26 protein-coding genes and 1 pseudogene are annotated in these 41261 nt (G+C 66.0%); 5 read left to right on the forward strand and 22 right to left on the reverse strand.

Going from position 1 to position 41261, the window contains the following annotated elements:
* Positions 1-102: 102 nt before the first annotated feature.
* The 5 genes from ACK42S_RS01340 to ACK42S_RS01360 are packed head-to-tail and all read right to left on the reverse strand — an operon-like array spanning position 103 to position 6550.
* A complete protein-coding gene (locus tag ACK42S_RS01340) occupies positions 103-1269 on the reverse strand; it encodes a glycosyltransferase (protein WP_409702468.1) in 1167 nt (388 codons plus the stop codon).
* A 2-nt stretch (positions 1270-1271) separates the two neighbouring features.
* Entirely contained in the window at positions 1272-2600 is a 1329-nt protein-coding gene (locus ACK42S_RS01345) for a glycosyltransferase (RefSeq protein ID WP_409702470.1), read from the reverse strand.
* A complete protein-coding gene (locus tag ACK42S_RS01350) occupies positions 2597-3649 on the reverse strand; it encodes an acyltransferase family protein (protein ID WP_409702471.1) in 1053 nt (350 codons plus the stop codon). Before ACK42S_RS01350 ends, ACK42S_RS01345 begins: the two co-directional genes overlap by 4 nt.
* Before the next feature lie 19 nt (positions 3650-3668).
* A complete protein-coding gene (gene asnB / locus ACK42S_RS01355) occupies positions 3669-5609 on the reverse strand; it encodes an asparagine synthase (glutamine-hydrolyzing) (protein WP_409702473.1) in 1941 nt (646 codons plus the stop codon).
* Positions 5610-5641: 32 nt separating this feature from the next.
* Complete coding sequence (locus tag ACK42S_RS01360; RefSeq protein WP_409702475.1) at positions 5642-6550, reverse strand: glycosyltransferase; 909 nt, start codon at positions 6548-6550, stop codon at positions 5642-5644.
* Between the two features lie 226 nt (positions 6551-6776).
* On the opposite strand from ACK42S_RS01360, the gene ACK42S_RS01365 reads away from it, so the two are divergent.
* Genes ACK42S_RS01365 through ACK42S_RS01375 form a run of 3 tightly spaced genes read left to right on the forward strand, consistent with a single transcriptional unit; the run spans position 6777 to position 9920 of the window.
* Positions 6777-8099, forward strand: coding sequence for a glycosyltransferase family 39 protein (locus ACK42S_RS01365; RefSeq protein ID WP_409702477.1), 1323 nt, complete (start codon positions 6777-6779; stop codon positions 8097-8099).
* On the forward strand, positions 8096-8467 hold the full coding sequence (locus tag ACK42S_RS01370; RefSeq protein WP_409702479.1) for a hypothetical protein: 372 nt from the start codon (positions 8096-8098) through the stop codon (positions 8465-8467). The genes ACK42S_RS01365 and ACK42S_RS01370 overlap by 4 nt, the downstream gene beginning before the upstream one ends.
* Positions 8468-8492: 25 nt before the next feature.
* Positions 8493-9920, forward strand: a complete 1428-nt coding sequence (locus ACK42S_RS01375; protein WP_409702516.1) for a UbiA family prenyltransferase — start codon at positions 8493-8495, stop codon at positions 9918-9920.
* Positions 9921-9991: 71 nt separating this feature from the next.
* Here ACK42S_RS01375 and ACK42S_RS01380 read toward each other — a convergent pair whose 3' ends face one another.
* From ACK42S_RS01380 to ACK42S_RS01425, 10 genes are all read right to left on the reverse strand, one after another.
* Positions 9992-11542 (reverse strand): PKD domain-containing protein, encoded by a 1551-nt coding sequence (locus ACK42S_RS01380; protein WP_409702481.1) that lies wholly within the window; start codon positions 11540-11542, stop codon positions 9992-9994.
* Between the two features lie 67 nt (positions 11543-11609).
* Positions 11610-12935, reverse strand: coding sequence for a glycosyltransferase family 4 protein (locus ACK42S_RS01385; RefSeq protein WP_409702483.1), 1326 nt, complete (start codon positions 12933-12935; stop codon positions 11610-11612).
* A gap of 31 nt (positions 12936-12966) precedes the next feature.
* A complete protein-coding gene (locus tag ACK42S_RS01390) occupies positions 12967-13944 on the reverse strand; it encodes a glycosyltransferase (protein WP_409702485.1) in 978 nt (325 codons plus the stop codon).
* On the reverse strand, positions 13941-15212 hold the full coding sequence (locus tag ACK42S_RS01395; protein WP_409702487.1) for a glycosyltransferase: 1272 nt from the start codon (positions 15210-15212) through the stop codon (positions 13941-13943). The genes ACK42S_RS01390 and ACK42S_RS01395 overlap by 4 nt, the downstream gene beginning before the upstream one ends.
* A 24-nt stretch (positions 15213-15236) precedes the next feature.
* Positions 15237-16292, reverse strand: a complete 1056-nt coding sequence (locus tag ACK42S_RS01400; RefSeq protein ID WP_409702489.1) for a glycosyltransferase 61 family protein — start codon at positions 16290-16292, stop codon at positions 15237-15239.
* Entirely contained in the window at positions 16286-17086 is an 801-nt protein-coding gene (locus ACK42S_RS01405) for a 4'-phosphopantetheinyl transferase family protein (protein WP_409702491.1), read from the reverse strand. The genes ACK42S_RS01400 and ACK42S_RS01405 overlap by 7 nt, the downstream gene beginning before the upstream one ends.
* Entirely contained in the window at positions 17087-18196 is a 1110-nt protein-coding gene (locus ACK42S_RS01410) for a DegT/DnrJ/EryC1/StrS family aminotransferase (RefSeq protein ID WP_409702493.1), read from the reverse strand.
* A 14-nt stretch (positions 18197-18210) separates the two neighbouring features.
* Positions 18211-19221 carry a glycosyltransferase family 2 protein gene (locus ACK42S_RS01415; protein ID WP_409702495.1) on the reverse strand — a complete coding sequence of 337 codons (1011 nt, stop codon included), beginning with the start codon at positions 19219-19221 and terminating at the stop codon, positions 18211-18213.
* Between the two features lie 59 nt (positions 19222-19280).
* Positions 19281-25853, reverse strand: a complete 6573-nt coding sequence (locus ACK42S_RS01420) for an SDR family NAD(P)-dependent oxidoreductase (RefSeq protein WP_409702496.1) — start codon at positions 25851-25853, stop codon at positions 19281-19283.
* Positions 25854-25887: 34 nt separating this feature from the next.
* On the reverse strand, positions 25888-30525 hold the full coding sequence (locus tag ACK42S_RS01425) for a MupA/Atu3671 family FMN-dependent luciferase-like monooxygenase (RefSeq protein ID WP_409702498.1): 4638 nt from the start codon (positions 30523-30525) through the stop codon (positions 25888-25890).
* A 591-nt stretch (positions 30526-31116) separates the two neighbouring features.
* On the opposite strand from ACK42S_RS01425, the gene ACK42S_RS01430 reads away from it, so the two are divergent.
* Positions 31117-32025 (forward strand): glycosyltransferase family 4 protein, encoded by a 909-nt coding sequence (locus ACK42S_RS01430; RefSeq protein WP_409702500.1) that lies wholly within the window; start codon positions 31117-31119, stop codon positions 32023-32025.
* Entirely contained in the window at positions 32022-33362 is a 1341-nt protein-coding gene (locus ACK42S_RS01435) for a PIG-L deacetylase family protein (RefSeq protein ID WP_409702502.1), read from the forward strand. The genes ACK42S_RS01430 and ACK42S_RS01435 overlap by 4 nt, the downstream gene beginning before the upstream one ends.
* Positions 33363-33383: 21 nt before the next feature.
* Here ACK42S_RS01435 and ACK42S_RS01440 read toward each other — a convergent pair whose 3' ends face one another.
* From ACK42S_RS01440 to ACK42S_RS01470, 7 genes and pseudogenes are all read right to left on the reverse strand, one after another.
* Entirely contained in the window at positions 33384-34100 is a 717-nt protein-coding gene (locus ACK42S_RS01440) for a hypothetical protein (RefSeq protein ID WP_409702504.1), read from the reverse strand.
* Between the two features lie 236 nt (positions 34101-34336).
* Positions 34337-35836 carry an oligosaccharide flippase family protein gene (locus tag ACK42S_RS01445; protein ID WP_409702506.1) on the reverse strand — a complete coding sequence of 500 codons (1500 nt, stop codon included), beginning with the start codon at positions 35834-35836 and terminating at the stop codon, positions 34337-34339.
* Positions 35837-35871: 35 nt separating this feature from the next.
* Positions 35872-37458, reverse strand: coding sequence for an O-antigen ligase family protein (locus ACK42S_RS01450; protein ID WP_409702508.1), 1587 nt, complete (start codon positions 37456-37458; stop codon positions 35872-35874).
* A 37-nt stretch (positions 37459-37495) separates the two neighbouring features.
* Entirely contained in the window at positions 37496-38392 is an 897-nt protein-coding gene (epsG, locus tag ACK42S_RS01455) for a chain length determinant protein tyrosine kinase EpsG (RefSeq protein WP_409702510.1), read from the reverse strand.
* A 2-nt stretch (positions 38393-38394) separates the two neighbouring features.
* The gene (epsF, locus tag ACK42S_RS01460) at positions 38395-39807 is read right to left on the reverse strand and encodes a chain length determinant protein EpsF (protein WP_409702512.1); all 1413 of its coding nucleotides are present in this window, start codon (positions 39805-39807) and stop codon (positions 38395-38397) included.
* A 9-nt stretch (positions 39808-39816) separates the two neighbouring features.
* The gene (gene epsE / locus ACK42S_RS01465; protein WP_409702514.1) at positions 39817-40662 is read right to left on the reverse strand and encodes a polysaccharide export protein EpsE; all 846 of its coding nucleotides are present in this window, start codon (positions 40660-40662) and stop codon (positions 39817-39819) included.
* Positions 40663-40790: 128 nt separating this feature from the next.
* Positions 40791-41171: pseudogene (locus tag ACK42S_RS01470) on the reverse strand (Tim44 domain-containing protein); the annotation flags it as partial.
* Positions 41172-41261 lie beyond the last annotated feature (90 nt).

A 41261-nucleotide genomic window follows, 5' to 3' on the forward strand; every position in this document is an offset into this window, starting at 1 on the left:
CGACCGACTGGCGCGGCCCCTACTACAGCCAGTGAACTATCGCTTGCGCCACCCCAGCACCACTCAACACACCGCCGGGCCTTGGGGTTCCGCCTGCATCCCTCACGCACTGCCCCGTGGGGCCGGCCGTTCCTCTCCATCTCCCGGAACAAGCGTCGGAACCATTCGCTTCAGCGATGCCGCCTCGCGTAAGACGGGGTCAAGCAGTTCGGCAAATCGCCTGGTCGTCAACCGGCGGCGCGCATCATCGTAGCCCGCGTTGGCCACGCGTTCGCGCAATGAGGGTTCCTGGAGCAGGGTGACGATGGATTCCACCCAGTCGGCAGGCTCATCACCCACGAGATAACCATTGCATCCGTGGCGGAAGAACAAGCCGTGGTCGACGGCATCGGATGCCACAACCGCCACCCGCCCGTTCAGGTAGGCCAGGAGTTTGCCGAAGGACTTACCTCGGCTGAACGCATTGCTGGTGCACACCGGCTGCAGCCCTACAGCCGCCTGGGCGACCTTGTCCAAATAATCGGCGTACGGCAGTGGCGCAATGGCTTCACAGCGGGCTCCTGCTGCACGCAGCGGGGCCAACCAGGCGCCTGCCCGGTCCTCGTGAGTACCAAACAACCAGAACGTGCAGGCCGTCCGATGCGCCACCTCGATCATCACGCGTTGCACCAGCGCGGCTTCCTCAGGATAGTCCAACGGTGAGGAATGCGCCCAGGCGACCACCGCGGGACGCTGGGCCGGCGCCATCCGGGCCGGCTGTTCGAGCCAGGGGGTGCCGGTCCAGATCACGTGGCTCCTTGGATTGTGCCGGCCGAGGCAGTCCGCAACGAACCGGCTTCCACCCACCACGGCGGCTGCATCGCGCGCGCATTGGGCAATCATCGATTGGTATCGAGGGTCCAGGTAGTCGGCATCATCGGCATCCAGCACACAGGGATAGCCTGGATACAGGGCCGGACGGTTGAGTGGATGGCGCGTCTGCTGCAGAAGCACCACATCAGGCTGCTCCAGCCGAAGAATCCTTCTGCGCTGAGACAGCGTCAGGGGCTCAGGCGCGACGATCGCCCGCCAGCCCAATTGCTCCAGCTCGGGAGCGACCAGCCAGGCCCGCAGGTTGCTGGCAGGATCCCACGGCTGATTGGAAGGAAAGATCACAACGACAGGGCGCACCCTCGGGCTGAGGCGACGCTTCCAATGCAGTCGCAGTTCATGCACTCCCGCGCGAAACGGACGCTGCAGAGATTGGAGCAGGGGGCGGCTGAAGTTCACGATCACACCACCTTCCGACCCTCATCCGTGGCATGAGCCAACAAGCCGTACAGCTTGCGGGCCTCCTGGTCGACATCGTGCCGTTGCAGGACACGCTGTCGAGCGGCCTGGCCCATCTGCGCCAGCCGATCCACCGGGGTCTCGAGACATTGCTGCATGGCATCGGCGAGGCTCTCCACATCACCGGCAGGCACCAGCCATCCACATTCCTCGGGAACGACCAGCTCGGGAATGCCCGCCACGAGGGTCGACACTACCGGGCGTTGCAAGGCCATGGCCTCCATCAGCACCACAGGCAGACCCTCTGCGAAGCTCGGCAGCACCAGGGCACGGGCCGCCAGAAGCTCGTCGCGAACCTGGTCTCCCGAAATCCATCCGGTGATCCGGATGCGTCCGTGGAGACTGTGCCGCACGATCCGGTCTTCGATCTGAGCGCGCATCTCGCCATCGCCTGCCAACACCAGTTCGCAGTCCACTCCCCGTTGGGCCAGGCGTGCCACGGCATCGATCAGAAGAAGCTGCCCTTTCTGCTCGCACAGCCTTCCGACGCATACGAGGCGGGGGACCGCAGGGGGCGACTGCGCAGTGGTCCGACGGAACATGTCATCCAGGCCACAATGCACCACCTTCACCTTATGCCAGTGTTCTGGTCCGATCCAGCGCATCAACTGACTGCGACCGAAGCTGCTGATCGCGACGACGAACTGGGCCCGTTCGATCTTCTCCGTGAGCGCCAGGGCGCGGGGGCCATCGAATTCTTCGGGGCCGTGCGCCGTGAAGCTGTAGGACCGTGCCATGCCCAGCACGGTGGCGAACATTGCCACGTCGGTCGAGTTGGTTCCGAAGTGGGCATGAACGTGAGCGATCCCTTCCTGATGCATCCAGTGGCCCAGGACACAGGCTTCGGCCAGGTAAGCCCAGTGATAGGCGATCGAGCGTCCCGAACGCCAGCCCAGTCGTGTGGCCAGCCACCAGGCATGGATGAGCCGTCCCGGGCGGGACAGTGCGGCCCTGAGCACGGCGATGAGCAAACCGCTCCATCCATTCTTGAGCACATAGCGTGTGCGTTGGCGCTCCTCCTCGTCTCGTGCATCGGGCAGGGGTTCGTTCCAACCGCGGATCGATGTACGCATCACCGCCATCCCCTGTGCCTCCAGGGCCCGGATTTCGCGGCGTATGAAGCTGTGGCTGACCTTTGGGTAGTGATTGACCAGGTAGGCGACCTTGTACGGCCCGTCCGCACGAATCGTGAGTGTGGCACCTGGGTCGACGCAAGAGTCCGACCCGGTGGGCGTTTCCTGTCGATTGGACAGGCGCAGTTCGTGGTTCACCGGAAGCGATCCTTGAGCTGGAGAAGGGGCCTCTCGAAGTAGCGGTAGCTCAGGCCGGCTGCGGCCACCGTGCCGGCAAGGCTGAGCAGGAACAGCAGAAGGTTGTCCGCAGCCCCGATATCCACCAGCACCCGCCGTGCCACATGGACCACAAACATGTGAAGCAGGTAGATGCCGTAGCTGACGGTGCCGACATAGGCCAGCGGTCGCCATTCGAGGATGCGTGCCAGGGGGGCCTCCGGGTGCAGCACGATGCAGGCCAGAAGGAGGGCCGTGGCAGCTTGGAATCCAAGTCGCGGCCATCCCCGAATATCACCCGGCCAGCTGGCGCTGACCAGCAGCACGCCCGCAGTAAAGAGCAGCACCGGCCACGAGGGCCAGGCGGCCAGCCGATCCCGCCAATGTGCGTTGGACAGGACGAAGGCCAGCATGGCTCCGAGGATGATGGGCGTGAAAGTGCACTGCAGGATTTCGAGGGAGCCGGCGGACAGTCCCACCGACTGCAACCATCCGTCGATCCATCCGAAGTTGATGGCCTGATTGAGGGCCAGAAAGGCCAGCATGACCAGCCATGCCCAGGACTCCAGGAAGGCGAGCATCGCAGGCCACAGCAGGTAGAACTGTTCCTCCGTGGACAGGGACCAGGTCAGTCCCATCATGGTTTCCATCGGCACCCAGTTGCTGGTGTACGTGAAGTGATAGGGCAGTTCCGTGAGGAAGGCGTTTCGTTGAGACGAGGCTGCCGGCGCGATGAAGACGAAATAGATCGCCAACAGGCCCATCACCGCAAAGTACAACGGAAAGATGCGCAAGGAGCGACGGATGAAGAATTTGCCCAGCGAGATGCGGCCCCGGGAGGCGCGCTCGTGCAGCAGCAAGGCGGTGATCAAGAACCCGCTGAGCACGAAGAACACGTCCACGCCCAGAAAGCCATGTCGCAGCAAGGGCGGCATGCCGTCATAGGGTTGGGTGTGGTCCCATACTACGGCTGCGACGGCCAAGGCCCGGATGCCGTCGAGACCGGGATAGCGAGGAGATGTGAGGCGCATGGTGATGAGGTGGACACAATCAGAGCAGGACGCGGTGACGATGAGACCAGCGGATGAGGACGTACAAGGCCCACACGCGCGACCAATAGAGGCCGGGTGAGCCGGCCTGGAAGGCTTCCCAGAGCCTGACCACGGCCCGTGGATTCAGGCCCACGGCTTCCACCTGGCGGGCGTTGCGCAAGGTTTCGTCGATCCGACCGCCCAGGGCTTGTCGCAACCAACGATCGAAAGGCAGTTCGAACCCGCTCTTGGGCCGATCGAAAAGCGAGGGATCCAGTCCTCGCAGGCCGATACGCCGCAGCACGGCCTTGGTCCGTACAGGTTCATAGCGCACCGAGGAGGGAAGGCGTGCCACTTGGTGGAAGAGGACCTGGTCCACGAGCGGCAGGCGGATCTCGATCGAGGCTGACATGCTGGTGGCGTCGGTGTCCCTGAGCAACCGCTCCCCCAGGAAGAGGCGCTGCTCGAGCATGCTCACTGTCTGCATCGGCGGCAACCCCAACGTCTCGCCCCTCAGGCGATCGATCATCGCAGGGGGCAGGCCGATGCCGTGGTGCGCGAAAATTCCTTCGTGCAATAGTTCCTTCTGTGTCTTGGGCAGGAACAGCGCATAGGCCAACTGGTACAAGGCCAGCAGGTCTTCCCCGTGCGAGACCATGTCGGGCAATTTGGCCCAGCGGGTCTGCGCTGGATAACCCCGCTGCGAGCGGCTCAGGGCTGCCGACACCATGGACGCGACACCGCGTTGCAATGCGCGCGGAATGGGGCGGACTCTACGGGACCATCGCCACATCCTGGGGAGGTCCCGAAAGCTCGTATAGCCTCCGAACAGTTCGTCTCCGCCACTGCCCACCAACGCCACCTTGAAGCCGGCGCCCCGTACGGCATGCGACATGAAGTACGAGTTCAGACCGTCGAAGCTGGGCTGGTCGAGGCTGTCGAGCGCGTCATCCAGGCGATCGATGAAGTGACGCTCGCTGAGAACGACCTCGGTGTGTCGTGTGCCGATGGCCTGGGCGATACGCCTGGCGAAAGGCCCTTCGTTGCGCTCCTGTTCCTCGAAAGCCAAAGTGAAGGTATGGACGGGCACGCTCGAGGAGCGTTGGGCAAGATTCGCCACCGCCGAAGAGTCGACCCCACCGGACAGAAAGATTCCCAAGGGGACATCGCTGGCCAGGTGCAGTCGCACGCACTCTTCCAGGCAGGCCCCCAGTTCCTCCTCGTCGACCGGATCCTGCGTGACCGATGACGGTGCCTGCCAGAAACGATGGCGGGCGGTTTCGCGTCCCCGCCCGTCCAGAACACAGGCCTCGCCTGGCCAGAGTGATTCGATCCCCAAAACCGCGGTCCCGGGCCCTACCGTGAATCCGCTCCACACCATGCCGGCGACGGCCTGCGGATCCAGCCTGGCGTCGCGCAGAAGACCGCTGGCCAGCAGGGCCCTCAGCTCGGAGGCAAAAGCCACGGACCATGCGCCGCCCGGATCCGGGTTGCGCATCATGTACAGCGGCTTGATCCCGAGAGGGTCGCGTGCCAGTGTCAGTTCGCGCGAGTGCGTGTTCCAGAAGGCCAGTGCGAACATGCCGCGTAGGCGGCCGAGCGCCGTGCGACCATCGACGCTGAGGCTACGCAGCATCACGGCCGTGTCTCCGCTGGAAGCCACGGTCTCACCACGTTGCATCAGATCGCGCCGCAGGTCCACGTAGTTGTAGATCTCACCATTGAGCACGACCACGTGCCCATGGACCGGGTCGACCATGGGTTGCGCACCAGCCGCAGACAAGTCCAGGATCGCCAGGCGTCGATGGGCCAACATCACCCCCCATCCCTCACTGTCAGCGGTCGATTCCCAGGTGCCTTGTGCATCGGGCCCCCGGTGCGACTGCGCGTCGTTCATGCGCCTGAGCGCTTCCCGAACGTCCGGGTCGAGTCGGCCGACGATGCCTGCAATGCCACACATGGTGCTGTGCTCGATGGGTTGTGGGGGCGGGATCAGGCCCGCGAGGATTCAACGGCTGCCAGGGCCCGCTTCTTTCCCAGCAGCAGGGCCCGCCATTGGTAGCGCCTCAGGAATCGCCGAAACTGCGGATCGTCGTACCGGGGACGTCGTTCCAGCGCGCTGCGCAGCCATCCCCACAACATCGCTGCGCTACCCAGTACATAGGGCTTTTGGTTCAGCCGGAAGATCGCACTGGCCAGCATGAACACGAATCCCGTGCCCATGAAGTACTGACCTTGCCCATGGCGCATGCGCCCGGTGTAGATGCCCTGCTGGCTCGATCCCATCGGGCGCAGGTGCACGAAACGCAGCTGGGGTTCGTCCCAGCTGCAGGCTACCCACCCCAGCATGCGACAGCGATGGCAGTCAATGCCATCCCACATCACTTCACGCACGAAGCCACCGATGGCCAGGAAGGCTTCGACCCGGTAGAACTTGGTCATGCCCAGCGAGGTATCGTCGCCGTGCCGCTCGCAGACCAGTCCCCCATCGTCCTCGACATAAGCCTTGCCGCTGCAGGTTGCGATGCGTGGGTTTGCCGTCATGCGCTGCATCAGGATCTCGAAGTACCGTGGCGGGAGATGAAGATCCAGATCCAGCTTGCACAGGTAGTCGTAGTCTCTAGGATCGATGGTGTCATAGCCGGCATAGAAGGCATCGATGACGCCGGGGCCGACGGACCGATGCCCTCTGTCGGGCCGGGTGACCACCCTGATCCACGGATGCCGGGCGGCGTAGTCGGCCAGGATCGACGGGGTCTCGTCGCTGGAGCCATCATCGACGATGACCCACAGGGCCGGCCGCACGCTTTGAGCGATGACGCTGTCCAGCGTGTGCCGCATGTAGGCAGCCTCGTTGCGGCAGGGGGAAATCAGCACATAGCGGCCGAAGGCGTCATTCATGGGGATCCGCAAGGGCACACGGTGTGGCAACAAGAGTGTTCGGCGACGAGCATACCCGGGGCCGGCCCGCGAGACAGCCCCTCGTTCACGGTGCCCGAGAGTCACCATCAACCGATCCCCCTTGGATGGGTGCATGACGTCGGCGGACCTCCCCTTCATACTGTGGCCGGTTCCAACGCCCATCGGACGAGACCACTCGGCCTGAGTCTCATGCACCGGACCTGCGGTGCTCCCGTTCCTGGCCATCGCCTTCATGACCCGCATGACACCGTCCTCGTCAGCTCCTGCGGCCAACCCTGCGGGCATTGCGACCCGGGAGCCGATACCGGCCGCAGCCCTCAGCCTGGTGTGGCCGCTGACCGCAGCGCTCGTGCTGCGCTTGCTCTGGGCCTGGAGCGTGCCGGTGGAGCCGGTGTCCGACAGCGGCATCTACGACGAGTTCGCCCGCAGCCTGGCTGCCGGTCGGGGCTATGCCTATGCGGATGGTCAGCTCACGGCGTACTGGCCGGTCGGAACGGCGGCCCTGTATGGCGCCCTGTATCACGTCTTCGGGGCAGGCCCGGTCCCGATCGTGGTGCTCAACCTCCTGTTGGGGCTGCTTGCCGTGGCCTTGACCCACGCATTGGCTCAACGTTATTTCGATGCGCGAACCGCTGCCGTGGCAGCCTGGTTCGTCGCCTGTTGGCCGCTGATGATCCAGTTCACCACCATCCTGGCCAGTGAACTGCTGTTCCTCGTGCTGCTGATGGCCACGCTCTACGCCTGGGGGCATCGTGCTATCGCCCCGTTGCCCCGGGCGGTCCTGTGGGGAGGGTTTCTTTGCGCCGCGGTCTACGTGCGTCCGACGGCGTTGCCATTGTTCTTCATCCTGCCCCTGGCCCAGGCCTGGCAGGAACGGGCCTGGCGCGATGCGTCGATGTCGGCCGTGGTGGCTGCCATCGTGGCCGCGGCGATGCTCGCCCCCTGGGCCTTGCGCAACCAGGCCTTGTTCGGCACCCCGGTGCTGGTCTCGACCAACTTCGGTCCGAACCTGTGGATGGGCAACAACCCGGACTCCACGGGGGTTTACATGGACCTGCCCAGCGACGCGCCGAGCCACGAAGTCGAACGCGACCGCCATCTCAAGCGCGCGGCCGTCGAGTTCATCCTCGACAACCCGCAGCGCTATCTGGCGCTGTCGCTGAAGCGGCTCGTGGCCACGTTTGGCCGGGAGTCGATCGGCGTCACCTGGAACGAGCCTGCATTGCGGCGCTCGTGGGGGGGCGGCGCCATCATGCCGCTCAAGCTCCTCTCCAGCCTGTACTGGGCAGGCCTTTTCACGCTGGCTTTGCTGGGCTTGGGCCTGGCCCTGGCCCGTGGGCGCATCGGCGTGCTGCATCCGCTCGTGCTCGTCGGTGCCCTGTTCGTCGCCGTGCCGGTGCTCACCGTCGGCCAGGACCGCTATCACGTTCCCCTCAACGGAATCCTCGCAATCTTCGCGTCCTGGGCTGTGGTGTGGCTGAAGGACCGACACGCCGTGACGTCTGCCTCATCGAGGCCAACGCCATGAACAAGAATGTTCTCGCCCTGATCGTTTCGAGCGTCCTGTTGTCCTCGCTGGCGCAGATTGTCCTGAAGGCCGGAATGAGCCACCCTCGCGTGGCCGAAAGCTTGGCCCAGGGCGGGTGGTCGTCGGCTTTGGGCATCGCCACAAATCCCTGGGTACTGAGCGGCTTGGCAATTTACTTCAGCAGCGCCTTGGTATGGCTGCTGGTGCTGGCCCGAGTCGAAGTGAGCCTGGCCTATCCGTTCGTCGGTCTCGGCTTTGTGGTCACCATGCTTCTGGGCTGGTGGGTCCATGGCGACACGCTCAATCTGGCCCGGGTGGGAGGCACACTCCTGATCGTCGGAGGTGTCGTCCTGCTTGCCCGCAGTTGATCGGGCGGATGATCCTGTCGATCCCATGAACTCCACCACTGCGACCGTCCCGCTGTGCGTCGATTGTGACGGCACGCTGATCCGCACCGATCTGCTGCACGAGTCCGTATTCCTCTTGCTCAAACATGCTCCGTGGAAGCTGCTGCTGCTGCCTTGGTGGCTGCTGCGCGGCAAGGCCTTCCTGAAGGAGCGGCTGGCGCAGGCGGTCCGGTTCGATTGGTCGACCCTGCCCCTCAACGAGGAGGTGGTGGCGCTGGCTCGCCAAGCCCGCGAAGCGGGCCGCCCGGTCGTGCTCGCGACGGCGGCACACCGTCTGCTGGCAGAACCCCTGGCGCGGCACCTGGGTCTGTTCGATGATGTCCTCGCCACGGACGGGCCGACCAACCTCAGCGGATCGCGCAAGAGCGATCAGTTGAGCGAACGTTTCGGGCTCAAGGGCTTCGATTACGTCGGCAACGACCGCAAGGATCTCCCGGTGTGGTCGGCTGCCCGGCAGGCCGTGGTGGTTTCGTCCGATGACCGTTTGATCAAGGCGGCAAGGTCCACCACCCAGGTCAGTCGCGTGATTCCTTCGCGCAGCCCGGGCCTAAGCGCCTACCTCAAGGCCTTGCGGTTGCACCAATGGCTCAAGAACGTGCTGGTGTTCGTGCCCCTGGTGGCGGCGCACCGGCTCACCTCCTTGGACGGGTGGGTGCCGGCGTTGCTCGGATTCCTGTCCTTTGGACTGTGCGCCTCGGCGGTCTATGTCCTCAACGACCTGGTCGACCTTGAGGCCGATCGACGGCATGTGCGCAAGCGCCATCGCCCGTTCGCCAGCGGCCTCATTCCCGTCTGGCATGGCGCGTTCCTGATTCCGGCCCTGCTCGGCGCTTCGTTTGCCACGGCATGGTGGCTGCCAATCGAGTTCGTTGTGGTGCTTGCCGGCTATTTCCTGTGCACACTGGCGTATTCGCTTGCTCTCAAGCGCCAGGTGGTGGTCGACGTGCTGATGCTGGCAGGTCTGTACACGTTGCGCGTCGTGGCTGGCGGGGCGGCCACCGACATCGTCCCGTCCTTCTGGCTGCTCGCGTTCTCGATGTTCATTTTTCTGAGCCTGGCTCTGGTCAAGCGCTACTCGGAGCTGCTGGTGACGCTGCAACAAGACCGTGACCGTCTCCCCGGTCGCGGCTACACCGTCACCGACCTGCCCGTATTGATGTCGGTGGGAACCAGCGCCGGCATGGTGGCCGTGCTGGTGTTCGCGCTGTACATCAACAACCCGAACATCCCTGCTATTTACGACAACCCTCTGTGGTTGTGGCTGGTGCCCCCGTTGCTGCTCTATTGGGTCAGTCGGCTGTGGATGAAAACGCATCGAGGCGAAGTCGACGACGATCCCCTGGTCTTTGCCTTGCGCGACTGGCAAAGCATGACGGTGGTGGGATTGAGCGCCATCCTCTTCTCGGTCGCCTGATCCGGCCAGAAAAAAGCCGGGCCAAGGCCCGGCGGTGTGTTGAGTGGTGCTGGGGTGGCGCAAGCGATAGTTCACTGGCTGTAGTAGGGGCCGCGCCAGTCGGTCGGCAGGGCCTCGCCGTGGCCGTTGAGGCTCACGCCCAGCGCCCCCCCGTCGACGCGCACGTTGCCGCGGTAGGTCATGCGCCGCCCGGTGATCACCAAGTCGGAGGCGGTGCGCAAGCCTCGTACGAAGCGGTTGTTCTCCACGATCACGTCCTCCAGCCCCTCGGCGGACACGCCGTTTTGCGGGCTGACGGCCACCGTCCACTGGTTGTTGTCCTGCGCATCGCCGAACAGGTTGTTGGCAATGACCACCTGGCGCGTGGCCCAGGTGCTGCCGTTGTAGCTGTCGGTGTAGCTGCCCAGACCGCCCGAGTGCAGCTTGAGCGCATGGCGGATGCCGTCGGAGGAGCGGCCGCGCATGGCGTTGTGGGCCATCACCCCCTTGTGCAGCCGCCCGATGCGCACGGTGTGCTGGTTGGCGTAGCCCATGTCGTTGCCCAGCAGCGCGATGCGTGAACCCGTGCCCAGGATGGGGCTGTCGTTGGACAGGCTGCCGCCCTGGATGCGGTTTTCCACGATGAAGATCTCGCGCGGGTTGTAGAACTGGCCAGGCGAGATGGTGCGGTACGGGTCGCTGCTGGCCCAGTAGTCCAGCGCCGCGCCGATCCAGATGCGGTTGTTGTTGCCTGCATCGGCCAGGTCGTTGCGGTACAGCAGCAGCCGCGCCGCCGAGTTGTCTTGCACGATGCCGTCGGCAATGTTCAGATCCATCACGGTGACGTCCTCGGCAAACGAGGCCGTGTCCGGACGTCCCGAGCCGATGCGCACCGAGGCCACGCGCGGCTTGTTGCCCGAACCGAAGGCGCCCACGATGACATTGCGCTCGCCGTGGCGGATGTTGATCTGGCCGAAGCTCTCGCCACGGCGCAGCAGCACGCGCTTGCCGCTGTAGCTGCTGGGCAGCCCCGTCTGCGTCAGCGCCCCGCTCGGGCACCCCGCATAGTTCGCCGTCGGCGATACGCATACCGTGCGACGACCTTCGTAGACGATGTCGGGGTTGTGCACCACCACCGTGACCGTGGCCACAGAATGCCCCCCCGAGGCATCCGTCGCCCGCATGTGGATGGTGTAGACACCGGGCAGGTCGTACACATGGGCCGCCAGCGGACCACCGGTCTGGGTGTTCTTCGGCAGGCCGGTGAGATTCCAACGTTCGCCCCGCTCATCACAGAAATCGAAGGTGTAGCTCACCTCCCTGTAGACATCCACGCTGGAGCTGGCCGCGCTCGTGGCGGTTGCGTCGACAAGGAGGGCCATTGGCGCCACGCCTGCGGTTCGCGAAGCATGCACACGCGCGACGATGGACTGTGACCTGGATTGCTCCCCGGACCAGGCCGTGGCCTGCGTGCAAGTGCGCGCGGTGACGGTGGGGTCGATCGATCCAGGCGCCATCGCGGACACACCGGAGGTCTCGGTCGTGGCCTGCAAGCCTACCCCTCCTCCACAGGCTCCCAGCATCAGCACCAGGCCGACGTGCACGGATAGACGCCGCCCGACCTTGTTTTTCTTGGCTCTCATCAACACCTCCGAGTTGCGGCACCGGCGGTTGCGCCGGACCTGCCATCCACCACCGAGGAAGGGCCGTTCACGCCCGGGACTGCGCACCGGGCAGATGCAGCAACTCCAGCATCCAGTCACGCCGACGTGCGAGCCAGTATGCCTGCGTATTCTGACGTGCGAATGTCAGTCCTCGATCAGCCATCTCGGCCAGTCTGGCACGGTTGGCATGCAAGGCCTTGAACTGATCTGCCAACGACTGCGCGGAAGGCCATTGTGCCAGTGCCACAGCCCCGCTTTGCTGGGCCAGATCCCGGAAATAGGTGATGTCGAAGGCCACGAGGGGCAGGCCTCGTGCCATCGCGTCGAAAGCGGCCCTGGGCGTATCTTCGACCAGCGGACAGGCCACGCAGACGTGCGCCCGAGCCAGGCGCTCGAACAACGCGGCCCCATAAGGCACCGCAGGCTCGAACCTCACCCGGTCGTTCAGGCCGGCCTGTGTCACCTGCCGACGCAGCGACGCCAGGCAGTCGCCTTCCCCGATCAGCGTCAGTCTCACATCGCAGCCCTGCTCGCCAGCCAGGCGGACGGCCTCGATGGCGCGATCCAGACCCTTGTACGGCACCAGTCGCCCGAAGAAGACCACCTCCAGCGTCTGCGCATCCTGCTTCAGCCATTCCAAGCGTGCCTGCCGGGAGAGTTCATCGAGGACATCGTCGGGACCATGAACGGTGTCGTAGAAGTTGCGCACGTTGGGCCGGCCCCGCCCGAAGTCCTGCACCATGCTGGCGCTCTTGAGCAACACCAACTGGAACATCCTCGGTGCAAGCCAGACCTGCATCCACTTGAGAGGATCGTAGAGCAAGCGGTTGACGCAATAGCTGCGCAGGCCCCACAGACCCAGCCGGTGATAGCGCTTTGAGTGCTGACGGAAGTCGATGTCCACGATGAAGATCACCGGCCTGCCAGCCCACCATGCCCGCAGATTGACCAATCCCATCAAAGGACGCCACAGGTCGGTGGACATTCCCGAGTGCACGACTGCCGCCTTCGAGACGGCGACGCCGACCTCCCGCCAGATGCGCCCCACCTCGCGCCGCCAGAACCCCCAAGGGGTTGTCGCCGTCGTGTGTGCAGGGAGGAATGCCACCCCGTCCGTCCGCAGGTCGACGATGCCGAGATGGGCCTTTTGCGTCTCGTACTGTTCCTCGGTCATGCACGGAGCCACGAGCACGAGCCGATCGAACTGTTCGCCCAGACCGGCACGCAACTCGCGCAGATGCTGCGCAAAGGCGCTTTCCGTTGCAAAAGCGGTGGGCGAAACAGGGAAGGCAGCCGCCTGGACAGCCAGGAGATAGTCTGCGCCCATGGTCAACCCCCAGAACGAACCTGTCGGCCCCGCATCGCGCAGCACCGAGCCAGGACTCGCCATCGAAGAAGGTCGATCATTTGTATTCGATCAATTGTGAAGGTCGCCGCTGCCATCGATCGCGCAGGTAGCGGCATTGGCCCACGAGTTCCGGAAATCGGCTGAGCGTGTGAAACACGGATTGCAAGCCGCGATCGCGCCATGAGCCTTCGCTCCTCAGAAACAGCCGCAGGACCTGCAAGGGGTAGACACCGAGGATGGCCAGCGCACCCAGTCCCCAGGCAGGCAGGAATACCAAGACGAGCACCATCGGGCCCAGCGACCAGAACCATGTGCGCGCCGATTCACGCACCCAGTGCCGTTCGGGCGAGCGGCCATGGAGCGCCACGCCCGCGGCGTAGGCATAACCGCTGCGCACCACGCGCTGCCACCACTGCCGGAAGCTGGTCATCGCCGCGTCGTGGAGCGTCATATCGTCGCGCAGTGCGTGGATCTCCCAGCCTGCCCGGCGCAGCCTTACGCACAATTCGGGCTCCTCGCCAGCGATCAGGTCGTCGCGGTAGCCTCCGCTGGCGTCAAGGACGTCGGCGCGCAGCATCACGTCACCCCCGAAGGCCTGGATAATGCCTGGCGGCTTGATCCACTCCAGGTCACACAGGCGGTTGTAAACCGACCGCTCGGGATGCCGTTCTCGGCGCTGGCCGCAAACCGCTGCAGCACGGGGATGATCACGCAGGTAGGCTCTCGCGAGGGACAGCCAGCCGGAAACCACCTCGCAGTCCCCATCGACGAACTGAACATATTCGATGCCCGGGCAGCATTCAAGCAGGCGGCGCCAACCGGCGTTGCGGGCGCGGGCCGCCGTGAAAGGCTGGCGCATGTCGAGTTCCACCACCTGGGCGCCCATGCGCCGTGCCAGTTCGACCGACTGGTCCGTCGACCCGGAGTCGACATAGACGACCTGCGCTTCGCCTCGGACGGATTGGAGGCACCGGAGCAGACGCCCGCCCTCGTTGCGTCCGATCACCACCACCCCGACATCGGCGAATGTCATGCTGTCACCCGCGCTTCGGGCGCATGTCGATCAGCCAGGCGCAGCTCGGCTTCGGGCAGCCGGCTCAGACGCGTTATGTGTGCCACCCTCGCCGCAAACGTGGCCTCGAAGGCGTGGCGCTGCGCGAAGCGCCTCGCCGCCTCGGCAGCACGCGCGATCTCGCCTCGGTCGTTCGACAGTCGGGCCACCAGGCAAGCCAGCGCCTGCGGATCTCCGATCGGACTGACCCACCCTGCGCTCGAATGCCCCACCACGCCGACGAAAGCCTCGTTGGCATACCCCGCGATCGGCACGCCGCAGGACATGACTTCGGGGTAGGTGCTGGAGGGATCGCCCTGAGGGTGGCAGCAGATGAAGAGGTCTGCCCGGTCCTTGAGCATCGGTATCCATTCGCTGTCGAAATCCATGACACCTCGCAACCTCACCTCCTTCTGCAACCCCCTGGCCTGGATGTCATGTTCGAGCTCGCGCTCGAGCACGCCGCGACCGTAGATGTCGAGCGTGAAGGCCACCCCCATCCGCTTGAGAGAAAGGGCGAAGCGCGGCAGGTCACGCACCCCCTTCATCGCGATCAGACGCCCGCCAAACACCAGCCTCAGCGGGCCGCCCTCCAGGAGCTTTACTCGCTTGAGCGACAGTTGCGGAGTCTGAATGACGGCATGCCGAGGCACCCGGTTGTCGAAGAAGATCATCGCATCCGGGCGGATGCGGCGATAGACCTCGTATGTGGGGGTGCCGCTGCACTGAAGCCCTGTGGCGAGCCGGAGAGCGTCCCGGCGCTTACGCTCGGCCTGCCACGCCCAGAGCTTTCGTCGCCACCGCAGCAAGGGATTGACCACCTCCGCCTCGAGGATCTGCCACTCGGTACGCAACGTGTATTCGCTGGTGAAGATCAGCGGCACGCCCAGTTCATGGCACAACCGCGCCGTCTCCAGTTCGAAAGGGGACAAGAATGCCAGGACGGCGGCTGCGTGACGCAGGCGCTCCCGGAAGGCGTGGGGATCGGAGGGTCGCAGCTCGACCCTGGGCCCGGCGTCGCCAGGGCCCACCTCGACCGGATCCATATCCGAGAGGGGCTCATCGGCAAGCCTCACCAGGCTGGTGACCGGCCCTGGCCAGGATCTCGCGTACTCGGCCACCCCATTGAGGTACTTGCGGGTCAGAACCCATCCTCCGCCAGGGCCTGGGCTGGCCTTCAAGCTGGGCAGGAGCACCAGCTCCCGCGCCGCTTCGGTGGGTTGCAGCTTCCGTTGTCCTTCCAGGACCATGTTCCACCGCCGTTTCCAAGTCCCTCAGATCAACCTGTCCAGCATCCTCAGGAGATCGCTGGCCGGCACGGAGAATCCCTGAGACGCCCGGTCTCCGACCAGCAAGGCAAAGCGCATCTCCATGCGGTCGGCATACTCCTTGTACGCCAACGCAAAGCGGTCGGGAGGCTGCAGCACCAGGAAGGCCCCATCTTCAGCCATGCTGTAGATAGCATGCGACAGGTGACTACCCTCCACACCGACCACGATCCGGGCCTCCAGGGACCGGCTGGCAATCTCATCGGCCGTCAGCGTTGCCGGATCCAGCACATCGAAGCCGGCATCGGACAGTACGCGCACCACCTCCTCCTCGTTGCTGAGCACACGAGGCTCTCCGCTCAGTCCTCTGCGCACATACACTCCTGCCCCGCGGCATGCGACCACCGATGTCAGGTGCCGCCGAAGACGCGATCTCAGTTCCTCGTAGCGCCTGCGCTTGTGCGAGTTCTGCGCGAAGTCGACGTGGATCGTCAACCGACCGATGTGGGCATGCCGGACCTCTCTGGGGCGTGGCAGATCGAGCAGACGGCGATAGCCTTCTTCGTGCTCGTAGGGGCGCTTGACCATGCCGATGACGTCTTCCCTGCCCTGAGACAAGAGGCCCAAAGGCATGTCGTCGAGCAAGAAGGTGCCGAAGAAGTGGCTGCCGCTGCGGCTGGTGGCCAGCTCGGCCGTGTCCAGCGCGATGCGCGGACCCAGCCCTTCATAGAACCATCGCTCTGCCCCATAACCGACCTGATCCCTGGCCGCACCGCAGTAGAGGAAGGCCTCCACCACGTCCACCCTTTCGAGCAGATGGGTCGTGCAGGCCGCATGCTCGATCCACCCACCTTCCAGCAGCAGCTTCTCACTGCGCCAGTCCCGCCAGGGAGACAGCGCCTTGATCTTCTCGGTTGCACCGGGCAGCGTGAGGGCGGGCGGAATCCGCACCGTCTCGGCCGGACAGACGGTCCAGGACCGCGAAGCCATGCGGGCCAGCTCCGGGGCACGCCACACCAGAAGACGTTGACATTGACGTCGCAGCAGCGGAAGGTTCAGCATGACCCGACTCCACCGACCTCGGGCCATGCACCGGTGGTCCCGACAAGCCGTGCAACAGCCGCGACCCAAGGAGTCTGCGTGCCGTCCATGCCCGACGCCGGCAGCGACCGCAGTGCCACGATCGCCCGCGCCCCGTGACTCGGCAGGTGCAGCCGCACCTCACGATCCTGCGTGGACAGACCGACCTCCACGCCGGCAGGGTCCAGCCCCAGCCCCGTCCCCACAGCCTTGAGGCAGGCCTCCTTGCGAGTCCAGCCCCGTAGGAAGGCAGTGTCGTAAGCCCCAGCCTGCCGTGCAAGTTCGTCACGCTCAGCCGGCGTGAAAACCAGGCTCGATACACCGGCCAGATCGGCGACCGGGGCCAGGATTTCGAGGTCGACCCCCACCGGAGCCTGTGCGCACACGCCGATGAGGGCAAGGTCCTGTGCGTGGCTCAGGTTGAAATGACAGGCCGCTCGACCGCTCCCGGCCAGATGGGGCTTGCCTTGCGGATCGGTCTGGAACCGCAGGGTGGCTGGTTCCAGGCCCAAGGTCTGCGCAAGCACGATTCGCAAGGCCCAGCGGGCCACCCGCCGACGTCGCCGGTCCTCCTCGCGGTGATGACGTGCTGCGCGTTGAAGCTCCTGTTCGCACAGCAGCGCCGCCTCGTCCGCCGAAAGATCCTCGTCCAGGTGCGCCAGCCACAGGCGGACTCCCAGGTGTTCACCCAGGTGGGTCAGACGGGGCCTTCCGAGATCGCCGGGGCGTCCGGGAACGATGGCCCCGTGGCCGACCTGCTGCGCGATCGCTTCCATCTACCCTCCTGCCCCCCGAACGAGTTCGACGATCCGATCCTGCTCGTCGACCCGCAATCCGGGGAAGATGGGCAAGCACAGGACACGGGATGCTGCCCCCACAGCCACCGGCAGGTTCGACGGCGCGGCCGAGGGCAGATGCCGATAGGCCGGCAGATCGCTGAGCAGCGGGGAGAAGTAGCGCCGAGCATGAATGTCGTGCTCCCGCAACCTTGCCTGCAGCGCATCGCGCGTGATGCCGTAGGCCGAATCGACCAGAATGGGGAAGTAGGCGAAGTTGGGTGTCTCGGGATCCCGCCAGCCCAGGCAGCGAAGCCCCGGGACTTCAGACAGCTCTTGTCTGTAGCGCTGATCGATCCGCCGACGCTCATCGATGGCCTGTTCCACGTGATCGAGCTGCACCAGGCCCAGGGCCGCGCAGAACTCATTCATTTTCCCGTTGAGCCCGAGGCCTTCGATGGCGTGCTCGTCGACGATACCGAAGTTGCGCAAGCGATCCATGCGCTGTTTCGTGGCAGGATCCGCGGCCACGATGGCACCCCCCTCGAAGGTGGTGAAGACCTTGGTGGCGTGAAAGCTCAGGACCGACAGGTCTCCATGCCGCAGCACGCTGCGCCCCCGCCAACGCACGCCAAAGGCGTGGGCAGCATCGTAGATGAGCTTGAGCCCCCGGGACTGAGCGATCTCTGCCAAACGCTCGACGTTGCAGATATGCCCGTAGCAATGAACCGCCAGGATGGCCCGAGTGCGAGGGGTCAACGCACGTTCGACGGCCTCGGGATCAAGGTTCAAGGACTCGGGTTCCACGTCCGCGAAGACCGGCGTGAATCCGGCCCATGCAATTGCATGGGCCGTGGCCGCGAACGAAAACGGTGTCGTCACCACCTCTCCCTCGCCACCCATGTCCCGCAAAGCCATCATCAACCCGACCGTTGCATTGCTGCACAGGCTCAGGTGATCGACGCCGAGGTATTCGGCCAAGCGCGCCTCGAAGCGCTGATGGAACGGGCCAGCATTGGCAAGGATCCGCCGATCCCATATCTCCTGCAGGTGCGGCAGAAGTTCCTGCAGCGGCGGCAGAACTGGGCGCGTGACATGGATCGGCGACATGATGCCTGGCGCGCTCAGGATCGCGCCGCCCTCTGATTCACTGGGACTTCTCGTCGAGCCCGCCACAGGCCCGGTTGCCACAGCACGGAGTGCTGAATGAAGTCGAGGAGCATCCTGGGCGGGTCGGTATCCTCCTTGCCCAGCATCCAGCGACGCACACGCCAGGATGCAAATCCCAGGATCCAAACGACGTCAGCCAGAGCACCATAGAGCCAGCCGTGGTTCTTCACGAAGTAGCGGCGGCGGGACTCGAACCAGTAGGCCGGGCGCCGCGGCACGACCGCTAGCCGCCCGGTCAGACCAGTGCTCTGACCAGCAATGTGCATCACCCGGGATTGAGGCACATGCCAGCAGCGCCATCCCGCCCTGGCCGCGCGCAGACAGAAGTCCGTCTCTTCGAAGTAGAGGAAATAACCCTCGTCCATCAACCCGATGGCCTCGAACACCTCCCGGCGCACCATCATCGTCGCGCCGGACACCCACTCCACTTCCTCGGGACGATCCCCCATGCGACGGGCCACAGCATGGCGGCTGAGCAGGCGGCTGGCCAGCCTCAGACGCAAGCTGTTTTCGAGCTCACTCCAGACAGACGGGAACCTGAAGGCGTACGGCCAGGCGCGACCGTCGCCCTCGTCGATCCCCCCTCCGGCAATCCCCGCGCCAGGGTGCTGGCGCATGAACTGCACGAGATGACCAAGCGCTCCCGGCCGCACCACGGTGTCCGGGTTGAGGAGCCAGAAGTAAGCTGGCGGCCGACCGGACTGAAGTGCCGCGCGAACCGCGAGGTTGTTGCCGTAGGCGAACCCCCCGTTGCGCTCCGACTCCAGGACCGACACCCACGCCTGCCACCCGTTCGTCTCGATGGCTTGGCGGATCCGCGCGGCCGAGCCGTCGCCCGATGCGTTGTCCACCACGACCACACACGCCCGGCCCTCCCGGACATCTGGCTCGGATGCGAGCGATCGAAGGCAGTCCACCACCAAAGATCCGGTGCGGTAGTTGACGATCACGACCAGCGTTTCCACCGCGCTGGAACGTCCTTCCCCCGGCTCCACGGCAGTGGCCGGTACAGGCTGCAAGCCCATCACTCCACCTCGGCCGGCTGAGGCTCGCCACGCCGTGCGACGACAGGAGCGTCGGCCGCCCGTGAATCGTCCTCGGGTTGCCCTCGGTCGCGCTGCACCCCATGACGTGAGATGGCTCGATCGATGCATCGCTGCAACTGCCCAGCCAGCACGCCGACATGAGGCTCCTGCAGCATGCTCGTATGGCCACCCGGTACGTCGATCACGCTCAACGCACTCTCGACGCGAGGCCCCCATCCCAGTTGGGGGTCGCTGTAAATGTTCTTGTACGGTTCATCGGCCTGACTCCCATCACCCTGCAGACCACGGAACACGACCACATCCCCGCCGCGGAACACCCCCTGGGGCTGATGCTCCCTGTGGGCCACCTCGTACATCTTCAGGAAGTCCAGCCCATGGTCCTCTTCCGCAACCGGCGACACCACTTCGCCGCGCTCGGCCTGATCGCGCATGGCCCGAACCTTGCGTGCGTTGTGGAAGCGCTCCAACCGGGACTGCACCTCGTACAGCGCCAGGTTTCGGGTCTTGGCCAGCATCTTCGGCACGGCCCTGCCGATGCGCTGCAGCGTGGAGCCGGCACTCGGATCGTTGAGCGTGCCCAGGAAGCGGTGGATCCGATTCTGGGCCACTCGGAAGGGACGCTCTTGGGCATGCACGTCCGCGGCATCCATGATGCCGACGAAGATGACTCGCTGTCCCGCATCCTCGAGCTGACGCGCCATCTCGAAGGCGATCACGCCGCCCGCGCACAGGCCGGTCAGCAGGTACGGCCCCTCGGGCTGAACACTGCGCACCGCACGGACATGGGCCGCGGCCATGTCGACGATGCGGGTGTGCACGTAGCTGCCGTCATGGCGCATCTCGGGTTGCAGGCCGTAGATCGCATGGCCCGCATCGAGCTTGAGGGCCAGGGTGCGATACAGCAGTGTCTCGCCCTTGCCGTCGTGCACGAAGAATATCGGCGGCCGGTCGCCGCCGGCACGGATGCGCACCACCGTCCTGGGCAGGGCCGGCACGGCATCGCCGGGCACGCGCGCGGCCGGCGCGGCGCTGTCGCCCGGGTTCGTCTCGCCCGCCGCGGCGTCCGGTGGTGGGGGTTCGATCAATGCCGCCAGGGCCTCCACCGTGGGAGCCTCGAGCAAGGCGGTGAGGGGCAACTGCTTGCCGGTCTTGCGCTTGAGTTTGTTGATGACCTGCACAGCCAGCAGTGAATGCCCGCCCAGGTCGAAGAAGTTGTCGCTGGCACTGACCTTGGCCACACCGAGCATCTCACCCCACATCTGCGCAATGAGTTGCTCGGTTTCGGTGCGAGGGGCTTTCCAGTCGGCGCGGGACTCATCGGCCTGCTCGGAGGCTGCAGGCGCAGGCGAAACGGGCGTGCGCAGCTTCTCCAGAGTGGCGTGCAGATCCTGCGGCGAGACGGCCACCTGGGCCAGGCGGCCATCGGCCAGCACTCGCTCGAGCACCTCGGCGCCCTCGGCACTGCGCAGGCCTTCGGACAAGCCCATCTCCAGAACCTTGTTGGCCGTGGCACGCGGCCGCTGCCCCGCTGCAGCGCCTGAGGCTGGCAAAGCGTCGAGCAAAGCCTTGTCGCGCACGCGGACCATCGTGAACTCCCGGATGTCCACGAGCACACGGCCGCTTTCGTCCATGATCGTGACGTCGTAGACGGCAAACTGCGCCACCGCCTGCGTGGGCGGGCGCAGGCGGATATGGCTGTATACCTTGGCCGTCAGGGGCGCAAACACCCGCAGGCAGCCGTAAGAGGCCGGCACGAAGAAGTCACGCGCCTCGTCGAAGCCCGGGATCAGCGACTGCGCCCCGGCCGTGGCCAGGTCCATCAGGGCCGGGTGTAACTCGAACTGCAGCAGGTCGCCGGTGAAGGCCTCAGGCAGCTCCAGCATCGCCAAGGCCTCGCCCTGGCCGAAGTCGATGCGCCGCAGGTTGCTCCAGCGAGGCCCGAACTGTAGGTGCACCGCTTGCTCATCGCCCCGGAAGTGCTGGGCGCGCACCGTGCAACGCGCAGCAATGGCGGCCGGCGCCTGAGCCACCGGCGGCTTGGCGTCCACATAGCCCACCTCGCCGCGCACATGGTCGTTCCAGCCGGCTTCGTCGCCGCCGCCCGCGGGGCTGCGCAGCGCGAAGTCATGCTGCCCGCCCGGCAGCGCCCGCAGCCGCACCTGCAGCTCGCGCTCCTCGCCCTCGCGCACGATGAAGGGGGACAGGAAAGTCACGTCGCGCAGCTCCAGCGTGCGCGCCTCGCGGTGCTGCATCGCCGCAGCCCGCACGATTTCCAGGTAGCCGGTGCCAGGAATGAGAGCCTGGCCGCCGCGGATGCGGTGTTCGTCGAGCAGCCAGTGACGCTCCACCGCAAAGCGGGTGCTGTACACGCGCTCGTCGTCGGTGTCCAGCAGGCAGCGGTCCAGCAGCGGGTGATCCACCGGCACCCCTTCGCCTTGCGCGGCCTCGGAGGCCCCGATACCGAGCCGACGTGCCAGCTCGGCCGCCATGCCGACCTCCTGCCACTGGCTCCAGTTGATGGCCACGGTGTAGCGGCCGTCACGGGCCGTGCGCTCCTGGGCGAAGGCGTCGAGGAAGGCGTTGGCCGCGGCGTAGTCGAACTGCCCGGCCAGGCCGGCAAACGAGCTGATGGACGAGAACAGCACCAGGAAGTCCAGCGGCAGGTCGCCCAGCGCCGCATCGAGGGTGAGCGTGCCCTGGACCTTGGGCGCCAGAACCGCAGCAGCGGCCCCTGGCTCCTTGAGTTGGATGACACCATCGTCGAGCACGCCCGCGGTGTGGAGCACGCCGTGCAACGCGCCGAAGCGCGCCACCGCCTGCTTGACGACCTGGCGCATCTGCACGAGGTCGGTGACGTCGGCCTGAGCCACCATCACCTCGGCACCGCGCGATTCCAGGGCCATCACCTGGCGGATGCGCCGGCTGGTGGCCTCGCGCGGGCCCTTCTCGCGAACCCACTCGGCCCAGCCCTCGCGCGGCGGCAGGCCGGAGCGGCCCACCAGCACGAGGCGGGCCTTCACCGACAGCGCCAGGTGTTCGGCCAGGGCCAGGCCCACACCGCCCAGACCGCCGGTGATCAGGTAGACGCCACGCTCGCGCAAACCGGCCCGGCCGGGCGCCGGACGCTCCAGCCGCACCGGCGCGAAATCCTGCAGCCAGCGTTCGCCCAGGCGCAGCGCCACCACCTCGTCGGACGGCGGCGCCGCCAGTTCGGCCGCGACATCGGCCGCCAGCCGCACGGCCTGTCGCGAGCCACGGGGGGGCACCTGCACGTCCACCGCACAGCAACGGATGTGGCGGAACTCCTGCGAGATCACGCGGCACACCGCCGCCGCCGTGGCCTTGGCCGGCATGAGGCCGGTTTCGGCCCCGACGCGCTGCAGCCGGTCGGTGACCACCGCGAGCCGCATCGGCTCGCCCAGGTCCTCCCGACCGATGGCCTGCGCGAGTTGCAGCAGGCTGTAGAAACCCAGGCGCTGGAGCTCGTCCACCGTCTTCAAGCTGCTGTCGAGCCGGCGATCGCCGGTGACCGACCACAGGTGGAAGATGCGGCTGGGCAGCGCACCACTGGCGCGCAAAGCGGCAAAAAGGCGGTCGTAATCGCCCGCCGCGTCCGGCGTGATCGTGAAACTGCCGTCGCCCCGCTGGGCATAGGCCTTGCCCGGGCGCACACGCGTGACGACCTGGCCGGCCTCGCGCAGCTGGCGGGCCAGTTCCTCGCCCAGGCCGGCCTCGTCCTCGAACACCAGCACCGGCCCCGCCAGCGGCTCGGGCTGGGGCCGAGCCGAACGCTTCCACACCGGCTCGTAAAACCAGTCGGCCATGTCCTCATGGCGGGCCAGGCGCTCCTCCAGCGTCGGGGCGGCCTGCAGCGACAGGCCGGGCTCGATCCAGTGGCGCTGATGGTCGAAGCGATAGGTGGGCAGCGGCAGGCGAAGCCGTCGCTCGCCCTGGCGGAAACGCGCCCAGTCGATCGGTGCACCCGCGGCCCACAAGCGCCCCAGGATGCCTAACACATAGGCCTGGTCATCGACCTTTTCGTCAGGATGGCGCAACGAGTTCAGCACCACCTGCTGCGGCTTGCGCGCGCTGTGCTGGCGGGCCAGCGACGACAGCGTGCGACCGGGCCCCACCTCCAGCAGGATGCGGCTTTCGTCGTTCAGCAGCTCCTGCAGGCCATCGGCAAAACGCACGGTATGGCGCAGGTGGCGCACCCAGTACTGCGGGTCGGTCGCCTCGGCCGGGGTGATCCAGGTGCCGGAGAGGTTGGAGACGAAGGGCAACGTGGGCGGTTTCATGGCCACACGGCGGAAGAAGGCGCCGAACTCCTCGAGAATGGGTTCGAGCATCGACGAATGCGCCGCCACGTTGATGCGAACGCGGGCCGCTTCGATCTCTTCGGCCTGCAAGGCCTGCTGCAGCGCCTCGATGGCCTGCACCGGGCCGGCCACCACGGTGAGCGAGGGGCCGTTCACCGCGGCAATCGACAGTTCCGGGCCGATACGCGCCTGCACCTCGGCCTCGGGTAGCGGCACGCTGAGCATGCCGCCCTCGGGCAGGGTCTCGAACAGGCGGCCGCGCAGCTCCACCAAGGTCAGCGCATCTTCCAGGCTGAACACCCCGGCCAGATGGGCCGCCGTGTACTCGCCCATGCTGTGGCCGATCATGGCCGAGGGCGTGAGGCCCCAGGACATCCAGAGCCTGGCCAGCGCGTACTGCGTCGTCAGCAGCAGCGGCAGGGCCAGCGAGGGCCGCTCCAGTCGACGTGCCGCGTCCTCTTCCTGGCCGACCGGCGGGAAGAGCAGGCCCTTGTAGTCGATGCCACTGCGCTTGGCCAGCAGCGCCAGGCACTCGTCGACGGCCTGGCGGTAGACCGGCTCACTGCGATACAGGTCAGCCCCCATGCCGGGATACTGCGCGCCGCCGCCGGCGAACATGAACGCCAGGCTGTGGCTGCCCATGGCCCCGGGCAGGCTGATCACGCGCTGCGGATCCATCGCCTCCAGTGCCTGGGCGGCGTCGGCGGCATCGCGAGCCACGACGATGCGGCGCAGCTTCATTGGCTCGCGCCCCACCTGCAGGGTGTAGGCCACATCGGCGAGGTTGATCTGCGGGTGCTCGCGCAGGTGTGCAGCCAGCGCGGCCGTGTTCGCATCCAGCGAAGCCTGGGACTTGGCCGAAAGCATCAGCAACTGATGTTCGCGCGAGGGGCCGGACGGCTGGCGCGGTGGCGCCTCTTCGAGGATGACATGGGCATTCGTGCCCCCCACGCCCAGCGAGCTGACGCCGGCCCGGCGCGGCACGCCCGGCGGCGGCGTCCAGTCCTTGAGCGTGGCGTTCACATAGAAGGGGCTGCGCTCGAATTCGCAGGCCGGGTTGGGCTTGGCGAAATGCAGCGAGGGCGGCAGCTGGCCATGCTGCATCGCCAGGGCCACCTTCATGAAGCTGGCCACGCCGGCAGCCGTGTCGGTGTGGCCGATGTTGGTCTTGACCGAGCCGATGCCGCAGTAGCCGGTCTTGTCGGTGCCTTCTCGATAAGCCTGGGTCAGCGCGGCGATCTCGATGGGGTCGCCCACCGGCGTGCCGGTGCCATGGGCCTCGACGTAGGTGATGGTGTCGGGCGGCACGTTGGCGATCGCCAGCGCCTCGGCAATGGCCTGGGCCTGGCCATCGACGCTGGGGGCCATGTAGCCCACTTTCATCGAGCCGTCATTGTTGACGGCTGAGCCCTTGATCACCGCGTGGATGTGGTCGCCATCAGCGATGGCATCGGCCAGGCGGCGCAACACTACCACCCCCACGCCGCTGCCAAAGACCGTGCCTTTCGAATCGGCATCGAAGGCACGGCAATGACCATCGGGCGACAGGATCTCGCCTTCCTGGTAGACATAGCCCTGGCGGTGCGGCAGCTCGATCGTCACCCCGCCGGCCAGCGCCATGTCACATTCACCGTTGAGCAGGCTTTGCACGCCCAGGTGGATGGCCACCAGCGAGGTCGAACAGGCCGTCTGCACATTGACGCTCGGGCCCTTGAGGTTGAGCAGGTAGGACACCCGGGTCGTCAGGAAGTCCTTGTCGTTGCCGGTGTGGCGGATCAGGAAAAAGCCCACCGACGAGACCAGTTGCGGATTCGTCAGCAGGTTGTAGGGCATGTAGGCGTTGTGGCCCGATCCGCCGAACACACCGATCGAACCCTTGAACTGGGAGGGCGTGTGGCCGGCGTTCTCCAGCGCCTCCCACGAGCACTCGAGGAAATGCCGGTGCTGCGGGTCCATGATGGCCGCCTCACGCGGGCTGAAGCCGAAGAAGGCGGCGTCGAACATCTCCATGTCGGGCAGCACGGCGCCCACCGGCACATAGTTCGGGTTGCGCAACTGGGCCGGCTTGACGCCGGCGGCCAGCAGTTCCTCTTCGGTGAAGCGGGTCAGCGACTCCACGCCGTCGCGCAGGTTACGCCAGTATTCGTCGAGATTGCGCGCGCCGGCAAAGCGCCCCGCCATGCCCACCACGGCGATGTCGGTGTCAAAGCCGGCGGAAGACGTGTCGTTCATGCGTTCAGTCCAAGGAGAAGCGGTCGATCCAGGCTCAGACGCCCTGGTCCGTGGTGGCGGCCGTGCGCAGGCCCTGACGGCGCTGCAGGGCCGCCCGGCGGCCCTGGGCACGGTCGCGACCTTGCTGGGCGGCTGCGCCGTCGGCGCCGTCCTGGCCCAGGTAGGCGCTCAGGCTCTCGATCGTCGGGAAGCGGAAGATGTCGGTGATCGACAGATCGCGCCCCAGGGCCTCGCGCAGGCGGCGATGGGCCTGCACAGCCAGCAGGGAGTGCCCGCCGAGGTCGAAGAAGTTGTCGCGCGTGCCGACCTGCGGGAGCTTGAGCACGTCCTTCCAGATCGCGGCGATCGACTCTTCCAGGTCGCTGGTGGGCGCCACGAAGCTGGCCGCCGGTGCCGGGGCGGGACCGCTGTCGGGTGCCGGCAAGGCCTTGCGGTCGATCTTGCCGTTGGGGGTTTGCGGCAAGGCCGGCAGCGAGACGAAGTGCGACGGCACCATGTACTCGGGCAGGCCAGCACGCAGATGGTCGCGCAATTCGGCCACAGCCGGCGTCTGGCCCGCCTGCGGCACGTGATAGGCCACCAGGCGCACATCGCCCGGGCTGTCCTCGCGCGCCACCACCACCGCATCACGCACCGCCGGGTGGCTCAGCAGCCGGGCCTCGATCTCGCCCAGTTCGATACGGTAGCCCCGCACCTTGACCTGGTGATCCAGGCGCCCGAGGAATTCCACCGTGCCGTCGGGGCGCTGGCGCGCCAGGTCACCGGTGCGGTAGACCCGCCCGCCGGCCGCACCGCGGAAGGGGTGCGGCAGGAAGCGCTCGGCCGTGAGTTCGGGGCGATGCAGGTAGCCCCGCACCACGCCCTTGCCGCCAATGACCAGCTCGCCGGGCACGCCCACCGGTACAGGCTGCTGGCGTCGGTCGAGGATGTAGATCTCCTGGTTCACCAGCGGCCGGCCCAGCGGCACGATGCCATCCACAGCATCCACCGGCTGCACCGCCGACCAGATCGTGGTCTCGGTCGGCCCGTACATGTTCATCAGCACGCCGGGGATCAGCGCCTTGAGGTCGCGCGCCAGCGAGGGCGGCAGGGCCTCGCCCCCCACCATCATGCGACGCAGCTTCTTCAGACCCGCCACGGCCTTGTCGTCGTGCGTGAGCATGCGCGCCATCGAGGGCGTGCACTGCAGATGCGTGACCGCATGGCGCTCCATCTGTGCGGCCAGCGAGTAGTCGCCCGAGGCCACGCGACGTGGCGCGGACAGTTTGCGCAACTGGTTGAGGTATTCCAGGTGCGACAGCACCGACTCGGAGTCGACGCCGAAATCGATCAAGCAGGCGATCTCGTCCACACCGATGCCCTTGAGGCGATCCACCATCGCCAGGCAAGTCTGCGGCGTTCCGAAGAGTCCACTGGTCTCGTAGTAGCGATGGAAAGAATGCTCCAGCAGCGCCGTCATCTCGTCATGGCTGAGGCTTTGCAGGTCGATGTTGGCGCTGGTGTCATCCATGCCCTCGCGGCGCTTGAAGGCCGGGAAGGACCAGGCGTATTGCTTGACGAGGTTGAGCGAGCTGCGCAGGTACTCGATCAGCGGCTGGCGGACTTTCTCGCGCACGGTCGCTTCATCGGGCCCGACGAAGGTGTGCAGCATCAAGGTGACATGGCCTTCACCCGGATGGCCAGCATCCTTCCAGGCCTTCCGGTAAGCCGCCAGCTTGTCGGACAGCTCCTCCACCGACTGCCCCAGCAGGTGGGTCAGCACATTGGCGCCCAGCCGGCCGGCCGCGATGAAGGTCTCGGGGTTGCCCGCCGAGGTCACCCAGAACGGCAATTCGGCCTGCACCGGGCGCGGCAGCGTGCGCACCTCCACCGGCTGGCCCGTGGTGCCGGGGAAGCTCACGGCCTCGCCGCGCCAGAGCTTGCGCACCGTCTCGATGCCCTCGAGCATCACCTGCTTGTTCTTCGCGAAGTTCTCGGGCTTGAGCACGAAATCGTTGGGTTGCCAGCCCGACGCGAAGGAAATGCCCACGCGCCCCTTGGACAGGTTGTCCACCACCGCCCATTCCTCGGCGATGCGCGCCGGGTGGTGCAGCGGCAGCACCACACTGCCCGAACGGATCTTCACCCGCTGCGTGATGGCTGCGATGGCCGCGCTGGTCACCGACGGGTTGGGATACAGCCCGCCGAAGGCATGGAAGTGGCGCTCGGGCGTCCACACCGCCGCAAAGCCGTGCTGGTCGGCGTACTTCGCGCCCTCCAGCAGCAGGCGGTACTTGTCGCCCTCCCCTTCGGATTCATCGCTCGAGAAATAGAACAGGCTGAAATCCACCGGGCGGTGCGCATGCGGGCCCCGGGCAGGCGAGGCGGCACTGCGGTCTTCATCGGAGGAGATCACCACCTTGAAGCCGCGCGCGAGCGTCCAGCACAGCTCCAGCACCGAGATGTCGAAGCTCAGGCTGGTCACCGCCATCCAGGTGCCAGGCTGCTCGGTGCCCAGGTGGCGGTCCATGCCGGCAAAGAAGTTGACCACATTGCGGTGCTCGACCATCACGCCCTTGGGGCGGCCCGTGGATCCCGAGGTGTAGATCACATAGGCCAGATGGTGGGGCTGCGCCCCCCCGTCGAAGGGCTCGGCCGATTCCGTCGCGATGGACGGCCAGTCGCTGTCCAGGCAGAGCACGGCGGCGCGGTGGGGAGGGAGATCGTCGCGCAGACGCTCCTGGGTCAGCAGCACCGGAACCTTGGCGTCCTCGATCATGTAGGCAATGCGATCGGGGGGATAGGTCGGGTCCAGCGGCACGTAGGCTCCGCCGGCCTTGTGCACTGCCAGCAGCCCCACCATCATCTCGACCGAACGCTCGACGAACAGTCCCACCAGTCCATCGGGCCGCACACCGAGCTGGGTCAGGCGCCGCGCCAGTTGGTTCGAGCGGCGATCGAGTTCCGCATAGGACAGGGACTGATCCTCGCAAATCACGGCCACCTGGTCGGGCGTGCGGGCGGCCTGTTCCGCGATCAGATGATGGATGCAGGCATCGGCGCGCACCGCAGACGCAGTGTCATTCCACTGGCCCAGCACGCGATCCCTCCAGGCATCACTCAGCAGGGGCAGTTCGCCCAAAGGACACTGCGGATGCATCCGTGCATGTTTGAGCAGCACCTCCAACTGCTCCTGCATCTCGCCCACCCGTGCCTGCGACAGCTTGTGAGCATCGAAGAGCCAGCGTACCTGCCGACCATCCTCGGTGATGCCCACGGTGCACTCGCTGCCCGGCAGGGCGCGTGTCTCGTCCAGGCAGGGCACGATCTCGATCGCCACCGGAAAGATGCCGGGATCCCCGGCCGATGCCGCCAGAGACCTCAGTTCGACCGACCGCGCGATCAGGTCCGCCGGGTAGCTGCCACGACGACGCAACTCGGCCAGTTCGCTGCTGAAGGCGGTGCGCCACGCTGCAAAGGACTGGGCAAAGTCCACAGTGGCACGCAAGGGCACCTGTGGAGCAAACCATGGCCGCATCTCGGCCCGGCGCTGACCGGCCTGCGCATCGGCATAGCCCAGGTCGAAGCGTTCGCGGTCGGCCAGGCGGGCGAACTGGGCCACCACGGCCGCCGCCACCTCGTCCGCACCGCCCCCCGGCTCCGGGTGCCACGGCAGCGCGGCATCCCAATGCTGATAGGCTGGCGGCGCCGGCTCCCTGCTGCGATCGATGTAAGGCAGTTCCACGGGATCGCGCGACTCCAGCCGTTCCACCCAGAACGTCTCGTGTGCACTGGCCTCAGCATCGAGCCGGGACAGGCGTTCGGCCTGCTCCCCCGTGGGGGCCTGAAGGCGCACGCCAGGCCGCACGACGGGGGCCTCCAGCGCTCGCCCCAGCGCATCGCACAGCCCGAGCAACTGCACGTCCTCCGAGGCAGTGGCCACCGTGATGCTCAGCCCGTCCACTGCCAGCACCGTCCCGGCGGTTTGCCCCGACCGCGATGCCAGCACGCGAGCCTGCGACACGCCCACCAGATGCCCGTCGTGGACGAACTTGGCCATCCCCACGGGGTTGGCATAGCTGCCGAAATCGAGGGCCCGCACGAAGGCGGCAACGGCTGCGGCTTCCTGGTCGAACGCGATGGACCCGGCCGAGGCGGGGCGGTCCTTGCGACGGTAATAGCGCTGTGGCGGCGTGTCCTGCGGGCGTGTGGGCAGATCCCCGGCAGCCAGCAGACTCATCAGTTCCTCGAAGCCGGCGATCCCGGCCTCGAAGCACTTGGTGTTGAGACTCAGGGCCGTCTCGTGCTCGTCGATGGCAAAGCGACGCTGCACCAGGATCGCCCCCTGGTCGACCCGGCCCGTCATCAGATGCCAGGTGATGCCGTACTCCCGCTCTCCGTTGAGCAAGGCCCACACCGGCGTGTTCAGGCCCGCGTACTCGGGCAACGGGCCGTCGTGGAAGTTGATGGCGGCCCGCCGCGGCAGGGACAGCACGGGTTCGGCCAGCACGGACAGGTTGGTAACGCTGAACAGATAGTCGATCGGCTGGAGGTCGCTCGCAGCCACGAGCTCATCGGCCTGCGTCAGGACACGGATCCCCTGGTCTGCCGCCCAACGCCTCACCGACTTGCGGCCGGTCACAATCGCCACGACCTGGTGGCCCGCCAGCATCAACGTCTGTGCACACTGCATGAGCAGGGATTCGGAACCAATCAGGACACAACGCCAGGGATTCGACATGAGAACTTCCGCTCAGAGGAGGGCTTCGGGGATGCGCCACAGGAACAAAGATCGGCCTCGCAAGCTGCACCTGTGTGTCACAAGGCCACCACGGCAACCGCGACGGGCCATAGGCAATTATTCGCGTCGCAGCGGCCCCTCCTCCCCCCTCAGTTGAGGGTTCCCCCCCCCATTGGGACGCCACCAACGCCAGTCGCCGGCTGGATCGAGGTCGGCTGGAGTTGCGATACTCCAGCAAGCCTCGCGCGGTGCGAAGGCCCATGAGCAGCACGCAGTGCCGCGCCCTGTCACTTCCCGATGCCAAGCTCCTCGACCTGCGAACTGACGATCGGCTATCCGAGCACCTGCTATGGCACGCGACGGGTCAGCCATGACCTGCCTCTGGCGGCGCACCACATCCGCTACAGGCGGGTGCGACGCCTGCCGTTGCACAGACTGCCCTGGAGCCCCGCCCACTGGGCCCATCGCTACGACTTCCTGACCCGTCCCGTCGTTGACGCCGTGCATCTGTTCAACGGCATCAGCGTGGCCCGTTTTCCCTGGGTGTCGAGCATCGAGATGGAATATCCACGCTATTTCGGGAAAGTCTCCGAACGTGCCCTGAAGGAAGCCCTGGAATGCATGGCCTCGGACCACTGCCGCCTGCTGATGCCCTTGAGCGAAGCGGCGCGCCGACACCTGAGCGCACGCTTACCCGCCGGCCTGCGCGACCCGATCTCCCGCAAACTCGTCGCCTTCAGCGGTGGGGTGTCCATCCCCCAGGAAGCCCGTGATGCCAGGCAGCGACACCTGCAGGCCGCGCCGGCCTGCCTGACCGTCGGTTTCGTCGGGCGGTTGTTCTGGCACAAGGGAGGCGCTGCCGTCATGGCGGCGGTGGACCGCCTACGCAAGCAGGGTGCCGACGTGCGCCTGCTGGTCGTCAGCGAACTGCAACGTTCAGGCATCATGTCCGACGATCACCAGGACATTGAGGCCACAAGGGCGCGGCTGCAAGGTCTGCCTTGGGTCGAGTATCACGGCGCGCTCGACAACGCAGAAGTCTTGAAGCTGATGGCGGGCTGCGACGTGTTCGCCTTTCCATCCCTGGACGAATCCCTGGGGTGGGTGGCCATCGAGGCGATGGGGCTGGGCCTGCCCGTCATCACCAGCAACATCTTTGCCCTCCCCGAGATCGTGGAGCATGGCCGGTGCGGGTTCAACATTGCCCTGCCGGTCGATGCCGATGGCCGGTGGAAAGGTATCGTCGCGCTGAATCCCGCACCGAGGCCCAGCTACGAAGAAGCCCTGGAAACTTTGACCGAAGGCTGCTGCCACTACCTGGAGCGGTTCGTGCAGGACCCGTCCCTGGTTCAGCGCATGGGCCAGGCCGCAAGGGAAACCTTTGAAGCCCGCTACAGCGAGCACACGGCGGCGGCCAGGCTGGCAGGCCTGCTGAGAACGCATCTCCCATGAATGCCTCGACGTCCTCCGCGAAGACCTTACCCTCGGTTGAAGCTGCCTGCCTTGCTGACGGCGGCCTTCCGACGGACGATCTCTACAGCTTCGATGTCCCCGGCCTGCAGGTTCACGCTCTGCGGCTGCAGCCTCATGGGTTCGACCTGCCCCCATCGGCACTGGGAGCGTCCTCGGCCTTGCTGCGCTTGCCGGTTCAAACCAACGCCCTCGGTCGCTGGCAGGGCCCCCGGCTGAAGCTGGTGCGCGATGAGGGCGCAACCTGCCAATTCGCATTCGATCGAGGTATTCAAGGGATACGTTACCTCGATGTCAGCGGACTGCTGCAACCGGGGCACAAGGGCCTTGAAGTTCGTTGCCATGTCCGGGGGATGCGCTGGTCGGGCGCAGCCGAACTCCTCGTGTTCCCCGAGCCTCCCGTCCACGGTGAACGCACGCTGGTGCTGGCTCCCCATCCGGACGATGCGGAAATCGCCGCCTACGGCCTGTACCGCCATACCGACGCCACCGTCGTCACCATCACGGCTGGCGATGCGGGGGGGGCCAACTATGGTCACATCGAACCCGACCCAGCTCGTCAGAGGGACCTCAAAAGCCGCCTGCGCGTCTGGGACAGCCTGACCGTCCCGCTGTGGGCAGGTTTGGGCGTGGACCGGGTCGCCAACCTCGGATACTACGACGAGACGCTGGCATCGATGCGCGCCCATCCCGAGCGGGACCACGGACCATCCCAGGCGGGTTGCATCGACTTCCAGGCCCAGCGGCGCGCCCTCGTGCCCGGATTGCTGCGGCCGGGCGCCCGCCCCTGCTGGACCAGTCTGGTCGCTGATCTGGTCCACCTGATCCGGACCGTCAGGCCCCGCATCATCGTTGCTCCTCATCCGCAGCTCGATGCTCACATCGACCATCGCATGACCACCCAGGCCCTGATCGAAGCCCTTGCACAGGCCGAGCCTCAGGACGGGTCCCTTTTCCTGTACGTGAATCACCCGGTTCAAAGCGCCCGTTGGCCCAGCGGTCCCCCACGGATGGATGTGACGCTGCCGCCCAACGCCGCAGCCATGGCAGCGCTGCGCAGCTTTCACTCGCATCCTTTGCAGCCTCAGGATCAGATCGACAAACTCTTTGCCATCGAGGCGATGCATGACATGCGGCGCTCGCCTCCGTCCATCACGCGCCGGCGCGAGTGGGGTCTGTTGTCGGCCGCCTGGGAGGCGCGCGATGCCCTGTTGCGCGCCCACATGGGAACGTTCAGCTATGTACGGCGGGCCGTACGGGCCCGAGAGATCTTCTTCGTCTATCGGATGCGGGACCACCAACTTCTGGCGCAGGCATGAGCCGACCAGGCCGGGAAACGTTCAAGCCTCCACGGGGTGCCCCTGACGGCGCAGATATTCGATCACGCGCCGGGGATCCTGACAGTCGCCCATCTTGCCCAGCAAAGACTTCTTCAAGAAAGGGAACCCGGCGTCCAGGAGCTCGAAGGGACGCTGCAGGCAGGGGTCATCGAAACGCCGAGCATCGTTGTACCACCAGGCCCCCACGCTCATGTGCCGAGCGGCCACACGCGCGAGCTGCAACTCCTGGCACAGCACCACCTCCCCCATGCGATCGTAGGCCTTGTGCCGAGGAAACACCGGGCGCAGTTGCTCAAGCCGGTCCGGCGTCACCTGCCGCAGCACGAAGGCGTAGGACTGCAGATGGTTCTCGCACAAGGCCGACGCGGTGAATCCGGTCAGGTCCCAGGAAGCGGCGTCCATGAAGCCCCCCAGGTCCTGGAACGGCCCGAACACGGAATCGTTCATGACGAGCACGTCGGCGCCGGGCGAGCGCAGGGCCACCATTTCCAGCGCGAGGGTATAGGCAGAAAAATCGTAGCCCGACAGGCCCTTCCAGTACAGGGCGTCGGCCTGCTCATGCAGATCCGGCGGGACATCCCCGGCCTTGGGTGTGGCACACACGACGCACAATGCCAGCCCTGGCCGGCGCAAGCTTGCCAGCGTGAAGCGATGGCTGGCCTGCAAGCGGCCATCGGGCAAGTAGACGAAGTAGACCGCCCAGCGCGGCCTGGACACCACGGGGCGAAGTTCGAGATGGGGTGGACGCGGCCTCGCATACACAGGCCCTCGCACGAGCCTGTGCAGACGCAGGCTCCATCTGGTGCGGGATGGCTCAAAGGACCACGAGGTCCTCAGGCCATCGACGGGACCGGGCCCGTCGAAGGGCTTTCCAGGTGCCAGCCTCGGCGGTCCGGCATTGCAACGTTCAGAGTCTTGCAGCAGCATGGAAGCAACGATGTCGGAAAACCCCTTCAGGCCCGGGCCGCACGCACCACATGCATCACGCGCCATAACACCGGCGCAAACGCAGCGGTGACCAGAAGCCCCTGTACCACGAGCAAAGCCACCCCCGCGGCACTGCGAGGCGGCAGCTCTGTTGGCCAGAGCCAGTGGCCCAGCCACAGCACACCAAACCCCACACCGAGGGCCTGAACGGTGAACCACAACTCGGGCACAAGATTCCTCAGACCCAGGCGCCGCCCCAGCAACGCAACCACGATGAAACGCAGGAACTCTGCCGCCGCCAAGGCATAAAGTGCCCCGGTCAGCCCGCCCATGTGGATGGCAGGCCAGAGCAGTCCGCAAAAAGCCAGCAGCTTGGTCGCGCTGGCGGCGGCGACCCAATGGGCTCGGCCACTGGCCAGAAAGGCGGCACCATACATGCCTTCCACGATCGCCAGCCAAGCACCCACCATCAGGATCGGAACATACCGTCCCGCATCAGCGTAGCGTTCATCGTAAGCTATCGCAAAGAACTGAGGTGCACAGGCGATGGTTCCGGCCACCAGATAGGCCCCCAGGCCCAGCATCGGCAGCTTCGACCGCTCGACAGCCGTGGCCAGCGATTCCTGGCGCTCCAGCAGCCGTGAGTACAAAGGAAAGGCCACGGCATTTTGCATGCGCCCCATCAGCATGGGCGCCAGGATCGCAATATTGGCGGCGATTGCGTAGACGCCCACCTGATCCAGCGGCAACAGCTTGGCGAATGCCAGCTTGTCGATCTGCTGGGACAGAAAGAAAATCACCGTGCTGAGGAAAACCCATTTCCCGAAGCGCACGATCTCGGACACCGACGGGCGATCCCAACACAGGCGATTCGCCGGCCCCTGCAGCATCCAGTGGCTCAGCACACAGTTGACCGTGATCGTCACCAGACTGCCCAGAGCCAGCGCATAGACCGAACGCGTCCACCAGGCGACGCCCACCATCACCACCACCCCGCACAACTGAGCCCCGAGGTCGATGGCCGTCACGCGCTTGAGGTCCATGTGGCGGGCGGCCGTCTTCGTCTTGGTGGACTGGAATCCCTCGATGACCATGCCGAGCGCCACGAGCGGCAGCAGCCAACGCAGTTCCAGCGCCATGGGATCATTGGCCGCATAGAACGAGGCCACTGGCCAGGCCAGAGCCGCCGCCAGCGCGGCCAAGACGACTCCGCGCAGGATCTGCAGCGTCCAGACGGTGTCGAGAAAATCGCGCTGATCCCCGCGTCGGTTTTGGACCACGGTGGGCCCCAGACCAAGATCGGAGCACATCGCCAGACCCTGGATGATCGCCCCGACGATTGCCATCAGCGCAAAAGCCTCCTGGAAGAGCAGCGCCGCCAGGATGATGTTGCTGACCAACCGCCCAGCCTGTGCCAGCGCAAACCCGAGGGCGGTCCAGGCCGTTCCACTCAGGGCCGAACGACGCAGGCCGGACCGGGAGGGCACCGGATCGGCATTCAGACCCTCCGTTCCATGCAGACTCACACACCCTCCTTCAGGCTCGGGACATCATGCATTGGTCAGCCTCCCCGTAGAGCCCGCTCGCTGCGGATCATCTGCCCCCGAAAGTGCCATGGCACGTCCTTGCCCACCGAGGACGACACCTTCGTGGCGACCGGCTCGCGCGGCCCCAGGCCGAGATAGGCGATGCATGCTGCCGTGACAAACCACAGCAGTGTCGGGATGACGCTGATGGAACTGACGGTTGCGATGGTGAACAGCACACCGATCAGCCCTCCGAACAACGCCCGCCCCAGCGCAAGCGCCTCGAGATCGTCCGGATCGAGGTTTCGAACTGACCACCACACCCGCCACAACCCGTACAACGGGGCGATGAGGAATAGCCCCAGACCGATCAGCCCATTGGCCAGTGCAACCTCGAGATAGGTGTTGACGATGTCGATGATGCCTTGCCCCTGCCGGAGCTGCTCCATCAAGGGATGCAGCAAGAAATCCCTTGCCCCGAAGACCGGGTTTTCCATCAGCACGATCCACGAGATGTCCAGGAGTCTCTGTCGGTAGGTGACGTTTTCCGCTTCTACCGATCCGACAAACGGCAGATAGTCCACCACCGTCCCGCCCCAGGGTGATGCCAGGACGGCTCCCAGGGCGACACTGCCCACCAGGCCAGCGAAGACCACCCGCTTGAGCGCCCCTTGACCCACCAGGGATGCCGCCAGGGCCATGGCCGCGGTCCCCAACCAGGGGCCGCGTGACAACGAGGCCAGCAGACCGACCGACAAAACGAGCACCACGGCCCGCCCCATCCAGCGGGGCCGGATGGATGGCAGGAGGTAGATGAGCAAGGCCAGCCCGATCATCATCGTGTAGCCCAGCGCAATGGCGTTCAACACGGAACCGTTGGCCCGCAAGGCTCCTCCTTCTCCGCGGGTCAGGTAAACCAGGATGGGCTGCGGCGGCAATCCCAAGGCAGGGCGCAGCGACTCATACAAAAGCCAGTGCTTGAAGGTCTCGAACACGGCAATGACGGCCAGGATGCCCAGGGCGATGACGAGGGCGGCCACTGCCTCGCGCATGCGATCCCGGTCGCGCAGGCTGCGGCTGGCCACGTAATAGAGCAGCCACACATCGGTTATCAGATAGAAGCCCGCCCGCAGGGAGTTGGTCACCGTGTCGACGGCCATCTGCCGCAAGCACACGTAGGCAATGAAGCACAGGATCGCCGCATCGGGAATGCGCGTGACCGCAGGCCGTGGTGGTGTGCGGGCCGACAGGCGCAAGGCAGCCGGCAGGAGGATCGTCAGGCTGAGCAGCCGGGCATGGTTGATGTCGAAGAGGAAGTTGACCAGGCCCATGCCGGGGATGGGTTGATCGAAACCCGGCACGGCGAACAGCAGCAGCAGGTACAGTGCCATGGGATTGCGCTCGCGCGGCACCTGCCACAGCAGCACCGCGGCAGCCACGACGATGTACAGCCAAAAGCTGTGCGAGAAGAACGCCAGAAGGGTGATCGCGAACCAGAGATTGCGCCTGCGCCGGAAGTCCTCCAGACTCATCAACCGGGAGGGGGCGACCTTGCCGGCCAGCCAGAAGGCCGGCACGGCGATCCCGAGGATCACCACCAGGGCGCGCAGGTGTTCTGGCATCGGAGAACCGGACCGGGACTGGTGACCGTGACGCGACTCAGCCCCCCGCCTTCTTGCGCCGGGGGACTTCGTTCAGGACCGTGCCCACCACCTCGACGCCCACCTGGCCCAGACCTTCGACCAGACCGCGCAGCGCATTGACCCGTGTGTGGCCATTGCGTGCCACCGCCAAGGCGGCACCAGCCTGCACAGTGACCATGACGGCGTCATCACCTTCGGAAGTTCCCGGGGTGTCGATCAGCACCAGGTCGAAACTGTTACGGGCATTCATGAGCAGGTCGGTGAATGCCGGTTGCCCCAGCAACTCCAGAGGGTTGGGCGGCACGGGGCCCGAAGGCAGGACAAACAGACCAGCCAGTTCGGTGATGTGGACGATCGCATCATGCCCTGATCGCCCGGACAGCAGGGTGGACAACCCACTTCGGTTTTGCAGCGAGAACAACTCGTGCAGCCTGGGCGAGCGGAAGTTCGCGTCGATCAGCAGAGTCCGCTCCCCCAGTTGAGCGAACACCACGGCCAGATTGGCGGCAAGGTAGGTCCGCCCTTCCCTGCGCTGCGTCCCGACCACCGAGAGTACCTGGCGACGCTCACTCTTGTTGTACCAGCGCAGCAACAACTGACTGCGCAGGGATCTCAGTCGCTCGACGGCGGGGCCAAAGGGCTCATAGGCCGCCTCGAGCTCCCGGCTGATCTGCAGGCCTTCCGACGCAGGGTGGATGTAAGGAAAGGAAAACTGCTCGGCCAGGGCGTACTGGACGTCCTCGGCCGTCAGCAGACCCATCTGGATGGCCACCTCGCCGAACTTCAAGCCTCTTTGCTTTTGCGCGTTGAGGATGCGCTCGACATCCTCTCGAGCAAGCCGACCCGCATCGACGAGGATGGCGCCGATGGGCCGGTTGACCCGCGGCACCGTCGGCACCACGGAAATCGACATCTTCATCCGCCAGCCCCCGGCATGGGCAGCGCTGGTCGGGCCGGTGGTCCCCCGGTCGAGGCCAATCGACGCAGCGATGTCGCCGTCGACGAGGCCCCCAACACGCCGATGAGCTGTGCACCGTCGATGCCTAACAGGTCTTCCTCACCGCGCACACGGCGATCGAGCAGTTCGATGCCGATGGCCATTCCGATGGCCAGCATCAGGCCTCCCATGATCGACCCCAGGATGCCGATCTTGACCTTGCGGCTGGTGTATTCGAGAGGCTCCACGGCAGGACTGAGCAGACGCAGGATCGACTGGCTGGACTGGCTCTCGAGATTGAGCAGGCTGCTGCGTTGGCTGACGGTGTCGTATGCCCGCTGCGCCGTCTCGACATCGCGCATGAGCACGGCGATTTGATCCCTCGCCGAACGCATCTCCAGGAGCTGGCGCTTCTGGGCCTCCACCATCGCGCGCAGGGCCTCCACCTTCTGAGCACTGGCCCGGCTGACCACCGTGACGCTACCGGACACGCGCTGCATTTCGGCATTGAGTTGCTGCTTCAGCTCGGCAATCTGGGCCTCGATCTGGATGCGCTGGGGATGGTTCACACCCAGGTTGCGGCTGATCTCGCTCAGGCGCGTTTCTGCGGCCGTCAACTGCCCCCGTATGGCCTGCACCTGAGCGCTCTGGAGGATGTCCGGCGAGGTGTCCCCGGCATTGCGTTGGCGTCCGAGAGCGTCCAGCCGTTCCGCCTGGGCCAGCGCGAGCTCGGCCGTCAGGGCATTCAAACGGGCCGTCTCCTGGTCCAGGCGCTCGTCGGTGACCACGATGCCCTTTTGCTGTTGGAACTTGGAAAGCCGGGCCTGGGCCGCCTCCAGCTCGTTGCGCAGCACCTTGCTCTGCTCTTCGAACCATGATGCCGACTGGCGCGCCGGTTCGATGCGCATCTCGATGGACACATCAATGGCTGTCTGGGCGATCGCGTTTGCCGCCGCGGCAGCCATCGCAGGGTCCACGTGCTTGAAGCTCACGTTGAGCACATTGCTCCCACGCACGGGCTCCACCGTCATGCTGCGCTGGATGAAACCGGCCAAGTGCCGCTCCAGAGGGATCTTGCCTGCGGTGTCCTTCATCCAGGCCTCGATGGTGCCAGGATCATTCTGCATTCCCAGCTTGGTGACCACTCTCGATGCCACCTTGTCACTGCGCAGGATCTCCAGCTCGGTGGCCATGCTGAATGGCGCCGAAAGGGCCCCCAGGACCGGATCGGGGCGCACCTCCACGACCAGCGTCGCATTGGCGGTGTACAGCTTGGGCAAGCTCAGGACGAACAAGATGCCCGCCGTCGCGACCACGGTGAACACGGCCAAGATCAGCCACTTCCTGGCCCATAGGATCCGCAGGTACTGGATGGGCGTGAGTTGCGGCATGGTGCAGGCTCAGAAGATCGATTCGCGAACGTAGACCACGTCGTCGCGCTCGACGATGTCGGTCAGCTTGAGCTCCAGCACACGCACGTTGCCACTGCCGTCCTTGCGGTGCACGCGCATGCCGCGTTCGGTACCACGCTGGGTCAGGCCACCCCCCTGGGCCAGGGCCTGCATCAGGGTGGTGCCGCGCTCCAGCCGGTAGGCCCCGGGGCGCTGCACCTCGCCGTAGATGTAGAAGACCGGGTTGCGGTCGACGAAGAGGGTGTCACCGTTGGCCACCACCGCATCGAGGTCGGCCCGCCCGCCCTGCAGGACCGACGGCAGGTCGATCTCCAGCCGGACGGGCTGGCCGTTGCGCACCCCCGTGAGCGTCACGATGTTGCCGCCCTCCGGGGTGATGCCACCGGCCGCCGCGATCATCTCGGACACCTTGGTGTTGACGCTCTCGATGGGATAGCGGCCTGGCCGCGCCACCTGGCCGAGGATCGACACCTGGGCGCTGCGCACCTGCACGAGCAGAACGCTCACCTGGGGATTGTTGACGAAGTTGCCCTCGCGCAACAGGCGTGCGATCTCGCTTTGTGCCGCCGTGGTCGAGCGACCCGCCAGGTGGACCGTCCCCACGAGGGGAAAGGCGATTTCCCCAAGTTCGGAAATGCGTGTCTCCAGGCTCAGATCGGGGTTCTGGTACACCGCAATCCGGATCACGTCGCCAGGGCCCAGGATGTGCTCTGCGCGCTGCGCTTGGACCCCGGTACACAGCCCCCACAGGAACGCCAACAGCAAGAGCAGCCAATGGCGCTTTGTCGTGTGTTTCCTGGGGGTCAAACGACGGGAATGGTTCAACGTCTTCATGTCCAATACGAAACCCACGACAGGACGACCTCGAACGCATCTCCTGCGCCGAAGATCGGGATCAACGCGGTCAGTCTAGCCCTGGGAGGGCTGCGCCAGCCAGCCCTCAAGTAAGGGAGGACGCGGCTTCACTGCAGTGCCTGAACGCCGGCCAGCAGCCAGCCCTGGTGGCCGTCGCGGGCTTTCGTGAGGTTCCAGATTTCGCGGAAGGGCGAGGCGCCAGCGCTCACTTCCTCGCGGATCATCCCGGAGAATTCGACACTGGCAAGGAAGTGGGCCCCCAGATCCTCCACGCCGAGCAGCGTGGCCTGCAGGGTGACGACATCCGTGCGGTTGGGCTGGTCCCCCCGCTCGGCGAGCTGTGCTCGCACAGTGGCCAGCATGTCATCGGTCATCAGCTCGCCCAGACGGGCCAGGTCGGCGGCATCCCAGGCCTGCTGCAGGATGACGAAGTTGCGCTTGGCCGCGTCCAGGAAGCCTGCCGAGTCGAACCCGTCGGGCACCCCCCACCAGGGCCCGGGAAGAGGTTCCCCGAAATCGGGACCCCTCTAGTGCCCGCTCGACTCTCGGGTGAGTGTGCAGGAGTGTGCTCCTGTTTT

It is taken from the genome of Caldimonas sp. (assembly GCF_046289365.1).
Lineage (GTDB): Bacteria > Pseudomonadota > Gammaproteobacteria > Burkholderiales > Burkholderiaceae_C > Caldimonas.

Coding starts and splice junctions, on each gene's coding strand:
- ACK42S_RS01435 (WP_409702502.1), top strand. CDS start 32,022: ATGAATGCCTCGACGTCCTCCGCGAAGACCTTACCCTCGGTTGAAGCT.
- epsG (WP_409702510.1), bottom strand. CDS start 38,392: ATGTCGATTTCCGTGGTGCCGACGGTGCCGCGGGTCAACCGGCCCATC.
- ACK42S_RS01360 (WP_409702475.1), bottom strand. CDS start 6,550: ATGAATGACGCCTTCGGCCGCTATGTGCTGATTTCCCCCTGCCGCAAC.
- ACK42S_RS01420 (WP_409702496.1), bottom strand. CDS start 25,853: ATGAACGACACGTCTTCCGCCGGCTTTGACACCGACATCGCCGTGGTG.
- asnB (WP_409702473.1), bottom strand. CDS start 5,609: ATGTGTGGCATTGCAGGCATCGTCGGCCGACTCGACCCGGACGTTCGG.
- ACK42S_RS01380 (WP_409702481.1), bottom strand. CDS start 11,542: ATGAGAGCCAAGAAAAACAAGGTCGGGCGGCGTCTATCCGTGCACGTC.
- ACK42S_RS01450 (WP_409702508.1), bottom strand. CDS start 37,458: ATGCCAGAACACCTGCGCGCCCTGGTGGTGATCCTCGGGATCGCCGTG.
- ACK42S_RS01375 (WP_409702516.1), top strand. CDS start 8,493: ATGAACTCCACCACTGCGACCGTCCCGCTGTGCGTCGATTGTGACGGC.
- epsE (WP_409702514.1), bottom strand. CDS start 40,662: ATGAAGACGTTGAACCATTCCCGTCGTTTGACCCCCAGGAAACACACG.
- ACK42S_RS01370 (WP_409702479.1), top strand. CDS start 8,096: ATGAACAAGAATGTTCTCGCCCTGATCGTTTCGAGCGTCCTGTTGTCC.
- ACK42S_RS01410 (WP_409702493.1), bottom strand. CDS start 18,196: ATGTCGCCGATCCATGTCACGCGCCCAGTTCTGCCGCCGCTGCAGGAA.
- ACK42S_RS01390 (WP_409702485.1), bottom strand. CDS start 13,944: ATGACATTCGCCGATGTCGGGGTGGTGGTGATCGGACGCAACGAGGGC.
- ACK42S_RS01405 (WP_409702491.1), bottom strand. CDS start 17,086: ATGGAAGCGATCGCGCAGCAGGTCGGCCACGGGGCCATCGTTCCCGGA.
- ACK42S_RS01395 (WP_409702487.1), bottom strand. CDS start 15,212: ATGGTCCTGGAAGGACAACGGAAGCTGCAACCCACCGAAGCGGCGCGG.
- ACK42S_RS01400 (WP_409702489.1), bottom strand. CDS start 16,292: ATGCTGAACCTTCCGCTGCTGCGACGTCAATGTCAACGTCTTCTGGTG.
- epsF (WP_409702512.1), bottom strand. CDS start 39,807: ATGCCGCAACTCACGCCCATCCAGTACCTGCGGATCCTATGGGCCAGG.
- ACK42S_RS01425 (WP_409702498.1), bottom strand. CDS start 30,525: ATGCAGTGTGCACAGACGTTGATGCTGGCGGGCCACCAGGTCGTGGCG.
- ACK42S_RS01350 (WP_409702471.1), bottom strand. CDS start 3,649: ATGCGCCTCACATCTCCTCGCTATCCCGGTCTCGACGGCATCCGGGCC.